Annotated in this window: 46 protein-coding genes and 4 tRNA genes (2 of these 50 only partly in view); 13 read left to right on the top strand and 37 right to left on the bottom strand. The window is 44.7% G+C overall.

Annotated elements, in window-relative coordinates; all coding sequences use genetic code 11:
• On the top strand, nucleotides 1-2,703 hold the 3' portion of the coding sequence (locus ACXAFM_RS17580) for a ligand-binding sensor domain-containing diguanylate cyclase (RefSeq protein WP_474835537.1). The gene continues 252 nt to the left of window position 1, outside the view; only the last 2,703 of its 2,955 coding nucleotides appear in the window; the start codon falls outside the window, past its left edge; it ends in the stop codon at nucleotides 2,701-2,703.
• 196 nt (nucleotides 2,704-2,899) lie between these two features.
• Nucleotides 2,900-3,532 (top strand): SDR family oxidoreductase, encoded by a 633-nt coding sequence (locus ACXAFM_RS17575; RefSeq protein WP_474835536.1) that lies wholly within the window; start codon nucleotides 2,900-2,902, stop codon nucleotides 3,530-3,532.
• Nucleotides 3,533-3,710: 178 nt separating this feature from the next.
• Here ACXAFM_RS17575 and ACXAFM_RS17570 read toward each other — a convergent pair whose 3' ends face one another.
• The 14 genes from ACXAFM_RS17570 to yceD form a co-directional block, all read right to left on the bottom strand.
• Nucleotides 3,711-4,268, bottom strand: a complete 558-nt coding sequence (locus ACXAFM_RS17570) for a pyridoxamine 5'-phosphate oxidase family protein (protein ID WP_474831268.1) — start codon at nucleotides 4,266-4,268, stop codon at nucleotides 3,711-3,713.
• A 35-nt stretch (nucleotides 4,269-4,303) separates the two neighbouring features.
• Nucleotides 4,304-5,086 carry a TatD family hydrolase gene (locus ACXAFM_RS17565; protein WP_474831267.1) on the bottom strand — a complete coding sequence of 261 codons (783 nt, stop codon included), beginning with the start codon at nucleotides 5,084-5,086 and terminating at the stop codon, nucleotides 4,304-4,306.
• A gap of 60 nt (nucleotides 5,087-5,146) precedes the next feature.
• Nucleotides 5,147-6,034, bottom strand: coding sequence for a DNA polymerase III subunit delta' (holB, locus tag ACXAFM_RS17560; protein ID WP_474835535.1), 888 nt, complete (start codon nucleotides 6,032-6,034; stop codon nucleotides 5,147-5,149).
• On the bottom strand, nucleotides 6,034-6,708 hold the full coding sequence (tmk, locus tag ACXAFM_RS17555) for a dTMP kinase (protein ID WP_014979118.1): 675 nt from the start codon (nucleotides 6,706-6,708) through the stop codon (nucleotides 6,034-6,036). The genes holB and tmk overlap by 1 nt, the downstream gene beginning before the upstream one ends.
• A gap of 59 nt (nucleotides 6,709-6,767) precedes the next feature.
• The gene (gene mltG / locus ACXAFM_RS17550; protein ID WP_474835534.1) at nucleotides 6,768-7,787 is read right to left on the bottom strand and encodes an endolytic transglycosylase MltG; all 1,020 of its coding nucleotides are present in this window, start codon (nucleotides 7,785-7,787) and stop codon (nucleotides 6,768-6,770) included.
• A gap of 113 nt (nucleotides 7,788-7,900) precedes the next feature.
• A complete protein-coding gene (gene pabC / locus ACXAFM_RS17545; protein WP_474835533.1) occupies nucleotides 7,901-8,752 on the bottom strand; it encodes an aminodeoxychorismate lyase in 852 nt (283 codons plus the stop codon).
• Between the two features lie 274 nt (nucleotides 8,753-9,026).
• Nucleotides 9,027-10,265 carry a beta-ketoacyl-ACP synthase II gene (gene fabF / locus ACXAFM_RS17540; protein WP_474831263.1) on the bottom strand — a complete coding sequence of 413 codons (1,239 nt, stop codon included), beginning with the start codon at nucleotides 10,263-10,265 and terminating at the stop codon, nucleotides 9,027-9,029.
• An 80-nt stretch (nucleotides 10,266-10,345) separates the two neighbouring features.
• Complete coding sequence (gene acpP / locus ACXAFM_RS17535; protein WP_012518211.1) at nucleotides 10,346-10,585, bottom strand: acyl carrier protein; 240 nt, start codon at nucleotides 10,583-10,585, stop codon at nucleotides 10,346-10,348.
• Between the two features lie 199 nt (nucleotides 10,586-10,784).
• On the bottom strand, nucleotides 10,785-11,525 hold the full coding sequence (gene fabG, locus ACXAFM_RS17530; protein WP_423077873.1) for a 3-oxoacyl-ACP reductase FabG: 741 nt from the start codon (nucleotides 11,523-11,525) through the stop codon (nucleotides 10,785-10,787).
• 9 nt (nucleotides 11,526-11,534) lie between these two features.
• Nucleotides 11,535-12,464 (bottom strand): ACP S-malonyltransferase, encoded by a 930-nt coding sequence (fabD, locus tag ACXAFM_RS17525; RefSeq protein ID WP_474835532.1) that lies wholly within the window; start codon nucleotides 12,462-12,464, stop codon nucleotides 11,535-11,537.
• A 72-nt stretch (nucleotides 12,465-12,536) separates the two neighbouring features.
• Nucleotides 12,537-13,502, bottom strand: a complete 966-nt coding sequence (locus ACXAFM_RS17520) for a beta-ketoacyl-ACP synthase III (protein WP_071814538.1) — start codon at nucleotides 13,500-13,502, stop codon at nucleotides 12,537-12,539.
• On the bottom strand, nucleotides 13,499-14,524 hold the full coding sequence (gene plsX / locus ACXAFM_RS17515) for a phosphate acyltransferase PlsX (protein WP_269916416.1): 1,026 nt from the start codon (nucleotides 14,522-14,524) through the stop codon (nucleotides 13,499-13,501). Before plsX ends, ACXAFM_RS17520 begins: the two co-directional genes overlap by 4 nt.
• A 15-nt stretch (nucleotides 14,525-14,539) precedes the next feature.
• A complete protein-coding gene (gene rpmF / locus ACXAFM_RS17510; RefSeq protein WP_012518206.1) occupies nucleotides 14,540-14,710 on the bottom strand; it encodes a 50S ribosomal protein L32 in 171 nt (56 codons plus the stop codon).
• 3 nt (nucleotides 14,711-14,713) lie between these two features.
• Nucleotides 14,714-15,247, bottom strand: coding sequence for a 23S rRNA accumulation protein YceD (yceD, locus tag ACXAFM_RS17505; protein WP_014976324.1), 534 nt, complete (start codon nucleotides 15,245-15,247; stop codon nucleotides 14,714-14,716).
• A gap of 153 nt (nucleotides 15,248-15,400) precedes the next feature.
• Here yceD and ACXAFM_RS17500 point away from each other — a divergent pair, with 153 nt between their 5' ends.
• Entirely contained in the window at nucleotides 15,401-16,021 is a 621-nt protein-coding gene (locus ACXAFM_RS17500) for a Maf family protein (RefSeq protein WP_474835531.1), read from the top strand.
• Nucleotides 16,022-16,074: 53 nt separating this feature from the next.
• Here ACXAFM_RS17500 and ACXAFM_RS17495 read toward each other — a convergent pair whose 3' ends face one another.
• Together ACXAFM_RS17495 and rluC are read right to left on the bottom strand one after the other, a co-directional pair.
• Nucleotides 16,075-16,782 carry an HAD-IA family hydrolase gene (locus ACXAFM_RS17495; protein WP_474835530.1) on the bottom strand — a complete coding sequence of 236 codons (708 nt, stop codon included), beginning with the start codon at nucleotides 16,780-16,782 and terminating at the stop codon, nucleotides 16,075-16,077.
• Between the two features lie 3 nt (nucleotides 16,783-16,785).
• Nucleotides 16,786-17,727, bottom strand: coding sequence for a 23S rRNA pseudouridine(955/2504/2580) synthase RluC (gene rluC / locus ACXAFM_RS17490; RefSeq protein WP_474835575.1), 942 nt, complete (start codon nucleotides 17,725-17,727; stop codon nucleotides 16,786-16,788).
• 812 nt (nucleotides 17,728-18,539) lie between these two features.
• On the opposite strand from rluC, the gene rne reads away from it, so the two are divergent.
• The 5 genes from rne (at nucleotide 18,540) to ACXAFM_RS17465 (ending at nucleotide 26,508) form a co-directional block, all read left to right on the top strand.
• The gene (rne, locus tag ACXAFM_RS17485) at nucleotides 18,540-21,920 is read left to right on the top strand and encodes a ribonuclease E (protein ID WP_474835529.1); all 3,381 of its coding nucleotides are present in this window, start codon (nucleotides 18,540-18,542) and stop codon (nucleotides 21,918-21,920) included.
• Nucleotides 21,921-22,024: 104 nt separating this feature from the next.
• Nucleotides 22,025-23,158, top strand: a complete 1,134-nt coding sequence (locus tag ACXAFM_RS17480) for a phosphotransferase (protein ID WP_474835528.1) — start codon at nucleotides 22,025-22,027, stop codon at nucleotides 23,156-23,158.
• A 158-nt stretch (nucleotides 23,159-23,316) separates the two neighbouring features.
• Nucleotides 23,317-24,900 carry a sensor histidine kinase gene (locus ACXAFM_RS17475; protein ID WP_474835574.1) on the top strand — a complete coding sequence of 528 codons (1,584 nt, stop codon included), beginning with the start codon at nucleotides 23,317-23,319 and terminating at the stop codon, nucleotides 24,898-24,900.
• Between the two features lie 21 nt (nucleotides 24,901-24,921).
• Complete coding sequence (locus ACXAFM_RS17470) at nucleotides 24,922-25,599, top strand: response regulator transcription factor (protein WP_474831256.1); 678 nt, start codon at nucleotides 24,922-24,924, stop codon at nucleotides 25,597-25,599.
• 81 nt (nucleotides 25,600-25,680) lie between these two features.
• Nucleotides 25,681-26,508: a haloacid dehalogenase type II gene (locus tag ACXAFM_RS17465; protein WP_474831255.1), complete on the top strand. Its 828-nt coding sequence runs from the start codon at nucleotides 25,681-25,683 to the stop codon at nucleotides 26,506-26,508.
• A gap of 144 nt (nucleotides 26,509-26,652) precedes the next feature.
• On the opposite strand, the gene ACXAFM_RS17460 is transcribed toward ACXAFM_RS17465, so the two are convergent.
• Nucleotides 26,653-27,117, bottom strand: coding sequence for a GNAT family N-acetyltransferase (locus ACXAFM_RS17460; RefSeq protein ID WP_474835527.1), 465 nt, complete (start codon nucleotides 27,115-27,117; stop codon nucleotides 26,653-26,655).
• Between the two features lie 335 nt (nucleotides 27,118-27,452).
• Between ACXAFM_RS17460 and ACXAFM_RS17455 the strand changes: the two genes are divergently transcribed.
• On the top strand, nucleotides 27,453-29,777 hold the full coding sequence (locus ACXAFM_RS17455) for an FdhF/YdeP family oxidoreductase (protein ID WP_474835526.1): 2,325 nt from the start codon (nucleotides 27,453-27,455) through the stop codon (nucleotides 29,775-29,777).
• A 60-nt stretch (nucleotides 29,778-29,837) separates the two neighbouring features.
• Here the strand turns inward: ACXAFM_RS17455 and fdhD are convergent, their stop codons facing one another.
• The 5 genes from fdhD to topA all read right to left on the bottom strand — a co-directional run bounded on the left by fdhD (nucleotide 29,838) and on the right by topA (nucleotide 36,101).
• Entirely contained in the window at nucleotides 29,838-30,617 is a 780-nt protein-coding gene (gene fdhD / locus ACXAFM_RS17450) for a formate dehydrogenase accessory sulfurtransferase FdhD (RefSeq protein ID WP_474831252.1), read from the bottom strand.
• Nucleotides 30,607-31,245, bottom strand: a complete 639-nt coding sequence (locus tag ACXAFM_RS17445; RefSeq protein ID WP_474831251.1) for a molybdenum cofactor guanylyltransferase — start codon at nucleotides 31,243-31,245, stop codon at nucleotides 30,607-30,609. Before ACXAFM_RS17445 ends, fdhD begins: the two co-directional genes overlap by 11 nt.
• Nucleotides 31,246-31,585: 340 nt before the next feature.
• A complete protein-coding gene (locus ACXAFM_RS17440) occupies nucleotides 31,586-32,389 on the bottom strand; it encodes a leishmanolysin-related zinc metalloendopeptidase (RefSeq protein ID WP_474831250.1) in 804 nt (267 codons plus the stop codon).
• A 362-nt stretch (nucleotides 32,390-32,751) separates the two neighbouring features.
• Nucleotides 32,752-33,303, bottom strand: a complete 552-nt coding sequence (locus ACXAFM_RS17435) for a DUF2058 domain-containing protein (protein ID WP_474831249.1) — start codon at nucleotides 33,301-33,303, stop codon at nucleotides 32,752-32,754.
• Between the two features lie 137 nt (nucleotides 33,304-33,440).
• Nucleotides 33,441-36,101: a type I DNA topoisomerase gene (topA, locus tag ACXAFM_RS17430; protein ID WP_474831248.1), complete on the bottom strand. Its 2,661-nt coding sequence runs from the start codon at nucleotides 36,099-36,101 to the stop codon at nucleotides 33,441-33,443.
• A 395-nt stretch (nucleotides 36,102-36,496) separates the two neighbouring features.
• Between topA and astB the strand changes: the two genes are divergently transcribed.
• Nucleotides 36,497-37,837 (top strand): N-succinylarginine dihydrolase, encoded by a 1,341-nt coding sequence (gene astB, locus ACXAFM_RS17425; protein ID WP_474831247.1) that lies wholly within the window; start codon nucleotides 36,497-36,499, stop codon nucleotides 37,835-37,837.
• Nucleotides 37,838-38,181: 344 nt separating this feature from the next.
• On the opposite strand, the gene ACXAFM_RS17420 is transcribed toward astB, so the two are convergent.
• The gene (locus tag ACXAFM_RS17420; protein ID WP_474835525.1) at nucleotides 38,182-40,758 is read right to left on the bottom strand and encodes a beta strand repeat-containing protein; all 2,577 of its coding nucleotides are present in this window, start codon (nucleotides 40,756-40,758) and stop codon (nucleotides 38,182-38,184) included.
• A gap of 114 nt (nucleotides 40,759-40,872) precedes the next feature.
• Between ACXAFM_RS17420 and ACXAFM_RS17415 the strand changes: the two genes are divergently transcribed.
• Nucleotides 40,873-42,219: a dicarboxylate/amino acid:cation symporter gene (locus ACXAFM_RS17415; RefSeq protein WP_474831245.1), complete on the top strand. Its 1,347-nt coding sequence runs from the start codon at nucleotides 40,873-40,875 to the stop codon at nucleotides 42,217-42,219.
• Between the two features lie 179 nt (nucleotides 42,220-42,398).
• Here ACXAFM_RS17415 and ACXAFM_RS17410 read toward each other — a convergent pair whose 3' ends face one another.
• From ACXAFM_RS17410 to dnaQ, 9 genes are all read right to left on the bottom strand, one after another.
• Nucleotides 42,399-43,625: a lipoprotein-releasing ABC transporter permease subunit gene (locus ACXAFM_RS17410; protein ID WP_474831244.1), complete on the bottom strand. Its 1,227-nt coding sequence runs from the start codon at nucleotides 43,623-43,625 to the stop codon at nucleotides 42,399-42,401.
• Entirely contained in the window at nucleotides 43,612-44,322 is a 711-nt protein-coding gene (gene lolD, locus ACXAFM_RS17405) for a lipoprotein-releasing ABC transporter ATP-binding protein LolD (protein ID WP_474835524.1), read from the bottom strand. The genes ACXAFM_RS17410 and lolD overlap by 14 nt, the downstream gene beginning before the upstream one ends.
• 87 nt (nucleotides 44,323-44,409) lie before the next feature.
• Nucleotides 44,410-45,963, bottom strand: coding sequence for an EAL domain-containing protein (locus ACXAFM_RS17400; RefSeq protein WP_474835523.1), 1,554 nt, complete (start codon nucleotides 45,961-45,963; stop codon nucleotides 44,410-44,412).
• A gap of 311 nt (nucleotides 45,964-46,274) precedes the next feature.
• Nucleotides 46,275-46,351: transfer RNA gene (locus ACXAFM_RS17395), tRNA-Asp, on the bottom strand.
• A 32-nt stretch (nucleotides 46,352-46,383) separates the two neighbouring features.
• Nucleotides 46,384-46,460 (bottom strand) — tRNA-Asp (locus ACXAFM_RS17390).
• A gap of 30 nt (nucleotides 46,461-46,490) precedes the next feature.
• A tRNA-Asp gene (locus ACXAFM_RS17385) sits at nucleotides 46,491-46,567 on the bottom strand.
• 30 nt (nucleotides 46,568-46,597) lie between these two features.
• A tRNA-Asp gene (locus tag ACXAFM_RS17380) sits at nucleotides 46,598-46,674 on the bottom strand.
• Between the two features lie 216 nt (nucleotides 46,675-46,890).
• Complete coding sequence (locus ACXAFM_RS17375; RefSeq protein ID WP_474835522.1) at nucleotides 46,891-48,387, bottom strand: TIGR03503 family protein; 1,497 nt, start codon at nucleotides 48,385-48,387, stop codon at nucleotides 46,891-46,893.
• 54 nt (nucleotides 48,388-48,441) lie between these two features.
• Nucleotides 48,442-49,161: a DNA polymerase III subunit epsilon gene (gene dnaQ / locus ACXAFM_RS17370; RefSeq protein WP_474835521.1), complete on the bottom strand. Its 720-nt coding sequence runs from the start codon at nucleotides 49,159-49,161 to the stop codon at nucleotides 48,442-48,444.
• A gap of 111 nt (nucleotides 49,162-49,272) precedes the next feature.
• On the opposite strand from dnaQ, the gene rnhA reads away from it, so the two are divergent.
• Nucleotides 49,273-49,743 carry a ribonuclease HI gene (gene rnhA, locus ACXAFM_RS17365; RefSeq protein ID WP_474835520.1) on the top strand — a complete coding sequence of 157 codons (471 nt, stop codon included), beginning with the start codon at nucleotides 49,273-49,275 and terminating at the stop codon, nucleotides 49,741-49,743.
• Between the two features lie 109 nt (nucleotides 49,744-49,852).
• Here the strand turns inward: rnhA and ACXAFM_RS17360 are convergent, their stop codons facing one another.
• Entirely contained in the window at nucleotides 49,853-50,833 is a 981-nt protein-coding gene (locus tag ACXAFM_RS17360; RefSeq protein WP_474835573.1) for an NAD(P)H-quinone oxidoreductase, read from the bottom strand.
• A 214-nt stretch (nucleotides 50,834-51,047) separates the two neighbouring features.
• Between ACXAFM_RS17360 and ACXAFM_RS17355 the strand changes: the two genes are divergently transcribed.
• Nucleotides 51,048-52,241, top strand: a complete 1,194-nt coding sequence (locus ACXAFM_RS17355; RefSeq protein ID WP_474835519.1) for a class I SAM-dependent rRNA methyltransferase — start codon at nucleotides 51,048-51,050, stop codon at nucleotides 52,239-52,241.
• Between the two features lie 109 nt (nucleotides 52,242-52,350).
• Here the strand turns inward: ACXAFM_RS17355 and ACXAFM_RS17350 are convergent, their stop codons facing one another.
• The 4 genes from ACXAFM_RS17350 to ACXAFM_RS17335 all read right to left on the bottom strand — a co-directional run.
• Nucleotides 52,351-52,608 (bottom strand): DUF2061 domain-containing protein, encoded by a 258-nt coding sequence (locus ACXAFM_RS17350; RefSeq protein ID WP_474835518.1) that lies wholly within the window; start codon nucleotides 52,606-52,608, stop codon nucleotides 52,351-52,353.
• 314 nt (nucleotides 52,609-52,922) lie between these two features.
• Nucleotides 52,923-53,225, bottom strand: coding sequence for a PilZ domain-containing protein (locus ACXAFM_RS17345; protein ID WP_118495239.1), 303 nt, complete (start codon nucleotides 53,223-53,225; stop codon nucleotides 52,923-52,925).
• A 317-nt stretch (nucleotides 53,226-53,542) separates the two neighbouring features.
• Nucleotides 53,543-57,538, bottom strand: a complete 3,996-nt coding sequence (gene hrpA / locus ACXAFM_RS17340; RefSeq protein ID WP_474835517.1) for an ATP-dependent RNA helicase HrpA — start codon at nucleotides 57,536-57,538, stop codon at nucleotides 53,543-53,545.
• A 100-nt stretch (nucleotides 57,539-57,638) separates the two neighbouring features.
• Nucleotides 57,639-57,671 carry the final stretch of a Na+/H+ antiporter NhaC family protein gene (locus tag ACXAFM_RS17335; protein WP_474835516.1) on the bottom strand. 1,314 nt of this gene lie beyond the right edge of the window, so only the last 33 of its 1,347 coding nucleotides appear in the window; its start codon lies off the right edge, out of view — the gene reads right to left on this strand; it ends in the stop codon at nucleotides 57,639-57,641.

Here is a 57,671-nt window from a genome sequence, read left to right as displayed (position 1 = left end):
GGTCTACAAACACTAAGTGCTCTTCAGTTAGAAGCAAGCGTAGACGGCCAACATATTTGGGTTGGCACCTTTAGCGGTCTGAGTCGATTAAATGTAGACACTGAAAAATTTATGCATTACGCACTCCCTGTTTCATCACCTTTTGACAAACAGGTCATCAACAGGCTGAAAACCACACACGACGGCACGCTGTGGATAATATCTGAACGAAACTTGTATCGGTACTATGAAAAAAACGACAGTATCGAGCTCGTCAGTTACCTTCCCGATACAACGAGCACACTCACTGATATAGAGCTAATCGGCAATAGTCTATACGTTACCTCCACCTCTGGTCTTTATAAGCTCGATACGATAAAAAATTCATTGGTACTTGCTGCTTATGAAGGTGTTAACTTTTCCAGACTGATCGCTGCAGAGCGGTCACGACTCTGGTTGGGCACCTCTACTCATGGTATCTGCCTGTTTAATCTCAATATCGAGCCCGAGCCAATAACTGAACAATGTACGAGTGAAATACAAGGGTTGTCAGACAATTCGGTAACGGATATTTTACTACAGCGAAATGGCGATTTATGGGTTGCGACAGAACGAGGTTTAAACCTTTTAAAAGCCCACAGCCCTTATACAGTATTACACTTCCCAATTAGTGACAAAGACTCAGGAGACGAGCGCGTCTCAAGCCTATATCAAACAAAATCAGGCCTTGTCGTAGTGGGTACAAAGGACGATGGCTTTGCCATAAGTAACCCCGAACTAAGCAACTTTTATACGACTGAAGTCGGTGGTGGCCGGATAATTGGATCTATGGCCTCGTTTAAAGAGAATAAAGTATGGGTGGCGAATGAAAAAGGTCTATGGGTTTACAATACAGTTAATAAGACCTATCAAGGACCTTTCACTTCAAATCACGCACAAAAAACTGACAGTCAAGCTAGTGATAAACTCACCAGTATTTTTTATGATTCAAAGAGCGATACGCTTTGGGTGACGACTCGCAGCGGACTTGCAAAGTTAAACCGGGAAACAAACCGCCTCGAAATTGAGGCGTTACAAGGTAAGTCTGGCTACAGCATTAACATGGACAACCAAGGCGATATTTGGTTCGGCGGATATAGCGATGGTGTTTTCGTGTATCGCCCTTCCGAGGGACGGATTATAAAGCAATGGCCTCTTTCACTTACTACTCGTATTGTTATTGAAAATGAAGAAAGTGCATGGCTCAGCACTGTAACAGGGCTACATTTGGCTAATAAGCTCACTGGTGAATTAAAAAGTATTAGTGATTACACCGACAAAATTACAGACAGTACGGTAGTAACGTGGGTTTCGCGTTCTGAGCGCGGTGGCTATTGGGTCGGGACGCAAGCTGATGGCTTGTATTTTGTCACCAAAAATAATGAAGACTTATCAACCATAAAAGTGACGCAAATTAAGCCAGAGAGTAGGTTGAGCAAAGTATCAATCGGGGCAATTGTTGAAGATGATGAGTACGGGCTGTGGATTTCAACTATAGAGGGAATAACTTATCTAGCGCCTGATCTTTCGACACTTTATCACTATGGCGCAGAAAATGGCGCCCTTTCCAAGGGTTACTATATCGGCTCTGTTGCCACAACCCCAAATAACACTATTCTTTTTGGCGGTGCAGAGGGGCTCACGCAGTTCGTTCCGTCAGAAGTTGCAAACGTTAAATGGTCGCCTGCTGTTCACCTGACAAAGGTAGAGACAGTAAGTCGAGATGAAAACAATGGTACTAGCGTGCAGCAACGACTTAACTTAGGAGAGAAGATAGAACTCACTCATAATAACATTGCCCTTTCCATTGAGTTCGCAGCCACAGATTTTATGAATGCTAATGAACTGCGCTATGCATACAAGCTCGTTGATTTCGAAACTAACTGGCGATTTACTGATTTTAAGACGCGAGTGGCAACCTATACAAATCTAGAGCCTGGGCGATACCGTTTTACGGTAAAAGCTATAAATCAGGAGAATGTATGGAGTAGCGACGAAGCTCAACTTGAAGTTATAGTGATACCGCCATGGTGGGATGAACCTGTTTGGCGTGGCGCATTAGTTTTAAGTATTCTCTTCATCATCTCTTCAGTAATCTGGCTACGAATTTCGACGCTGAAAAAGCGCTCTGCAGAACTGGCCCTTAAAGTAGAGGAAAAAACACGAGATCTTGAAGCAATGATAGAAAAACTTACGAAATTATCGACTCAAGACTCGTTAACTGAGCTGAAAAATAGACGATATTTCACACAGAGAGCCAACGCAGAGTGGCAAGAATTTAAACGCCATAGTCGTACCTTTTCCTTGCTTATTGTGGATATAGACTTTTTCAAGAATATAAACGATGAATACGGACATCATGTTGGCGATGAGGTGTTGGTAAAAATAGCCAAAACCTTGGAAAAAAACCTTCGAGAAAGTGATGTCATTGCACGCTGGGGCGGAGAAGAATTTTTGATATTGTTACCCTCACTCAATGTACAAGAGGCCTATTGGGTAGCAGAAAAGTTACGTAAGTGTGTTTCGGAACAAACTATTGAAAGCTCTCCCCACTCTATCAAGGTAACCATAACGTGTGGCGTTGCAGACATCAAAGATTACGATAGCGTAGATGCATGTATTCACGCCGTTGATAAAAAGCTGTATGAGGGGAAAGAGTCTGGTCGAAACGCCGTTGTGAAATAACGATAACATGCCGGCAACATACCGTGCCCCTATCCACAAGGTCTTGACTAACTCAATCTGGCTTTTTTGCGTTTACTCTTTTATGCAGTCAATCTCTTTAACATGCAATCCACCGTAGTTATTGATCACTTGTTGCGTTTGCTTCTTATAAAACTTCGTAACGACAAACATTTTTAATTGCAAGGAGGATAACATTATGGCTAACGTATTAGTGATTGGCGCTTCAGGACAAATCGGTAAACAAGCCACCGTAAAGCTCTTAGATGCAGGGCACAAGGTTTTAGCTCCTGTAAGAAGCCCACAGAAACTTTCTGATATACAAAGTAGCAACCTTACGGTGGTTGAGCAGGATTTAGAAAAAGACTTCTCGGCACATTTCGAAGGCGCAGATGTCGCTGTGTTTACAGCCGGTTCGGGAGGAAATACAGGGGCAGATAAGACGTTAATGATAGACCTATGGGCCGCTCGCAATGCGGTTAACTACGCAAAGGCTGCAGGTACACCCAAGTTTGTAATGGTAAGCTCTATCGGTGCTGGCGATCCTGACTCCGTTGAATCATCCATAAAGCCTTACTTAGTTGCGAAACACATGGCAGACGAGCATTTAATTAATAGTGGCTTACATTATACCATCCTCCGCCCAGGTACCTTATTAAATGAACCAGGTAATCACCTTGTCCGCACAGATATGCCCAGCAATAAAGATGATGCTGTTATACCGAGGGAAGACGTAGCTACAGCCATTGTGGAAAGCGTTGCAAAAGAAGGAACTGAAAACGTAATTACTCACCTGTTCAAAGGCGAAACACCGATCTCTCAGGTTTTATAAACTGTATAAATAATGTAAAGCCCCCTTGTACTCTTGCAAGTTTAACAACGAAGAGCAAGAGGGCTTCAAATATGTGCCTAAGACACATTAATCGAGCGTCTAATCTTAACCACAGGTTTGAAGCATATTTAAGCTTGGAGTTTTCATTCAATTTGCTAGGAAAACGTTGATTTTTTGTCTAGGGAATCAACGACTGACTCATCCAATTGGCATTGCCGTCTTTTTGGTGCCACTCTCGGCTTTGAGGGTTACCTCTCAAATTCAGGTAATCTACGCTATCAATAGCAAGCATGATCACACAGAAATGAGGTGGTACTACACCAAAATCCCCTTCAACCTGTAGTGCCGAACCATCGTTTCTTGGTGTGCCGGGCTCGCCCCATAAGAACTGCTTTTTGCCTGCATCTGACAATTTATTCCAGTGCTGAGTAACTAAGTCAGCATCTTGATGTAACGTTATTATTGTTGCAGTACAAGAGAAGCGATATTGCTCCCTAGTTTTAGAGAAATACCAACACACCTGAGAGTGAGGATTCTGGCCAAGCTGGTCATATTTATCTGAGCGAGTGTCAGAAATAACCACCAGTTGGTTGTCGTCGGTGATCCCTCTAAAAACCACGGTACGGCAGTACGGTACACCACTACCGTCCACAGTAGCTAACTGAAAGTAACGACTCTCTGGCATACTGCGGGTTTGGTGAAGACTCTTTGTCAATCCTTGTCGCCACTGGGGCATGCCCACCTCCTATTATAAACCAACCGCTATTTTCGTTACGCTGCTTTTTTCCTATCAGCTAAAGAAAATAAGGTGTAAAAATTGCGCGTAGTAATATTGGCAAGCTCTTTAACCGATACACCTTTAAGCTCTGCAATGAACTCAGCCACTTCCACTACATAGCCTGGTTGGTTTTGCTTACCGCGATGAGGGACTGGTGCAAGCCAAGGCGAGTCAGTCTCAATTAGCAACCGCTCTAAAGGTATAGCTCTCACGACTTCACGTAATTCATCAGCGGAATTAAAAGTCACAATGCCAGAAATCGAAATGTAAAAATCCATCTCTATAGCCGCCTGGGCCATCTCCAATGACTCAGTAAAACAATGTAAAACGCCTTTGGTATGCTCTGCTTTGTATTCACGGAGTAAGTTGATGGTATCTTCTCTCGCATCCCGCGTGTGGATAATAAGTGGCTTGTTGGTCTCGTTAGCCACCTTAATATGGTCTATAAAAGAGGTAAGCTGAATATCTTTACTTTCCGGGCTGTAAAAATAGTCCAGCCCTGTCTCTCCTATCGCAACAACTTCTTCACGCTGCGCCTTCTCTAGCAGTTCTTCATAACTGCACGCTTCATCTTGATGCAACGGATGCACACCACAAGAAACTGAAACGTCATCAAATTGGCTAACAGCGTCTAACATGCTGTCGTAATCACCAACAGATACGCACACACAAAGGAAGTGTTCAACACCTCGGGTTCTTGCGAAATTTAAGGTTTCAGCCAGCTCTTCTGGCCCTTGTTTAAGTCGGTCTAAATGACAATGAGAATCTACGAACAAACTACACCTGTATAAAAAATTGCTTTCAGACAAAAGGAACAAAAAGACTGTATTTGTCTGCTAACGTTGAAACTGCTTTAACAACCCAAACAGCACCATCGATTTATTTACCCCAGCATGCTCGAGCGTTTTTACTGCCTCTACACACGCTACATAGCGTTCAAAGTCGACGGCCTGCTGACGTTTCATGTATTCGTCATGGGCCATTTGTTGGCACCACAATGCGATTTGCTGCGCATTGCCCTGCCATTTATTTGCAAGTGCTTGCGCCTGCATATTCGCATCACCTGCTAAAAGTGCCTGCATGCCATCACTAAAATCGCGATAACTAATACCTTCGTCACCAGAGAGTGCCTCTTCTACGCGAAGAGGGGCATAGCCATAAGCTGCCAGTAACGCTTCGCTTGCATCTTCTACGCCCTTAGCGTTTAAGTAGTTCAAACTGTCTGACACTGACGGGAGCGAGAGTATCTGCCGTTCACATCGACTTAATATGGTCGGCATAATTTTATTGATACTGTCAGTGAGCAGCAGCAAGAAGGTATTATTTGTGGGTTCTTCCAAGGTTTTCAACAGTGCATTAGCCGCCGCTTCCGTCATGGTATCGGCACGAGGGATCAACAACACTTTATTGCCCCCCATTTGCGCAGTACCTGATAGCTTGGCTATGCCTTCACGAATCTTATCCACACCTAACTGCTTTTCACTTTCTAAAACATGAAAGTCTGGGTGGTTTCCAGCTTGCCTTAAATGGCAACTTTGACACTGTTCACATGGCCCATTTATGCTTGGCTGCTTACACAATAGCGCATTGCTTAACCCTAACGCGAGTTGGTATTTTCCAATTCCCTTTGGCCCTGTCAGCAATAAACCATGGTGTAGTTTCTTTGCCATATATCGCGACAGTAACGTCGAGAACGTTGTAGCAAACCAAGGCATTACTTGCATTAGCCTTTCCCCTGCTGGCTTTCGTTTCGAGCAATGTTACTGCTTTCGCTACTTGTGTTCGTCACATAGTCATTGATAATCGCAATCACGTCTTGATGAACCTTTTCCATAGGCTGCATTGCACTAACTACGACAATAGATTCATCTTGCTTAGCAAGAGACAAGTATTTTGCACGAGTTCGTTCGAAAAAGGCGAGCCCCGCTTGCTCAATGCGGTCAAGCTCCCCTCGCCCGCGGGCGCGCTCTAGTCCAACCGCAGGCTCGACATCCAGGTATAGAGTTAAATCTGGCTTAAACCCTTTAAGGGCGATATCGCTGATGGCCGACATTGTTTTTCCACTGACGCCCCGACCACCGCCTTGATAGGCTTGAGATGACAGGTCGTGTCTGTCACCTACCACCCACGCACCAGCATCAAGTGAAGGTAAGATTTTATTGGTAAGTAATTGCACACGAGCCGCATACATAAGAAGTAGCTCAGTCTCCTCACTCACGGTCTCATCCCAGTCGTGTTTTACACATTCTCGAATGGCTTCTGCCATCGGTGTGCCGCCTGGCTCACGAGTTTGCTCAACGCGCTTTCCTGCCCCTTTCAATGCTTGAACAATCAGCCCAATCACTGAGCTTTTTCCTGCCCCTTCAAGGCCTTCAACTACAATAAACTTTCCGCGCATTACTTTTTAAACTCTGTTTTTATTTAGCTATAACGTATCGGTTGTCTGCATCAATACGGCTATCGTTTTAACTGGTATTTTCGCACAGCTGCATTGTGTTCAGCTAGTGTCGTAGAAAATTGATGGCTGCCATCGCCCTTCGCCACAAAATAGAGTGCATCCGTTGTCAGTGGGTGCAACGCAGCGTGAATGGCGGCCTTGCCTGCCATCGCGATAGGCGTAGGAGGGAGCCCTTTAATAACATAGGTATTGTAAGGCGTTGCTGTTCGCAAGTGCTTACGAGTAATGTTTCCGTCAAACGTAGGACCGATACCATAAATCACGGTGGGATCAGTTTGAAGACGCATATTTCTGTTTAGCCTATTGACGAAAACGCCTGAAATCATGTCACGTTCCGCAGGCACAGCCGTTTCTTTTTCAATGATACTCGCCAAGATAAGAGCCTCGTAAGGTGTGGCTAACGGCAGTTCGGCATCCCGTAACTCCCATTCGCTAGAGACAAAGTCAATTAGCGCGCGGTGTGCTCTTTTCAATAACGCGCTTGCGGTTGTGCCTTTGGTAAAGAAATACGTATCAGCCAAATAAACGCCCTCTGTCTGCGAAACGTTTTCGCAACACCAATCTACGCCATTATCCTGAGTGAGTTGGTTTAATTTCCCTTCGTTTAAATCAAACACCAAATCTGTGTTTTGTTTAAGCTCCTCAAGCCACTGTGCAAGGGTTAGCCCTTCAACTAAACTCACTGCAAACAGATGCTCATCGCCCTCAGTAAACAAGGTAAACACATCTACTAGTGACTGCCCTGGGTGCAGCATGTAGGTGCCAGACTTAACAGACGTACTGCCTGCGAAGAATTTGAGCCACACCTTCGCAACAAAGGGCGACACATCGGTCATGCCTATTTTACGCAAGTGTTTCACGGTACGATAAGCGTTACTGCCGCTCTCTATCGTAAATAAGATTTCACTTTTTAATGCTAGTTCATCGGTAACCTTGCTCGAGACATACATTACGCCAGAGGCTGCCCCAACAACGGCAAGCATGACAAGAGATAATAGAATAACAATTACCCGCTTCATGCTTGAACTTCCCCTTTTTTCATTGCTCTACATTCCATTTTGTTTCTTTTTACTACTAATCTGGTGAAGCTCGTAAAACGTTGACGAACCCTGTTGTAAGAAGTGCGTTTTAGTTAATTTTTAAGCGCAGTCTGAAGCCGTGTCTTTAGCGCTACAATCGCATCGCTTTTTGTATCAAAATCGACATAAGAGAAATCCGGCATTCGTATTTGCTGTACCGGCATAACGCCCATTAGTGCATTGGTAATTACCACTGCACTCGCTTTTCGCAAATAAGAAAAGTCATATCCCCCCACGTGAAGCGAACAATTGTCGTTTAACAGCGAATCAATAAGGCACTGCCTGACTACGCCATTGACACCGCTTCCTTTCAAAGACGGGGTATACCATTGTTCATTGAGGTAGAAAAATACATTGCCAGCACTCGCTTCAATGATGTTATCTTGGGTATCGCAAACAATAGCATCGTGTGCGCCAGCATCGTCTACTTCGTGCTTAACTAAGACTTGTTCTAGCCTGTTCATATGCTTTACACCCGCAAGCAATGGTTGAATGGCTAGCTTAGTTTGAGCACATATAAGCGTTATCCCGTCATCAGCAAGACTATCGTAATGACTCGGGTATGGGTGCTGACTGAATCTTACTAATGCTTCACTCTCTTTACTTCGCGCATAGCCTCTACCCGCCTGACCACCAGAAACGTGAACTTTTAATACATATTTAGTTGATGCGTTGTCTTCTGAAGCTTTCTTTATCGCCTTAACTTGTTCTGCGATTGCCGCTTCGAGGATATCTATATCGATATCTAGTTTGATGGCAGCTGTATCGTGCTCTAAACGTGAAAGATGATAAGGCAATAATTCTACTTTGTGTTCGTTCACCATCAGTGTAGTAAACACACCGTCTCCGTAATTAAACGCCCTATCACTGGGTGAAATAGGCGTAGCGCTGGGAATAATTATCACTGCCTACTCTTGTTCGCCGTTACTATCTTTGATGGGAGTATACCAACTTGAATTGGTCAAACAACTTATAGCTACGACCATTTAGTTGGCCGCTAATGAATAATAACAGCCTGCATAGATAATAACTAACTTAGCGAGAGTTAAAATATTCGTAATCGCGGCGTGTTACCGCAGGTATAGTGGTTCTACTTGGTCACATAAACAACAAAAGGCAGCCGAAGCTGCCTTTTAAATGCGAGTAAAACTCGCGAGAATATATGTTAGCTAGAGTGCGCTATATACGCTTAAATATCAATGAGCCGTTCGTACCGCCAAACCCGAATGAGTTACACAGTGCGTAGTCTTCACTGAATGCTTTCGCTTTGTGTGCAACAAAGTCTAAGTCGCAGCCTTCACCTGGTTCATCCAAATTAATGGTTGGCGGCGCCATTTTGTCACGCAGTGCCAAAATAGTGAAAATTGCCTCAACCGAACCGGCCGCACCCAGTAAGTGACCTGTCATTGACTTGGTAGAGCTAACAAGTAATTTGTGAGCATGATCGTTAAATACACGTTTTACCGCAGCCACTTCTGCAATGTCACCGGCAGGCGTAGACGTACCGTGAGCGTTAACATAGCCAATTTCGCTTGCATCCATCTTCGCGTCGTTTATTGCGTTTTGCATAGATGCGGCCGCGCCTTCACCATCTTCAGGTGGAGATGTCATGTGGTACGCGTCGCCACTCATACCAAAACCAACTAGCTCAGCATAGATAGTAGCACCACGTGCCTTAGCTGCTTCGTATTCTTCCAGCATTACCACGCCAGCACCCTCACCCATAACAAAACCATCGCGGTCCTTATCCCATGGGCGGCTTGCTGCTTGTGGGTTGTCGTTGCGAGATGACAACGCACGAGCTGCGGCAAAGCCTGCCATACCTAGCGGAGTAATAGACGCTTCTGCGCCTCCGGCCAGCATGGCATCAGCATCGCCATAAGCAATAGTTCTTGCGGCAATACCAATGTTATGAACCCCTGTTGTACAAGCAGTCACAACGTTTAAATTCGGTCCTTTCAACCCTTCCATGATAGACAAAAAGCCTGAAATCATGTTGGTAATGGTTGAAGGTACAAAGAATGGCGATACGCGCTTAGGTCCACTATTTGTCAGTTTTAAATGGTTTTGTTCAATTTGTTCTAAACCACCAATACCTGAACCAATGGCTACACCTACGCGATGCGCATTATCTTGTGAAACAGTTAAACCAGAATCGACCAAAGCTTGCTTGCCTGCTGCAATACCCAATTGGATAAAGCGGTCCATTTTCTTGGTTTCTTTCTTTTCAATGTATTCCTGCGGATCAAAATCGTTAATTTGACCTGCGAAACGGGTTGAATAGTTACTACAATCGAAATGGGTGATTTCACCAATGCCGCTTTCGCCCGCGAGCAGTTTGCGCCATGTGTCTTCGCTATTAAGACCTAATGGTGAAAGCATTCCAAGACCAGTAACCACTACGCGACGTTTTGTCACAAAAAGCCCTCGCTTTGGAACTAAGGTAGGAGATACAAAAACGGCTCTGTAAGAAGAGCCGCTTTGTCGCTACTTAAGACTTAAGCGTCTTTGTTAGCGTTGATGTAGTCAATTGCAGACTGAACAGTAGTAATTTTTTCTGCTTCTTCGTCAGGAATTTCAGTGTCGAATTCTTCTTCCAAAGCCATTACTAGCTCAACAGTGTCAAGTGAATCAGCGCCTAAATCGTCAACGAATGAAGCTTCTGCTTTTACTTCTTCTTCTTTCACGCCAAGTTGTTCAACGATGATTTTCTTAACGCGTTCTTCAATGTTACTCATAATTCTAGGTTTCCCTTAAACGTCACTAGATAATAAAAGTGCCGCTAGTTTATTTTGCAAGGTGCATCCTTGCAAGCACCAGTTTAAACAAATTTTCTGGTCAAACCAGCGACATTCGAAATTCGTAAAATACTATTTTTACATCCAAGTTCGGGTAAATACCACCCCAAACTAAGGAAAATTCGCAAATTTTGCGAATTTACCCCATATACATACCACCATTTACATGGATAGTTTCGCCTGTAATATAGGCTGCACCATCGCTTACTAAAAAGGCAACAGTGGCTGCAATTTCATCAGGCGCACCTAAACGGTTAGCCGGAATATCTTTGAAAATGGCTTCTTTTTGGTCATCGGTTAGCGCTTTTGTCATATCGGTATCGATAAAACCAGGCGCCACAACGTTGATGGTGATACCGCGAGAAGCTACTTCACGAGCCATTGATTTAGAAAAACCAATAACCCCTGCTTTCGCTGCAGCATAGTTCGCCTGACCAGCGTTACCCGCACTACCCACTACAGAACCGATATTTACAATGCGACCACAACGCTTCTTCATCATACCGCGAAGTACCGCTTTTGACAGTGTGAAAATTGAAGTTAAGTTGGTGTCGATAATGTCCTGCCACTCGTCATCTTTCATGCGCATTAGCAGATTATCACGTGTGATACCTGCATTATTGACCAATATATCGATGCTACCAAAAGCTTCGTTAATTGCTTTTAATGTTGTATCTACACTTTCTTTGTCGGTGACATTAAGCGCAAAACCCTTGCCGCCGAATTCAGAAAGATAATCGCTGATCGCTTGCGCACCATTTTCACTGGTTGCCGTTCCGATAACTGTAGCACCTTGCTGAGCAAGCTGCGTGGCAATTGCCTTGCCTATACCTCGGCTTGCGCCGGTAACAAGCGCAACTTTACCGTCTAATTGACTCATTGCGTTTCCTTATTGTTTTAAAGCTTCAACACCATCAGGTGTATTAACTGCAAGAGACGCTAGGCTCTTATCAATACGTTTATTCAATCCGGTAAGTACTTTACCTGGACCTACTTCAATAACACGCTCAACACCCGCTGCCGCCAAATATTCAACAGTACGAGTCCATTGAACAGGGCAATAAAGCTGTCTCACTAACGCGTTTTTGATTGCATCACCTTGGGTTTCAATAGTGACATCAACATTATTCACAATATTGATTGCAGGCTCATTAACGTTCAATGACGTTAACGCGTCTTCTAACTTATCTGCTGCAGGACGCATTAACTCACAGTGTGAAGGAACGCTTACCGCAAGAGGAAGTGCGCGCTTTGCGCCCGCTTCTTTACATGCATTAGCGGCTTGCTCTGCTGCATTCTTTTCCCCTGCAATAACCACTTGGCCTGGAGAGTTAAAGTTTACCGGCGCAACCACATCGCCCGTAGCGATAGCGGTTTGCTGGCAGATATCAGCAATGGCAGCGTCGTCTAATCCGATAATGGCATACATGGCACCCGCACCTGCTGGTACAACTTCTTGCATGTATTTGCCGCGGGCTTCCACAAGTTTGATAGCATCAGCAAAATCCATGGCGCCGCCACATACTAATGCTGAGTACTCACCAAGGCTGTGGCCCGCTAGGTAATCTACGTCGATGCCCTGTTCGCGGATAACACGCCAAATTGCTACGCTAGCAGCAAGGAGCGCTGGCTGAGTGATATGGGTTTCGTTAAGTTTACCGTCTGCATCGTTTTGGACTAAATCCCACAGGTCGTATCCAAGTGCGTCAGAGGCTTCTTTAAACGTTGCTTCGATAATAGGAGAAGTCTCAGCAAGTTCCTTTAACATGCCCACACTTTGAGAACCTTGTCCTGGAAATACACAGGCTGTCTTTGTCATGTCGATTCCTTATTATTTTTAGTTTACTAGAAACGAGAATACGTCGAAGTTAAAATTCATCATCGCGTTAGGCTAATAGCGTACAAGCGCCGATGCCCAAGCAAATCCGCCTCCGAATGCTTCTAGTAATAAATGCTGTCCGCGTTGTATGCGTCCATCTCTGATAGCGGTATCAAGCGCTGTTGGCACGGTAGCAGCAGAGGTATTGCCATACTGTTCTAACGTAAGCACAACTTGGTCAAGAGACATATTTAGCTTTTTAGCTGTCGCTTTAATAATTCTAAAGTTTGCTTGGTGAGGCACTAACCAGTCAAGATCAGATTTTTGCATACCGTTCGCAGCAAGGGTTTGTTCAACCACTTCTGAAAGCTTGGTTACCGCAACTTTGAATACTTCGTTGCCGCGCATCACACCCCAATTTTCGTGAACTGACTGCTCATCACCACGGGTTGGATTGCCTACGTATAACAAGTCGCCGTATGAACCTGCTGCATGAATATGTGTAGATAAAATACCAGGTTCATCACTGGCTTCTATAATAGTCGCGCCTGCAGCATCTCCAAACAGAATAACCATGGTTCTGTCTTCTGGGTCTATCAAACGGCTTAGGCAGTCGGTTCCGATTACAAGAATGCGTTTAGCCATTCCCGATTTAATGTACTGATCGGCCACACTCAATGCATAACAATAGCCTGCACACGCAGCAGCCACGTCAAATGCCGGAATGCCGTCTAAATCAAGAATACGTTGAATTTCACATGCTGTGCTTGGAAGCGCATAGCGACCACTTGTGGTAGCGCACACAATCATGTCGATAGATTTTGGGTCGATGCCCGCCATTTCTATGGCTTTTTTACTGGCTTCTGCACCCATGGTAGCAGCGGTTTCATCTGCTCCAATAATACGTCGCTCTTTTATCCCGGTACGGTCAGTGATCCATTCGTCACTGGTGTCCACCATTTGCTCTAAATCTGCGTTTGTACGCACGTCGCTGGGATAATAGCTACCTGTTCCTATAAAGCGTGAATATTTGCTCAAAGCTGCTCCAACAATACCGTTTCTATCTTAGTCTTTATCTTCTCAGGTAAATGCATTTTTGCTTCTTTCATTGCTTGCACGATGGCGTAATAAAAGGCATCTTTTTGTGCATTTCCATGACTCTTGATAACAATGCCGCGCAATCCTATCAGACTCGCACCGTTATACTGGTCGGGGTTCACGCTGTTATAGATAGATTTCAGTAATGGGAAGGCAATTTTTGCCAATAACCGGGTATAAAAGTTCTTCTGTGACTGGCGTTTTACTTCGTTTATCACTAACTTAGCCAGCCCTTCGCTCGATTTAAGCGCTACATTTCCGGTAAAGCCGTCTGTTACCACTACATCGGCATGATCGGTGAAAATGTCGTCACCTTCCACATAACCAATATAGTTTATGCCTGGCGCATCTTTAAAAAGCTGATCGGCAGATTTTACCTGTGCGTTACCTTTAATATCTTCTTCGCCCACGTTCAATAAGGCAACCCGTGGCGATGCTATGCCCGCCACCTCTTGCGCAAGCACTGAACCCATAACACCGTATTGGAAAAGTATTTCAGGCGTGCAGTTTACGTTAGCGCCTAAATCTAAAAGAAAAACATTATGGTGCCCTGTTGTCGGCATCATATTAATAAGCGCGGGCCTATCAATGCCTGACAAGGTTTTGAGTAAGTAGAAAGACAAGGTAAGTAGTGCACCGGTATTACCTGCACTTACGCACGCGTCTGCTTCACCGCTCTCAACGAGTTCGATAACGCGACGCATAGAAGAGTCTTTTTTATTTCGTAGCGCTGATGTAGGCGCTTCGCCCATTTCAACCACTTGTGAGCAATGCTTTATGGTAACGCGGTTGCGCTCAACATTGGTAAGGGGTTGCAAGCTCGAATTGATAATTTTTTCGTCACCGCACAATGTGAAATGCACATCGGGATGAAGTTGGATAGCCTTTACGGCTGCGGAAAGGATAACAGGGGGACCATGATCGCCCCCCATGATATCTAACGCGATGGTTAGTTTAGACAAAATGTAGTCGCCGTATTACGCGCCGATTACTTTCTTGCCTTTATAATAACCGTCAGCGGTCACGTGGTGACGACGGTGAGTTTCGCCCGACGTTGAATCGACAGACAAAGTCGCGCCTGTCAATGCATCGTGTGAGCGACGCATACCGCGCTTAGAACGCGTTTTACGATTTTGTTGTACTGCCATAACTTACTCCTGGTCTCGCTTAAGTTCTTTCAAAACCGCGAAAGGGTTTTGTCGCTCTTGTTCCGGTTCAATCTTTCCAAACGACATATCGTCCTGCTTCACTGTACACTCCGACTCTGCATGAAGGGGTACAATTGGCAATGATAACAGTAGCTCGTCTTCAAAAATCTGAAGCAGATTAACTTCTCCGTGGTCGTTGACCTCTACCGGTTCGTAAGCCTCGGGAATGATGTCATCGCTTTCCTGTTCTTCTCCCTGCACTGGAGTAAAACAGAATTCCGCTTCCACGGGATAATCGAGTTCACCATTACACCTTTGACAGATAAGTGTTACCTGCGTGGCTAAGTGGCCGTGAAAGACAGTAAGACCCTGCGCGTCTTTTTCGAACTGTACTTCTGCGTCCACATAGTCATTGCATCGGACAACTGCTTCACTCAATCGTTCCATATCTTTAGACGCAATCACGCCCCGGTAATCGGAACGTTTCATGGCACTTTTAGTCGGTTCAACCGAATGAGGGAGTTTCACTTTCTGCATAGGGCGCGCATGATATAGGGTCAACCCCTTCCTGTCAAAGCAAAATTGCGTTTTAACCTATAATAAAACACTGTATGTTGTGCGCAGTGATAAAGTAAGATTGTACTACTAACTCAAACTATGCAACATATTGATTTTATAAAAGGAGTATTTGTGCCCTCCCTTGTTCTCGCCTCATCATCGCAATACCGAAAAATGTTGCTCGCCAACATTGGTATTCAGGTAGACACCCACGCACCAGATATTGACGAAACGCCCTTTGCGAACGAAAGCCCTACTGCATTGAGTTTGCGTTTGGCCGAACAAAAGGCGCACAAGGTTGCCGCTGAATTAGAAAAAGTAAATAACGACACCATTATCATAGGAAGTGATCAAGTAGCTTTGGTACAAACCGACACAGGGCCTCAGTTACTTGGCAAACCGGGTACGTCTGAAAATGCAGTAAAGCAACTAATCGCGTGCCAAGGTAAACAAGTGGCATTTTATACCGCACTTTGCCTTCACCAACCTAGTACCAATAAAACGGTAACTCAGGTAGATGAAACCCGAGTTTTCTTTCGTCAAAACAGCGAAGCTGCCATTCGCGCCTACGTAGAAAAAGAAAAGCCGCTAGATTGCGCCGGCAGTTTTAAAAGCGAAGGGTTAGGTGTACTGCTGTTTGACAAAATAGAGAGCCGCGACCCTAACAGTCTAATAGGCCTTCCTATAATGCTGCTAAATGAACTACTGGGCGCCCACTTCAATGTGGATTTATTAGCAATGGCAGCGCAGTAAGCCACTAATTCTGTCAGAGCAGTTGTATCAAGGCAGTTCTAATAAAAACAGCGCTATTTAAATAACGCTGTCTCTAGTTCACTTACAGAGTGTACAAGTGCCACAGGTGACAACGCTTCTAAATGAACCTGCGCATGAACACCGTAAGACACCCCTATTCTATCCATACCGATAGTTTTCGCCATTTGCATGTCGTAGGTTGTGTCGCCAATCATCACGGCATCTTTTATTTCATAGCCGAGCTCTTCGAGAATCTGCAACAGCATATCCGGCGATGGTTTTGATTCTGCCTCGTCAGCAGTGCGCGACGTACTGAAAAAAACGCCCGTTTCTGTTTGTAACCAAGCTCGGTCAAGTCCGCGGCGTGCTTTGCCTGTCGCCACGGCTAATGTACATCCCGCTTTTTTTAAAGTATTCAGTAACTGCTCAACGCCATCAAACAACGGACACGGCGTTGTATCACGGGTAACAAACGCATCTTTATATGCTGCGACTAAACGTTCAGCTAACGCATCATCTTCAATTTTAAAAAGCTGCTTTATGGCGGGCTTTAAACTTATGCCAATAATGTGGCCTACTTCGTCATAGGTAGGAATTGGCATTTCACACTGTTTTGCCGCTAGCTGCATGCAGCTAACAATTTTTGCCGCCGAATCCATGAGCGTGCCATCCCAGTCAAAGATAACAAGTTTGTACTTAGGCAGCTTTTCATTTAATGAAGTGAAAGGCTGTGCTGCCACAGCCTGATTCTTTGAGTGCATAAATTACAGAGCTTTTAGTGTATTTGAGAGTGTATTGTCTAAGGGTGCAGTAAAGGTCACTCGCTCTTCAGTCGCTGGGTGCAGCAGTGAAATACTGCGAGCGTGAAGGAACAGTCTGTTCAGCCCTTTTTGGCGCATTGATGCATCAAAATCCGCATCACCGTACTTAGGGTCGCAAGCAATAGGATGACCGGCGTGCAAACAGTGAACACGAATTTGGTGAGTTCTACCTGTGATAGGCGATGCCTCAACTAAGGTTGCACCTGCGTATTCCTCTAATATGCGATAGCGAGTTTCTGACGGTTTACCATCGTCGCTTACGCTTACCATGCGCTCACCCGATTGCAGCACATTTTTACGAAGCGGCGCTTTAACTTTAAATCGGGTTTTAGGCCACTCACCTGCAACTAGCGCATTATATCGCTTGTCCATTTTACCGGTGCGAAGCTGCTCATGCATGTGGCGAAGGGCAGAACGCTTCTTGGCTATCAAAATACAGCCTGATGTGTCACGGTCTAGTCGATGTACCAATTCCATAAATTTGGCATCGGGACGCAAGGCTCTTAAGCCTTCGATTAAACCAAAGCTTAAACCACTGCCACCATGAACTGCCATTCCAGAGGGCTTGTTTATAACAAGTATGCGATCGTCTTCGAATAGAATGTGCGACTCAAGCGCTGCAATTTTATCGAGTTTAGGCGATGGCGCCGGTGCGCCTTCCGACACACGAACGGGTGGAATTCTGACTAAATCGTCGGCTTGTAGTTTGTATTCAGGTTTCACACGGCCTTTGTTCACTCGCACTTCACCTTTGCGTAAAATGCGATAGATCATACTTTTAGGCACGCCTTTTAACTGCGTACGCAAAAAGTTATCGATTCGTTGACCAGCCAAGTCGGCTTCAACCGTTACAAAACGTACTTTTTTGGGGGCTTCTTCTTTCATGCGCAGAGTATACCTCATTGGTATTTCTCTGGGCTAATTGAAAGTGATAAATAATTGAAAAAAGCATTTATCGACGCAATTTTAACCAAAGGCAATTTTTTGCTACTCGTCTGCGCTCAGTACACAGCCTACTTATTGAGATATACACAATTTATTCACTTGCTTTCCTTGCTAAATTTGCAGTTTTGGTGCGATAATTAACGACGTTTTTTGAACGGTAATATTCACAATTTAGTTTTTGATAGTAAGTGGTAAAAAAACGCCCTTTCAGAAACGTGAAACTCAGCGTTATAAAAACAACAAACGAGAACGAGATAGCAATCTATAAAGAACGACGATGCTACTCACACTTGTAAAACGAAAAAGTATGGCGTTCGCGTTGGTAGCATCCGCAATGAAAAAATATTTTTCAGACCAACCAAGCTAGAGAGGCAACGACTACACTGCCGTGATAAAGCAACCGCCATTGCTTGCGAACATAAAATAAGTTTGCCGTTAACTAACAGAATTAAATGACTAGCGAGCATATAAAAATGCTCGTAAAAAAGAATACAGTAATAAGGGCTAGTCGCTCCCGACATCCTTAAAGCAGTGTGGCCATTGCAATTCGCTTGCGATTTTGTCTGAAAATAAGACACAAGTGAAAACAGTTAAAATTAAGCGCTAAAAACGGTGCTAACATGGCCAACCACCAGGGATAATGCGACGCAACAACAAGGTCCCCGTCCAGCCGTGAGGTTGCGCGGTGAGGGTTTGCACATGTCACTTTAATTTTGTGTCTTAACGGCTGTACTAAAACAGAGTTAGATACAATGAAAAGAATGTTAATTAATGCAACTCAGCAAGAAGAGTTGCGCGTTGCCCTTGTTGATGGGCAACGGTTGTACGATTTAGATATTGAAAGCCCAGGGCACGAACAGAAAAAAGCGAATATTTACAAAGGTAAAATTACCCGCGTTGAACCAAGCTTAGAAGCCGCTTTTGTCGACTACGGCGCAGAGCGTCACGGTTTCCTCCCTCTAAAAGAAATTGCCCGCACTTATTTCCCTAAAGGTTACAAATTCGAAGGCCGTCCAAATATCAAAGATGTGATTAAGGAAGGCCAAGAAGTTATTATTCAAATCGACAAAGAAGAGCGTGGCCAAAAAGGCGCGGCTTTAACTACGTTCCTATCGCTTGCAGGTAGCTATTTGGTGCTAATGCCGAATAACCCACGCGCTGGCGGCATCTCTCGTCGTATTGAAGGCGACGAACGTACTGAGCTTAAAGAATCACTAAGCAAATTAGATCTTCCTGAAGGTATGGGCCTAATTGTGCGTACTGCCGGTGTAGGTAAGTCGTACGAAGAATTAGAGTGGGATTTAAAAGTTCTGCTTAAACACTGGGAAGCGATTTCAGAGGTATCTGAAGAGCGCGAAGCTCCTTTCTTAATTCACCAAGAAAGTAACGTTATCGTGCGTGCTATTCGTGACTATCTACGTCGCGATATCGGCGAAATCCTTATCGATAAAACCAGCATTTACGAGCAAGCGCTGCAGCACATCCAGCTAGTGCGCCCTGACTTTGCGAATCGTGTAAAGCTTTATCGAGGTGAAGTACCATTATTTAGCCATTACCAAATCGAAAGCCAAATTGAGTCTGCGTTCCAACGCGAAGTGCGTTTACCGTCTGGCGGCTCAATTGTTATCGACCCTACTGAAGCACTAACCTCTATTGATATCAACTCTGCCCGCGCAACCAAGGGTGGTGATATTGAAGAGACTGCACTTAATACTAACTTAGAAGCGGCAGACGAGATTGCTCGTCAGTTACGTCTTCGCGATTTAGGTGGTTTGGTAGTTATTGACTTCATCGACATGACGCCAGTACGTCACCAACGTGAAGTTGAAAACCGCATGAAAGACGCGGTAAGAAGCGACAGAGCACGAGTACAATTGGGTCGCATTTCTCGCTTTGGTCTTTTGGAAATGTCTCGCCAGCGTTTACGCCCTTCTCTAGGTGAATCAGCGCACCACGTGTGTCCACGATGCTCTGGTCACGGCACTATTCGCGGAACCGAATCTTTAGCACTGTCTATTCTTCGTATTTTGGAAGAAGAAAGCATCAAAGAAAACACAGGGCAAATTGAAGCACAGTTGCCTGTTCCAGTTGCGACCTATCTACTTAACGAAAAGCGTAAGTCAATTCAGCTTCTTGAAAAGCGTCACGGCGTAGATTTACTACTTATTCCTAATGCAAACTTGGATACACCTCATTACCAGGTGTTGCGTCGACGTCCAGACGACGTTGTATCTGAAGCGAGCTACGACGTAGAGCTAATGCCTGCAGTAGAAGCTGAAACAGAAACGACGACCGCTGCACCCGTCAAACGCGAAGAACCAGCACTTAAAGGGCTTGTTGCGCCTACGGCTGCTCCTGTTGTGGCGCCGAAAGAAGAGCCGGCAAAGAAAGCTGACGATGTGCCTTCACTGTTTGCACGCTTTGGCAAATGGATCAGCGACTTATTTGGTAGCGAAAGCGAAGAAGAGACCAATAAAGACAAGAAAGCACAGTCTGGTAACCAAAATAGAAACAACCGCAGTCGCAATAATGATGACCGCCGTCGTAAGCCGCGCAATAAAAACAATCGCCGTGGCAGCCAGTCTAAAGGGCGAGACCAAGACAAAGATCAAAACCGCGATAGTGACCAGAAAGATAATCGCAAACCGCGCGGCGATCAACGAAAAGACCAGCGTCAAGAACAACGGTCAGACCAAGACGATAAGCGTAATAACAAAGGCCGTAAGCCGCGTAAAGCGCAACAGCATCGCGATGAACAGCAAAAGCCTAAGCACGAAAAGCAAGATGGCGAGCAGCAAGAAAACCAAGCGCAGAAGAAGCGTGAAGTGGCTGAGCGCAGAAAACGTCGTGACAAGCGCCGTAGCGTTCGTGTGAAGAAAGATGATGCCGTAAATACTGCAGAACAAAATGACGCTCAAACAGCCCCTGCGCCGAAAGAAGCACAGGTACAGCAGAAGCCTAAAGCTGATGCAAAACCTAAGTCGTCTAAAGTAGAGAAAGCACAGGCGCCAGCTGAAAGTAATGTTGAGTCTAAGCAGAACGCTAATAAACCAGCGCCGCAAGCGGAACAGCAAGTAGCTGAAAAATCTGTAGACGCAAAGCCAGTAGCGGCTCAATCGGATGCGGCTAAGGTTGATAGTCAAACTTCAGTAGCTAATGACGCTGTTGAAGCGACTACTGATGCGAGCAGTGAAGCCAATAGTGAAGAACAAGGTCAAAAACGTGAAGGCCGTGGCCGTTCACGCCGCTCTCCTCGTCACGTTCGTGCCGCAGGTCAACGTCGTAAGAAAGAGTCGCAGCAAGTTGACGATACAGACACGCAAGCTAAACAGCCTGGTGAACTGTCACCACAGCAGCCAGAAGCAGAAGTTGAAGCAACAGCTAAGACAGATGCGCCTGTTGTTGAAGAAACGCAAGCACAGGAGCCTGGTCAACTAGCGCCAGCAGACGAACAGCCTGTTTCTAACCAAGGCCAGCAAGAAATAGCCAAGCTTGATGTTGAAGCCGTTCAGGACGAACTTCAGTTTGATGCAGAGCCTTCAGCGGGTAATGAAGCTTCAGCTGAAAATAAACCTTCAGAAGATAAGCCTTCTACGACTGTAGAAACTGCAGCAGAAGATAACGCTACCACTGAAGCTGAGCAGTTCAAAGCAACTCAAAACACTGAACAATCAAGTGAATCTGAAGAATCCGTGTCGGAAGCAGACGCTGAATCTTCAGTTGAGACTGCTGATACTGACAGTTCAAGCGCAGCGCCAGAAGCTAAAGATGAATCAGCATCCCCAGAACAAGTTGAAATTAACTTGGCAGATGCGCCATCAGAGCCTGAAGCGAAAGCATCTGAGGCGCCGGCCAAAGAGCAACGTACTGTAAGGGCAGCTTCAGCTGTAAATAGTCTAGCTGCTAGCGGTAAAGGTAAGCGTGGTGCATCTCACCCTATGGCGTTGCCAGCGCAAGTGAACGATACCTTTGTTGATGTGGCGCTTACTGCAAAAGCTGACGATACACGACCTGCACTAGCAGTATCGGGTAAAACTGCGGCCATGTCGTACGCCAACTCGAGAGCATCAGCAACTACAACACTTCCTCAATCAGTAAGTGACGTTGCTGAAGCGCCAGCAGTGGCTGAATAAATCTCAGTTGCTAGTGGTTGACTAGCCCATGAATAAAAGCCGCTTTCGAGCGGCTTTTTTGTTTGTTAGTGTACTTTTGAAATCTAGTTCGAATTGAGAATGAAATGTCAGACACGGTAGACCAGCAATATATAGATTGGTTAAGCCAAGTGTGTAATGCAAGAGTATTAAATACGCAACTAATCCAGCCTCTTTGGAGTGGCTACGGTGCCTGCTTTCGTGCCACACTAAGCTATTCTAGTGACGACACCGCAAAAGCCAGTAAAAATGTTAGCGCTACTTGTAGAGATGAAATCCAGCACGTACAAGATAGCTCAACTACCCAACACAAAGCCAACAACCAACCAGTTACTAAGGCTGTAGTAAAATGCGCCACACCGCCAAACACCCTTTCACACCCCAAAGGTTGGAACGGCAAGGCAAGCCATAACCGAAAGTGCCAATCTTTTGCGGTAGAGAACTGTTTTTATAGCCTTGTTCAAAAGCAAACTGATGCCTGCTTTCCAACAGCTAAATACATAGCTCACAGCCAGCAGGGCGAAGCCTCCCTTCTGGTTATGGAAGATTTAGCGCACGCTGGCTACTCACGTACAGCCTCTTCACTTACCCCAGCGCGATGCGAAACCGTTCTCAAATGGTTAGCTCACTTTCACGCGCGCTTTCTTAATGTAAGAAGTGAATTTGAAAACCGAAATATACAGCTGTGGAGCGAGGGCACTTATTGGCACTTAGCTACACGTGAAGATGAGTTTCAAGCCATGCCAGAGGGTCTGTTAAAACAAAACGCCCTGGCCATTTCTAGAACTTTAGATAGTGCTAACTATCAAACGTTAGTACATGGCGATGCTAAAGTGGCTAACTTCTGTTTTACTGAAGATTTTTCCGCCTGTGCCGCCGTCGACTTTCAGTATGTCGGTTTTGGTGTCGGCATAAAAGATGTGGCTTACTTTTTGGGAAGCGCATTACCCACTGAAACCCATATAGCCCATCGGGACGCTTTACTTAATACGTATTTCCTTGCACTAGAAGGCGCACTACAAGCTCGCTCGTCAAACCATGATACCCCTTTTTATTTCAAAAACAGTGATATTGAGCACGTCATTGCCGAATGGAAAAAGCTGTACCCTTTTGCCTGCGCTGACTTTTATCGGTTTTTATCTGGTTGGAGCTCCGAGCACTGGAAAATAGATACTGAGCTTAAGTACCAAACTAATATCGCCTTAGCCGCCTTAAAGTAAAAAGATTAAAGCACAGCCCTGAATACAAAATCACGTAAGTACTAAACCCGCAATGCTCGTAAGAATTCACACGGCTGCTCGCCTTTAAAACCAAATAAAACTGCACCATTACATAAAATTTAGCGTATATAGTGGCAAACAAATACAATGTCGTTGCCATGTACAAACGCAAACTTTATCTTTTTGGGTTGTTATCTACATTTATCTTGTTAATAGCGTTGGCCAGTGCTGCTGTCTCGGCACATTTAACCCGTACTAATCTAACCCAAGCGCAGCTTGCTCAATCACTTTTGTCAGAACACCAACAGTTATCAAGCATTTCCTACCGACTTTTCAAACAGCTAACCGATGAGCTTATTTTTGGAAAGAATGCGAACCAAGCGAAAGTACGCAATAAGCAACAACAAATAGAAAACTCGTTGAACCGTATAAAATCTCTGGAACTTGCCCAACGCGAAGATCTAGGGCTTGAGGCAACGCTAGGAAGTGTTGAAGATACTGATGAACTTGAAGCGCTTATTCAAGGCATTGTGGAAGAGTTTAGAGCTATTGCGCTAAGTAACGACAGCACCCCACTTAATCAACAGCAGCGCCTTCAAACATTACTAGAAGTAACTATCGACAACCAATTTAGGGAGGCCATCAACTCTGCGGTAAATCGCCAGACAGGTGTGGTATCGCGTATTAATGCTAGCATTGAAACACTTAACACCAGCATTGTATGGTTTACGATTAGTTTGGGTCTTATCACCTGCCCCTTCATTTTGCTGGGTTGCTACTGGCTATTCAATGCCCTTTATCAACCCCTTACAGTCATCCGCACCGGTACAGACGCCATTGCTTCAGGAAATTACCAATATCGGTTGCCTGAAACGCTAGACAGCGAATTCACTGACTTGGTCAAAGCACTTAACTCTATGATTGCGCGTTTACAAGAACACGAAGATCAGGCTGACGCCCATCGCAAGCACCTAGAATTTGAAGTGGAGAGCCGCACTCGTGCGCTAAAAGAGGCGAATGACAAGCTAACCAAGCAAGATGCCAAGCGCCGACAATTTATGGCCGATGTTAGCCACGAATTGCGCACACCGCTAACCATTATTCGCGGCGAAGCACAGGTCACTCTTAGGCAAGCTGCAGCTAGCAATGAAATATACAAAGAGACGCTAGAAACCATTCTCGAGCAGGCCGTCAACTTAAGTAAATTAGTCGATGATTTACTGCTACTCGCACGGGCCGAGATGCACGAATTCACGGTGGATTTGGTTAAATCGGACTTACACAGCCTGCTTACTCAAAACATGCCATCGTGGCAAAAACTTACAAAGCCCAGAAAACTAGATATTAAATGGCTTGCTAAAGAAAAAGCGCAAGTGCTTATAGACAGTGACAGAATTTCGCAGGCACTGACCATTCTTATTGAAAACGCACACAAATACTCCTATCCAGATACGCCCATTTCGCTGCGTGGTGAAAGCGAAGACCAGAATATCAATGTATCAGTCATTGATAGCGGTGAAGGCATTTCTTCAAGTGATTTGCAGCACGTGTTTGAACGCTTTGTTAGGTTAAAACGCAAAGGCAATGGAATGGGGTTAGGTTTGTCTATCGCAAAAGCCATAGCAGAAGCGCACCACGGCGCACTAACTGCCCACTCTACGCTAGGCAAAGGCTCTCAGTTCACGTTGACACTGCCTGTGATAGAAGAACAAGCGATTCATTCAGATAATATTCAACAATAAATAATTAAGGTCATACTAACAATGAAGATTCTTATTGCTGATGACGAAGCCCCCTTACTACGCTTTTTATCGCGAGGCTTGAGTGCGGAAGGCTTTGAGTGTGTCGAAGAGTCGGCATTGCACAACTTAGTTACGCGCATTCGACACGAGTCCCCAGACATTATCGTACTCGATCGCATGTTTGGCGACGAAGATAGCGTAGAGCTGTTGCCCGCCATTAAATCTCTCCCTCATGCTCCTATGGTTTTGCTACTTACAGCAGTAGATGAGGTACGGGAGCGCGTGAATGGTTTAAAACAAGGCGCAGACGATTATCTATGTAAGCCTTTTGACTTTGACGAACTGCTAGCGCGTATAACGGCCTTAAGCCGAAGAGTGACCAACACGCCTGTTACTCAATCAGGCTTAACCGTCGGACCGTTAAACATCGATGATGAATCTCGCATTGCGACACTGTCAGGAGAAGAAATTACACTCACTAAACTAGAATACGACATGCTCTATTATTTTGCGGAAAATACTGAAAAAGTCCTTTCTCGAGAACGTATATTAAGTCGAGTATGGAGAAGCCACAGCGACCCACTTACCAATGTTGTTGATGTATACATTAGTAGGCTGCGTCAAAAGCTCCAAAGCTGTGATTTATTATTTATTGAAACCTTGCGCGGAAATGGATATCGATTAACCACTAGAAAATAGCCATTTCGTCTCATTAGCTATTGCATTCATATATTATCCCATCTAACTTGAACACTCGTTCAAAATTTATAAAGGATAATTATGGCTCTCTTACCTTCTTCACTACTCTTAAGGCTATGTTGCGCAACCGCTGTAGGCATTAGTCTATTATCATCACCTGTTTTCGCTCAGACAGACGCCAGAGATGCAGCGCAGCCTGATAAGAACACGGCAATGTCTGCACGCGAATTGCGAGCACCAAAGGTTATCTTTTTCGATGTTAATGAGACCTTGCTCGACCTCACCGCCATGCGCAGTTCGGTGGGTGAAGCATTAGGAGGTCGAGATGATTTGTTACCGCTTTGGTTCTCTACCATGCTGCATCATTCGCTGGTCGACTCAACCACTGGTCGCTTCCATACCTTTGGAGAGATTGGCGTTGCCTCACTATTGATGGTCGCTGAAATTGAAGGTATTGAATTAACTAAAGAGCAGGCTAAAACGGCAATCGTTACGCCTTTGCGAAGCCTTCCTCCACACCCAGACGTACGTGATGGCTTGCAGGCGTTAAAAGACAAGGGCTATAAACTGGTAAGCCTTACCAATTCCTCTAATAAAGGCGTGTATACCCAGTTTAAAAATGCAGACCTACTGTCTTACTTCGATGAGCGACTTAGCGTTGAAGATATTAATTTGTACAAGCCAGATACACGCACTTATGAGTGGGCGATTGAAAAAATGGGCATAGCAGCAGAAGACGCTATGTTAGTTGCGGCTCACGGTTGGGATATTGCTGGGGCTAAACAGGCTGGCTGGCAAGCTGCGTTTATCGCTCGACCGGGCAAAGTGCTCTACCCTTTGGCTCTATCGCCTGACACTGTAGTGAGCGGACTAGATGAGCTGGTATCCCGTTTACCGGATGCAAAATAAGCGTTCGGGTCGATGGTATCAAGGTGTACACAAAAGCACAGCTTATCGGTTAGCACGCATAAGGGACTTGGCTTAATGCTCAGGCTAAACGCCTGAGCCAAAGCTAAAGCTTATGCCAACCGATTTTTCGAGCTAGGCACTGGGCTACGCTTGTGCCGTCCCTAGTCTCTTCATATCTATATGAGGGATGCCATCTTCCAAGTACATGGTCGATGTGGCTTCAAAACCAAAACTCTCATAAAAGCGTTTTAAATACTCTTGCGCACCAATTTCAATATCACACCCAGGCCACAGCGACTCACAGTGTTTGATGGCTTCGCACATGAGGGCTTTTCCCGCTCCTTTCCCCCGAAAAGCTTCACTGGTCGCCACACGGCCTATGCTTACCGATGGGTAACTGACGCCTTCACCAAGTAATCGTGCACACGCCACAAGATTATTATTTTCAAAACCCATTAGGTGATGGGTTTGTGGGTGGCGGTCTTTCTCATCAAGTTCCGGATAGGGGCAGTTTTGTTCAACAACAAAAACATTGACTCGCAGCTTAAGCAAGTCGAAGAGTTGGTGATTCGTAAGTTCATTAAATGTAAGTGATTGCCAAGAAACCATGTTGTCCCAATGAGTTTTTATTATTAACGTTTAAGTAGCGCGCTATTACTGGTGCTGTAAAAACCTAAAAGTAAAAGGCTACAACTCGTTACCTACTTGCGAGTGTAACGCATAGCGTTTTACTCACAAAGCTCAAGCTCTTACTTTACCTTAAGAATATAACGGTCGTAGCACCTTTCCTGTAAAGACTGGCGACTGGAAATAAGCGTTTAATTGATGAACCCTATAATTTAGTCGGCGTATTTATTTGGAACACAATTTAAAAATAGTTAAGGTGCTTTGCTACTAGGTATTATATACATGAGCAAACACCCGCGCGGGCACAGGGGCAAAATATGAGTGATAAGCGCAACATCAAAACTTACGACAAGCCCGCTGGCGGATGGGGTGCGCTAAAAAGCGTGACTAAAAATTGGATCCAAAGTGAGAAGCCGCTTAAAAATTTACGGGCGATGCTTAAAACCAATCAGGATAAGGGTTTTGACTGCCCGGGCTGTGCTTGGGGTGAGTCACCTGAAAGCGGATTAGTGAAGTTTTGTGAAAACGGTGCTAAAGCGGTGAATTGGGAGTCTACGGGCCGCTATGTCGACCCAGCGTTTTTTTCAAACCATTCAGTAAGTTTGCTAAAGAAGCACACTGACTATTGGTTAGAATCACAAGGTAGACTCACACACCCAATGCGCTTCAATGCTCAAACTGATCATTATGAACCTATATCATGGGACGATGCCTTTGCACTTATCGCTAAACATTTAAATGCTCTGAGCTCACCACATCAAGCCGAATTTTATACCTCTGGACGGGCAAGTAACGAAGCCGCTTACCTATATCAACTCTTTGTACGCGCGTTTGGTACTAACAACTTTCCCGATTGCTCGAATATGTGTCATGAAGCCTCGGGACAAGGTATGAAGCCCACCATTGGTGTAGGTAAGGGCACGGTTACGTTCAACGATTTTGAAAAAGCGGATACTATATTTGTTATCGGGCAAAACCCGGGCACTAACCACCCTCGCATGCTAGAGCCGCTGCGCGACGCTGTTCGCAGAGGTGCACAAGTTGTATGTTTAAATCCGCTAAAAGAGCGCGGGTTAGAAAAGTTCCAGCATCCTCAGCACCCTATCGAGATGCTGACCAATGGTTCAACTCCCACAAATACCGCCTATTTTAGGCCTGCCCTTGGTGGTGACATGGCGGTTATGCGCGGCATCGCTAAATGGCTTTTGACCTGGGAATATGAAGCTAAAGCGAACAATGCTGCGCCCGTATTCGACCACGACTTTATCAATGCACATACCAACGGCATGGATGATTATCTGAGAACCGTTGAAGCGACGAGCTGGGAGCATATTGAAGCACAAAGCGGTTTATCAAAAGACGACATCCGTCACGCGGCCACCATGTACAAACGTGGAGAACGGGTAATTATGTGCTGGGCTATGGGAATTACACAGCACAAGCACTCTGTTGCTACGGTCCAGGAAATAGTGAACGTCCAGCTATTACGAGGAAACGTCGGCAAGCCTGGCGCAGGACTATCGCCTGTTAGAGGCCATAGTAATGTACAGGGTGATAGAACGGTGGGTATTAACGAAGCGCCGCCTAAAGCGCTGCTCGATGCGTTAGAAAGCAAGTTTAACTTCGCAGTCCCCCGAGAACAGGGTCACAATACCATTCAAGCTATTCAAGCTATGGAGCGCGGCGAGGCTAAAGTTTTTATAGGCTTGGGCGGCAATTTTGCGCAGGCAACACCGGATACACCGCGTACACACGCTGCATTATCAAAATGTGATTTAACGGTACATATCGCTACCAAACTAAACCGTTCTCACCTGACTACAGGTAGAGACGCGCTTATTTTACCTTGCTTGGGACGTACTGAAATTGACATGCAGTCTAGAGGACAACAAGGCGTGACCGTAGAAGATACGTTTTCAATGGTCCATATTTCTTATGGTCAGCTTCCGCCAAGCTCGCCGGAACTTCGTTCTGAACCCGCCATCATTGCCGGTATTGCAAAAGCGACACTGGGCAACACACCAGTAGACTGGGATGAGCTAATTAGCGATTACGATAACATTCGTGAACTGATTGCAGATACCATAGACGGCTTTAAAGACTTTAATACCAAACTTGCGCAGCCCGGCGGCTTCCATCTAGGCAACGCAGCTAGCGAAAGGCACTGGTTAACACCTTCAGGCAAGGCCGAATTTGCTGCTAACGATCTGCCAGATTCACTGTTAAATGCCGACCTAGTTGCTCAAGGTGAAAAGCCTGACCTTATTTTGCAAACGCTGCGTTCTCACGATCAGTACAACACAACTATCTATGGTATGGATGACCGCTACAGAAACGTGTTTGGCGCGCGGGACGTACTGTTTATTAATGAAAGTGATATTAAGATACTGGGTTTTAAAGATGGCGATAAGGTCGACATTACCTCGTTGTGGAACGACGGCAAAACACGCCAAGTTAAACAGTTTATGTTGGTGGCTTACGACATACCGCAAGGTCAAGCCGCAGCATATTACCCCGAAACCAATCCGTTAGTACCACTAGAAAGCTACGGTGATGGCACGTTCACACCAACATCGAAATTTATCGCGATCAAACTTTCAAAGTCAGAGTCGGATGGACGAATAGCTGTTTCTTCAGTCTGAGCTTATCCAATTTGGCCCCGGTTACGGGGCTATTTAATAGCTCTTTAGCCTTACGCCTTTCTAAAGTTGTGGTGAATAAGCCCTTGGTGGATCGTATTTAGGCACGTGGATAAGGGTAACACCATAGCGGTTAGCCCACTTAACTGATAATGCCGTTGGTGCTGAAAGGGTTACAAGTAAAGGTAATTTTGCTCTTATCGCTTTTTGTACTAGTTCTACGCTACAGCGACTGGTTAGCACTACAAGGCAATCCTTCTGATAAAGTTTATTAGCCGCAATGGCACCAATTAACTTATCAAAAGCGTTATGCCTTCCTATATCTTCACGACACGCCAGTACATTGCGCTTCGCATCAATATAAAGCGCGCCGTGTACTGCACCGCTCTGCTGGGCTATCGCTTGAGCGTTACTTATAAGGCTACGCAAGCCTTCAAACCAGCTCACATCGGGTAAAGGCGATACATCAATAGACGTTAATCGTGGCAAGGCGTTGTCTAATGCCTCAACACCGCATAGTCCACAGCCCGATGCTCCTGCCAATTGCCGTTTATTTTCCTTAAGCTTCCAAAACGCCTGATTGGCAATTTCAACTTCAGCATTGATATGCTCTTTGTGGTGCGTCAGTTCAATACCGTAAAGCTGGCGGGGATGTTCGATAATGTCGCTACTCAAACTGAAGCCCATAATAAAATCTTCAATGTCGTCAGGGGTTATCAGCATTACGGCATAATTAATACCGTTGTAACTAATGCTTAAAGCGACTTCTTCAGCAAGAGCAAACTTTTGAGTATAGGGTGCAGCACCTAAAACCAATGCGTGTTGTTCAATGTTACTTTTCATTAGGCCAATCACCGGGAGAATTCACGTTCAGCCACTGTGCGTCATCTACACTGGTCATACCTTCGAGACGCTTTTTGTTATTCCCTACATCTTTAAAAGCTGTGCTTTTAAGATCAGTTTCTTTAAGAGAAACAGCGCTAATAGTTTCTAAAAATCCGACAACGCGTCTTTTTCTTTGCTCAACCAAATAGCGGGTTAAAATGGCGTTGGTGTTCCTCGCAACAGGTAAATAAAAAGGTAAAAAGCGGTTTTCAACATAACATGCCTGTTGTGTTTCTCGCCCTCGCGAAACTAACATACTTAAAAGCTCTGGCGTCATCTGTGGCATATCAACAGGGAGAACAAGTAGTTCACAATGATTGCCATTGTGAATCTCAGATTTAGAGAGTACATTTAGTGCAGCATGAATTCCGCTAAGCGGACCGGCATCCTCAATTTTATCATTCAAAAAACCTGGCACGTTACGGCTAACTATCACTTCATCGCACTTCGCTTCCTGTAAAAGTAACGAAGCATTGTCAACGAGGGTTCGACCCTGATAACGCATAAGCGCTTTATCTTGCCCCATTCTGCGCGATTTGCCACCTGCAAGGACTAAACCGATGAGCGTCGTTTTCACTTTACCCACTACATAAATCTCCAATGCTTAAAATCTTCTCATTAACTTTTTAAAAACTCAAAGTATTGTTTGGCAATGGAAGAACTGAGCTCGCCTTTCCTCATGCAGACCTGAGCGATATAGAGGTGTATCGAATTACATAATTTGGCCACTTTACTGCAGTGTTGTGTTTCTCCTAATCTAAGCAGAAACCAGAGTTGGAAAATATCCAGAAATCTATACCTTCATCACAATAAGTAGGTTTTATCGTGATTCTACCAATGGAGTACAGAACTTGTAAGTACACTGAACGCATGATTTTAAGCACTAGCACGTCCATGTGGCTAAAATCACATCGGAGACAATGCTTTTAAGCGATATGTACCGGTTTTTTTTGGCGTCGACTAACAACAAGTCCAATGGAAAATACGAACAGCCATACTGTTGCGGCTTCATCAACTGCATGAGTAACAGTAGTCAAATAACCAATATCAGCAAACGACGCTACAGTGGTATCGCTTAACGTAATTGGATAGGGCCCTAAATAGCCGGTCATTAAGTCCGATGAGCCACCAGGCCAAGGCTCGTCCCAATGACTATTGGCAGTACCATCTCCACCGCCGAGTTCTACTGGAATAAATTCAGTATCTTCCACAAATTCTTGACGGTATATTTCTAATGCATATTCCCCCGTATATCGTCCCGAATTCATGACATAATTAGACTGGCTCCCCGATCTAATAAAGTCGGTGGTCCATAAGATTCCAAATCCGATAGCGTGAGCCATCTCGTGTACAATAACATCGAAAAGTGTGCCGTCATTTTCTATGATATTTAGATCTGCCGTATCGAACTGCATGCGGCCTCTATTTGCATAAACAAACGCACTATCGGAAAATTGTATGATACTTGTTGGGCCAGCGCTGGCTATTATGGTTCCAACCCCATCAATCGACGTTCCACTAGCGTCTATAACAATAGTATGATTGAACGCGCTTTGAACACCTATCAAATAGGATTCCCAAAATGCTACCGCACCATCAAATGCACTGGATTGAGAAGGCGTAAGGCCACCAAGATTATTAATAGAGATATTGAATAGCCCTGCATGTGAAGGCAATGAAATACATAATGATACTGCGACACCTAAAACCAGCTTCGGTAAACCTTTCATGGCTTCCCTCCAGAATTGAGAAACAGCATGCTATGCTAATAATTATTGACAGCGTTACTTATGTGCTTTAATAACTATAGACTAGAAATTCGAGGTGCAATGCTTTTTTAACAATTTATGCGAAGCGGCATAGATAAGAACGTTTAAAATAAGAACCCTATAAAATATTCATTTTAAAACATGTATTTAGAGAATCCTTAGTATTAATAATGATTTTAATCTCACTTACTATGAATACATTTAACTAAAATTTGGCTATTGGAAATAGGTATCTGAAACGCGGATTACTTTAGATAAAAACAAGAAAAACCTACTCACCACACAGTTCACCTAAAGGCAAAAAAGTGGTGAGTTTTGGAGGATTACCAGGTTAAATCGTCTGGGATTTCGTAGTCGGCATACCAGTCGTCTTCATCTTCGTCTTTTCCATCGCTACCACTTTTATCTAAATCGGCGCGATATATAATTGAAGATTCATCACGCTGAGCAATCTTGTCAGCAACCGGCGTTGGAACGAGCTCGTAAGCATCGTCAAGTAATACTACTGTCAAACGACCTTTCGTCACTTGCCTGTGCATTTCTTCACTCACATACATGCGCTTTACCACGTTATCGTGAGTAAAATTGAGTAAAGCTTCACCCTTGCGCGGCTGTTTATTAACGTTAATAAGCTGCCTTACTTGAGCCGCAATCGAACGTTTTTCACGTTCTTCCTGCTGCAATTGGTTAAGCTCACGTGAGCGGGCTTTTTTCTCTTCCGCCGCTTTCTGAGCTGCTAACGTCGCCTCGTCTACCACTGGCTGTTTTTGCTTATTTTTCTGTTTTTGCTTTTTGCGTTTATCAGCGCGTGCTTGTTTTGCCGTCGCTTTATCAGCCAACCCTGCTTTCAAAAGTTGATCTTGTAAAGAGGCCATAATTCACTCTCTATTAATGTAGTAATAAACCTTGCATGAAGCGAGTTGCAAGTCTTCATTGTGTGTCTTAAAACGTAATAAGCCCGAATAAATCCGGGCTTATTGCTTAGGCTTCAAAGTATTATATTAACTTTGAATTACTTTTTCTTGGCTTTTGACTTTGCCGCAGGCTTTTTCGCTGCTTGCTCCTGCCATTTACCGTTGTCGTACCATGCCGACCATCCGGTTGCTTTTCCGCTGTCGTTTTCAGACATCACATACTGCTGTTTGGTCTTTCTGCTGTAGCGAACTATTGCAGGGTTACCGTCAGGGTCCGTTTTTGGCGCATCAGCAAGGTAATAGAACTTCGGCGAAATTCTATCTCTAAAGCGTGCAAGTTCTTCGACTTTCGGAGCACGAGTCTCACGAGATTTAGGGAAGTTATGCGCTGCCAAGAAGATACCTGAAGCACCGTCACGCAGCATGAAATGCGCATCCGACTTTTCACACGGAAGCTCTGGTAAATCGACCGGATCTTCTTTTGGCGGCGCAGCTTCGCCATTTCTCAGTAACTTACGAGTATTTTTACATTCTTCGTTAGTACAACCGAAGTATTTACCAAATCGACCGTTTTTAAGCTCCATATCGCTACCGCATTTATCGCATTCGATAATGGGGCCATCATAGCCTTTAATTTTGAATGTGCCTGTCTCTACCAATGTGCCATCACACGTTGGCGTATTACCACACACATGAAGTTTACGGGTTTCATCGACCAGATAACTGTCCATCGCCGTGCCACACTTAGGACAACGCTTTTTAGAGCGAAGCGCTTCTGTTTCAAGCTCTTCTTCATCGTCCACTTTCACGACTTCATCACCAGGCGTTAAATTCATGGTGTTAGTGCAGCGCTCTTTGGGCGGTAAATTATAACCTGAACAGCCCAAGAATACGCCAGTAGACGCGGTTCTCACGTTCATTTCGCGGCCGCATTTGTCGCATTCAATGCCCGCAGGTATTGCCTGATTTAAGCGCATACCGCCCTCTTCAGGGTCTTTTTCGGCGGTTAGCAGTTTTCCATAGAAGTCACTATAGAACTCATTAAGAACATCTTTCCAATCTTTATTGCCTTCAGCAATATCATCAAGATGTTGCTCCATGTTAGCCGTGAAGTCATAGCTCATGAGATCGTCGAAGTTTTCCATCAGGCGATCGTTTACTATCTCTCCCATTTTCTCGGCGTAAAAACGTTTGTTTTCTAAACGCACATAGCCGCGATCTTGTATGGTTGAAATGATGCTAGCATACGTAGAAGGACGACCAATGCCGCGTTTTTCAAGCTCTTTTACCAAAGACGCTTCATTGAATCGCGCCACAGGCTTAGTGAAGTGTTGCTTAGGATCAAGGGCTTTTAAGTCAAGCACATCGCCTTTCTGAACATCCGGCAACATAAGCTCTTCGTCGCCTTTTTTGCGAAGCTGTGGCTGCACGCGCGTCCAACCGTCAAACTTAAGTACACGGCCTTTTGCTGTAAGTTCGTAGTCTCCTGCCGCCACTTTAATCGTAGTTGCATCGTACTTAGCCGGTGTCATTTGACACGCTAAGAACTGGCGCCAAATAAGCTCATAAAGACGTTGTGCATCGCGCTCCATATCCCCTAAACTCGCCGCACTAATGCTCACATTTGAAGGACGAATCGCTTCGTGCGCTTCTTGTGCGCCTTCTTTGCTCCCATAGCGAATTGGCGAATCTGGTAGGTATTTTCCACCAAAATTATCTGAGATATATGCTCGCGCGCTGTCTACTGCCTCTTGACTCAAATTGGTCGAGTCAGTACGCATATAGGTGATGTAACCCGCTTCATAAAGACGCTGAGCCATCATCATGGTTTTCTTTACACCAAAGCCCAACCGCGTGCTCGCTGCTTGTTGCAGCGTAGAGGTAATAAATGGCGCGGAAGGGCGACTTTGCGTTGGCTTCGACTCGCGGCTTTCTACCGTGTAATTAGCGCCTTCTAGGTCAGCGAGAGCCTTATCTGTTTCGGCCTTGTTTTTAGGCTTAAACGCATTACCTTGGTGCTTGGCAACCAACATACGAAGCGCTGCTTTTTGCTGGCTGGTCAAGTCTGCGTGAACGTCCCAAAACTCTTCTGGTACGAAGGCTTTTATCTCTCGTTCGCGCTCAACAACGAGCCTAACCGCTACCGACTGAACACGCCCTGCAGAAAGGCCTCGAGCAATCTTTTTCCACAGAAGTGGCGATACCATAAAGCCTACAACACGGTCTAGGAATCGGCGTGCCTGTTGCGCATTAACTCGAGATATATTTAGCTCACCCGGGTCTGAAAACGCGTCTTGTATCGCGTTTTTGGTAATTTCGTTAAAAACGACCCGCTGATAAGTCTTATCTTTTTTGCCTAATAATTCTTGTAAGTGCCAAGCAATCGCCTCTCCCTCGCGGTCCAAATCCGTTGCGAGATAGATAGTGTCGGCGTCTTTTGCGAGCTTTTTAAGTTCGTTGACTACCTTTTCTTTGCCCTGCAGCACCTGATAGTGAGCCTTCCAGTCTTTTTCTGGATCAACGCCCATTCTGTCTACAAGTTTTAAGTATTCGTGACGACGAAGATATTCTTGACGCTCTTCTTCGCCTAAAGTTTTGAGTTCTTTAGCCGGTTTTTTAGGCTCTACTTTGCCTAACGCCTTCGTTGGAAGATCTCGCACGTGGCCAACCGAACTTTTTACGATAAAATCTTTGCCAAGATATTTATTTATCGTTTTTGCTTTGGCTGGTGACTCGACTATGACCAGTGATTTTGCCATATAATTGAACTAAACCTATTGATTTTTAATGACTATTTACGTCAAATTCTGAAATTTGGAGCAACCTTGCACTATATATAGGGTGCTCGCTCTTTTTTAACATATATCTACAAAGTGAATGGAAAACAAGATCTTCTTCATACTTATTCTTCCTACCGCTCTAAACGCGCACAAAAACTGTACAATAAATAAACAGTGCGATTGGCATCGGTCTTAAAAGCCGTATAATGCCAGCCATTCCAACCTGAACTAACAACGAGCTCAGGTTTAAAGAAGTGCTGCGTTTGCCCCTGTACAAAAGCGAAAGCGCTACAACTGCAATTAATTTAGTCGCAGAATCTTTAAGAACTTAGCATATGGGGTCAACAGCAAAAACTACAAGAATGAGGGAAAGTATGAAGCAGTTTGAAGTTAATTTTGATGGTCTTGTTGGGCCTACCCATAACTATGCCGGTTTGTCGTTTGGTAACGTCGCTTCCCTAAACAACGCTAATGCAAAGAGCAGTCCTAGACAAGCTGCTAAGCAAGGCCTTGCTAAGGCAAAAGCGCTGGCCGATATGGGAATGGTTCAAGGTGTGTTAGCTCCGCAAGAACGCCCTGATATCGCTGCGCTTCGTCGCCTAGGTTTTACTGGTTCCGATGCTCGTGTGCTAGAAAGCGCTGCAAAGCAGTCTCGCGAGATTTTCTTAGCGTGTTGCTCTGCCAGTAGCATGTGGACTGCAAATGCCGCCACTGTGTCTCCTAGCGCCGATACTGCTGATGGTCGCGTTCACTTTACGCCAGCAAACTTAACAAACAAGTTTCATCGCTCATTAGAGCCTCAAGTTACGGGCAACATTCTGCGCGGCACGTTCGCCAATGAAAAGCACTTTGCTCATCACCAACATTTGCCAGACAACGAGCATTTTGGTGATGAAGGCGCAGCCAACCACACGCGACTTTGCAGTAACTATGGCCAGGCTGGCATAGAGTTATTTGTTTATGGCCGCCATGCATTTGATACCAGCAAACCGGCGCCGAAAAAATATCCGGCTCGCCAAACCTTAGAAGCCTGCCAAGCCGTCGCGCGTTTGCATGGCCTTGACGAGGATGGTGTGGTTTACATGCAGCAAAACCCTGACGTTATCGACCAAGGCGTATTCCACAACGACGTAATCGCGGTAGGTAACCAGAATGTACTGTTCTTCCACGAGCAAGCGTTTTACCACAAAGACGCAGGATTTAAAGAGCTTCAAGCTAAATTTGGTAGCGAGCCGCTTCATTTTATCGAAGTGCCTACTGCTGAAGTGTCTGTTCAAGACGCAGTAAAAACCTACTTGTTCAATACGCAAATCATAACCCTTCCAAGCGGCGATATGACCATTATCGCGCCAACTGAGTGCCAAGAAAACGAAGCCGTTAAACGTTATTTAGACAAGCTGGTAACTCTGGGTACGCCAATTAAGTCGGTCAATTATTTTGATGTTAAGCAAAGCATGCGTAATGGCGGCGGCCCGGCGTGTCTTCGTTTGCGTGTTGCCATGAACGACCAAGAGCTTGAAGCAGTAAATCAAAATACGCTAATTAACGAAACTCAATTTGCCCGCTTAAATACTTGGGTCGATAAGCACTATCGTGATGAATTAAGTGAAGATGATCTGCGCGACCCGCAGTTGCTAATTGAATCTCGTACAGCACTAGATGAGCTTACACAAATTCTGAAGCTTGGTTCGGTTTATCCTTTCCAAATGGGTTAGTGATTCATACCAATCCGCATAGATAAGCGCCCACTCAGAAGGCGTTGGCAAGTTTCCTAGCGAAGCGTGGAATGCAGGAATGTGTCCCATTTCAAATTCGCAGAATGAAACTAGGAAGCTTGCCAGACCTTCCCGAAGGACGAGTGTTTAAAATGTCCTTAGTCTTTGTTGTGTCACCTTGATGTATAACCACTATACCTGCGGTAACACGCCGCGATTACTAAAATTTTAACTCTCGCTGAGTGCGTAATTATCTATGCGGACTGGTATTACGTGCAAACGGTATACTCTTCAACACAAAACAAAGCCGGCATATAGCCGGCTTTTTTAGTGTTAAACACTTATTAAGGTGTAACTTCTGTACATTGGTCTGTGACACCAAAAGGGTTCGCCGGCGGAGAAGCACCTTCATCGGTCAAATCGTCTGCTGAAATACCTAGGGTATAGTTCATAGATGCTTTCGCTTCAGTTCCCGTTGACTGGCCATTAACAGATATTACCGCGTCATACCAAACCGCATAACTTCTTGGGTAACGGTATTCTAGCTCTGCAAAACCGTTTTCATCGGTAACTGCATTACCTCCTGCAAACGAAATTGTACCAACAAGTCCTGGCGTCAACATTCCATCTTTGTTAGTGTCTTCATCTTTTGGCGTTGTATCTAAGAAGCCATTGTCATTGTCGTCTTCAGATCTACATTCCTGATTGACAATGGGAACCCATTGGCTTTCAAGATCATCGTAAACCCAGAAGCCAGTTCTATATTGTCCGTCGTCAACAAACTTAACCGGCGTAACCGACGCGGTTAAATTTACACCGCTAACAGGTTGACCCACTGAGTCAGACACAAAAACACCAAAGCGCTTAAGATAAAACGTTGTATTCGGCTCTTCAATTTCATTACCAGTACCAATTGAAATATCAAATGCGCGGGCTCCAACCGTTAGCACTACTTCATCTTCAATATCAGAGTCATCTGCCACAAAAGCAGTGATAACAACCGCGTCTTGTGTTGAAACAGACCCTGAAGTGAATACTGTTGTTGCAATACCTTTGCTGTCAGTGGTCGCTTGAGAAGGAGATACAAAGCCGGTTGATACGTCTGAAACCGTAAAATTCACCACACTATTTTTGACAAGGTTACCATCCACATCTCTTACTACAGCACTGATTGTACTTGTCTGGCCATCTGGTCCTAACAAGTCCTTAGATGCATCGGCAATTAACGTATCTGGTGTAGTAGCAATAAACTCAATTTGAGTAAGTGCAGATACCAATACTTCACCACTATCATCAGTGGCCGTAGCCGTAATTGAAGAGATACCAGCACTGTTTGAGCTAATAGATATTGTAGCTCGGCCATCAGCATCGGTTACAGCATCGGTTACAACATCTGTATCGCCTGCAAGCGTTCCTCTTGAAGCACTAAAGGTTACTTCTTCGCCCACTACAGGTGCATTGTCTTGTCGCCACTGAACAGTAATAGATTGAGACTGCCCTACTGGGATTTCCTCTTCAGGTAAATTAACAAAGTTAAATTCGTCTTGCTGAACTTGTACCGTAAATTCTGAGCTAACGTTTAACGCAGAGGCGGTGATCGTATCGCTTCCTGAAGTAGAAGAAGTGTAAGTGACCGTTGCTTGGCCCGCAGGACCTGTATTCACTGTGTCTACAACTTGGCCATCGACTGTCAGTGTGCCAAGCGCTGCACTTAAAGTAATATCAGTGTTTTCAATTGAATTACCATCTGAGTCTTGAACGCGAATGTTATACTCTACACTGTCGTTCAAGATAACCGATGACGCTCCGTTTATCGTTACTTCTGTCCCAGTAACAGTAATAGCAATATTTTGCGAAAGGCTGCCCGCCCCTGCTGTTACTGTGATAGTACGCTCAGAAGCATCGTTTCTAGAGGTAAGGATAGCGCGAGCTGTTCCGTCTGCGGCTGTTTCAGGTTGGATTAGCTGGATTTCCACACCATCGCCTGTCGCCGCCGAGAAGCTTACTTCAACACCTTCCATCAACACGCTTTGTTCGTTTTTTACCAGTGCAATAAGCTCTACATCATCTGTACCGCTTGACGCTAGTTGGATGCTATTTGCGAAAAGCTCAAGAGACGCTGGCTCTTCACTCACCGTGGTACTGCCTTCAGAACTAAAGGTTGTTGAGTCTGTAACACCGCTAGGTAAAGTCGCTGTCACTTCGCCATCGCCAGAAGCACTACCTACTGACATACCTATTGTAGCTATCCCTTCAGCATTAGTTAGTGCAGTAGCAGTGTCGTTAGAAAAGGTGGCAAGGTCATCGTTACTTAATGAAAAAGTAAGTAGGAGGTCTGCCTGAGGTTCGCCCAATGAATTCGTTACTGTCGCCACTGCCGTTAAAGCATTACTAGAAGAAAGACTATTATCGGCCTCGCCACTATTATTTAGCAACGAAAGCGAAACACTTACAGTTGAAGGATCTGTACCACTTACTGCAGTAGCCGAAAATGTGGTAGTTCCTGTCTCGCCACTTGAAAGCGCAGCAGTAATTTCACCATCACCCGACGCTGTGCTTGCATTTAAACGAAGTCTGGCTACACCGTCTGAGTCAGTGCGCGCAGTCCCCGTGTCGTTACCAAACTCTGCTAGCTCATCATTGCTCAATGTGAATGTTAAAAGCGCATCTGAATGAGGGTTACCATCTTCATCTGTTACCGTCGCCACAGCAAACAAGCTGTTGCTTTCTGATAGATTGTTGTCGCTTTCACCGCTCTCATTCTCTAAAGATACAGCTATTGAGTAGGTAGATGTAGTTGTTCCGCCGTCTCCGCTTCCATTATCCGTGTTATCCCGAGAGACTGAAGAGCCGCCTCCACCACATGCTGTTAGTATAATAATCGTGCTAATTAGGCTTAGCATTCTCGCTAATGTCGACATAATTCGTTCCTGAACCTCTTTTATTGACAATTGCGTCGTTTTTTATGTTTAAAAATCAACTGAATCTGGCACACTACCATAGATTAAAAATATAAAAATGCACAGGAAACTTTGATGTCTTCATCTGCACATAAATATAGTTTAACCGCTCGGATCTTTATCGGTATGGCTACCGGTATATTAACTGGCGTTATTCTCCAACTATTGTTCGATGATAGCGGAGATTTTACTTTTTCAATATTCGGTTTAGAGCTTTCAACGTATAACATTCTTGTTGAAGGTATATTTTCCACTCTCGGTCAAATATTCATCGCCAGCTTAAAAATGCTAGTGGTCCCCCTTGTTTTTGTTTCCCTTATTTGTGGAACCAGCACCTTGTCAGACCCAAGCAAACTGGGGAGATTAGGTGCAAAGTCTGTTGGATTATATATTGTCACAACAGCAATTGCTATAACACTAGCTATGAGTATTGCTTTGATAGTAGCGCCGGGAGACGGGCTAAATTTAACAACTGAAACAGCGTTTCAAGCGAAAGAAGCACCTAGCCTGTCAGACGTTATTGTTAACATGTTTCCTAGCAACCCCATAAACTCTATGGCGCAGGGAAATATGCTTCAAATTATTGTTTTTGCTGTACTCTTTGGTATAGCAATGGCAATGACGGGTGACGCGGGCAAGCGCCTTACCGCTATTTTTGAAGACATCAATACAGTTATCATGCGCCTTGTTACTATTATCATGAACTTAGCGCCTTACGGCGTGTTCGTGTTAATGGCAAAGCTCTTCTCCACAATAGGTGGCGATACCATATTAAGCTTAGCCAAATACTTCTTCCTGGTATTTGGCGTTCTGATTCTTCACGGTCTTGTTACCTACTCTGTTTTACTCAAAGTTTTGGCGGGCTTGAACCCGGTCATATTGTTGAAAAAAATGCGTGATGCTGCACTTTTCGCTTTTAGTACGTCGAGCAGCAGCGCTACTCTTCCGGTCACTATGGAAACCGCTAAAAACAAATTGGGTGTGGGTAATTCAGTTTCTTCATTCACTCTGCCTTTGGGCGCAACAATTAACATGGACGGTACCGCCATCATGCAAGGTGTAGCGACGGTATTCATTGCTCAGGTGTACGCCGTCGATTTAAGCCTAAGCGACTATATGATGGTAGTACTTACCGCCACGCTTGCTTCTATCGGAACCGCTGGTGTACCTGGTGTTGGCCTTATTATGTTGGCGATGGTCTTACAGCAGGTGAACTTACCCGTTGAAGGTATTGCGCTTATTATCGGCGTAGACAGATTGCTTGATATGACCCGTACCGCAGTTAATATTACCGGTGACTGCATGGTGTCATGCGTTGTTGCTAAGAGTGAGGGCGCATTAGATGAGAGTGTTTACAACGACCCTAAAGCTGGTTTGAAACAAGAAGATGTAGATTTCGAGCACTTCAAAAAGAACAGTTAGCAAGGGTTTGGAGCCCACTTGGTGGGCTCTACACTTAACGTAAGTGGCGTACAAGAACAGCCGTTAAATACAGAGAAGGCCAGCATAATTTGCTGGCCTTCTTATTAATTAACGTTGTGTTGTTGGGCCAGTGAACATTAGTCGCAGATCTATGAAGCCATAGTCCGTTTTATCATTGGCTAGTGAAGCGCAGAAGATGGCGATACTTTAGCAGCTTTTTGCGCTGGATATAGCGTTGCACCTACGCTTAAAAACATGGCCACAACAACGGTTATTAGGACATCCTGCCAGTGTAAACTTGACGGCAGGAAATCAATAAAATAAATATCTCCAGACAAAATTTCTACACCTAACGAGGTTTCGATAAAGCGAACAATATCCGACAAATTGGGCGCTACCAGCAAGGCAAGCGTAACGCCAACGGTAATGCCGACAAATCCATTTATAACCCCTTGCAGCACGAATGTATTGCGGATTAAGCTATCGTTGGCTCCCATAGTTTTTAAAATGGCAATAGCAGCCTGCTTGTCTCTAACCGCCATCACTAACGATGACACTATATTGAAGCAAGCTACGGCAATCACTAACGTAAGCGCAATATAAACCACGGACCTTACTAGCTGAATGTCGTTGTATAAATGCCCTTGAGTACGTGTCCAGTCAGACATGTAAACGGCTTGAGGGTAGCTATAACCAATATCCCGCATGGTATCGTATGCTGAAAAAGGATCGTTAAGGGTAAACTGAATACCTTGGGCTTTAGATGTAATACCGATAGCTTCCGATGCGACCGCTAAATGCATCAGCCCAAGCTGATTGTCTAGCTCACCACCAACAGATAGTACACCTGCGATAGTTAGCGTAATGGAACGTGGCGCCTTAAAGGTTAAATCATGCGTGGTTTGAGGTATTAATAGCTGAACTGTGTCACCTATATTTAGCTTCATTGAAGACATAATACCTTTACCAACAAGCAATCCATCAGATTGCTTTGAAAAGTCTAGCCAATCTTGACTAGCTACTCTTTCAGCGTATTGATCACCAACCTGATTTACTGGGATACCGGTAACGCTAATGGCCTTTAATTCACCTTTCGACTGCAGCATGCCTGTTAAACCTGTGTAAGGGGTTACCGATGCGATACGGCTATCTTGAGAAAAGCGGTAAAGCTGAGCATCTAAATTCTCTATTCCACTTTCGCTTTTACTGTATAGCTCGCCGTGTGGAACCACGCTTAAAATACGACTCGTTAGCTCTTTTTCAAAACCGTTCATAACACTAAGCAGCACGATAAGAACAAAACATCCAAGACCAATACCAATAGTCGATGACATTGATATAAACGAAATAAAGCGCTGTTCGGAACCTGCTTTTCTAAATCTCTTAGCCAATTCAAGGGCGAGCATTTTGACTCTCCACAAGCAATGCTTCGCTGGCTAACCGGCCATCTTTGATCTTCAACACCCTATCCATTTTCGCAGCAAGCGCAATATCGTGAGTCACCACCACAAAAGCAGTGCCCTTTTTATCACTTAAACTTGTCAAGAGCTTATAAATTTGTTCACCCGTAGAATCATCCAAATTCCCGGTGGGTTCATCGGCAAGCACCACAGAAGGTTCGGTAACCAACGCACGGGCTATTGCTACACGCTGTCGCTCGCCTCCCGACATGGTTGAGGGTAAATGATCCGCTCGATGGGAAAGTCCAACTTCGTCTAACATAACCTTAGCTTTACTATGCGCTGCTTTTGTCGGCAGCCCTCTTATTCTAAGCGGCATCGCAATGTTTTCTAAGGCAGTGAATTCACCAAGTAGATGATGAAATTGGTAAATAAACCCCATTTCGTCATTGCGAAGTTTAGCTAACGCATTACCAGAAAGTTTACCAAGGGGTTTTCCATTGAATTCCACTTCGCCGCTGGAGGGTTTATCTAAACCTCCAAGTATATGTAGTAACGTACTTTTTCCCGAACCGGAACTTCCTAAAATGGCTACATGTTCACCAGCTTTTATAGAAAGAGAAACATCGTGTAATACGGGGGTGGCGTTACTGCCATCTTGATAGGTTTTATTAATATTGCTGCAAATTAGCACGTCCTGCATGCGACTGTTCTTCTATAGTTTCCAGACGGTGAATGGTAGCGCTAAACACTACCAACACCAACTGAAAAATAACAGCGCTAAAACGTGTTATTGTGTGTCTTGGACGCTTTTAGCTAGCGCATCGGCAGACTGAGGCTTGCCAAACAACCACCCTTGGCCAAACCCGATAGTCAAGCCCTTCAGTTCATTACACTGTTCGGTATTTTCGACGCCTTCTGCAATCAGGTCGACGTTTAACCCCTCGGCGATGCTGACAATATGTGGAATAAGTGACGAACGAATACTGTTGTCTTCCATATCCATAACAAAACTTCTATCTATTTTAAGATAGTCGCAGTTCAAGATTTTAAGCTGACTTAAGTTAGAGTAACCCACACCAAAATCATCAATAGCAAATAAGAAGCCTTTGCTTTTGAGAGACTTGATATGTTTAACGGCACTATGAGTAGCTATCTGTTCGTCCTCAGTAATTTCCAAGACCAACTTAAAGTTTTTGACGTTCATCTCAAGAACAAAATCTAAGTCTAAACAATCTTCTCTTGTAAAATCAAAAGGGAAAAGGTTAAACGATACTTTGAACCCTTCAGGAATATTCGGGTTTTCGTTAAGCTCTTTCATCGCTGTTGTTATCATATCTATGGTGAATTCCCACGTCATATCCTGCTCTTTGACTTGAGGAATAAACTCATCAGGATAAATAGGCCCGAATTCGTCTTCAAACCTACTCAGTACTTCACAACCAATTACTTTGCCGGTATCTAAATCAACGAAAGGCTGATAGAGGCTATAGAACTTATGTTCTTTCAGGCCTTTACTCACACGAGATTCCAAAGAGCGGCGACGGCGTAAATAATTAAACATTAACATATGCGTTAACGCTGCGGTCATCAACATGGCAAAGACAAATAAGACGATTTTCCCTGAGTGTAAATCTAATACTCTGCCGTGATCAGATTTCACTTTTAAGCAAGTGTTGTTGTAGCGCTCGTCACACAATATAAATTGTAAAGAGAAATAGCCAGTGCGTGCATTCATTTCATCCTCACTAAGTCTTGTGTCAACCAAGCCAGGGTTACCTGCTATATGATAAAATTGACCGCCATTGTAAAAAAGCTGCCAATCTTGTGTGTAGCTGTAGCCAATTACACTGTCCATATCTAATACGGCGTTGTAGCGCCCACGCTGTACGATGGTGCCCGTAGCCTGCTTATCAAAAAGTTGTAAAGGTGTATTTATCCAGAATGCATCGCCAAGCTGCGTATAAAAGTCGGGCTCAACTTCTTTAAACGGCGTATCTAGAATACCAAGATAAGTACTACACTTAAGTTCATTATTCTCATAAAAACCAATCTCTTTAACAAAGCGAGAGCGAAATAAGGTTTTGCGCATTTCGGCCAAATTATCGAGTTCACAGGATTGGTAAGGCAATGCGTTAAGGTAATCGAGAGTAATTTCAGCATCTCTGAAGACAAGACGAACATTGTCCAGAATTTCTTTGGCTCGGCTTTCTTCTTGTTCTTTGATAAACACAAACATAACGATGGCAAGGATAAGTGTTACCAAAGCTACGCTTAATAGAGAAACGCCAATCGCTTTTAAGTTATCTGCAAGAAAATACCGTTTTTGATCGCTTTTATTCATAATTTCCATTGTTATTAAGCACTGTCGCCCTAAACGTAGTACAGATTCAAAAAAAAACACTACGACTTTAGGTCACATATTACTGTTTGTTGAATAGTTTTTGACGAACTGTTGTTGAGTGCGTAATACCAGCCTGCATAAAGCAAGGTGCTCAAGTAACGAAAGATAAAAGCAATGTAAATCTTGGTAAGGCGTGTTTGAAATAATACAAACGGAATACTAACGTTGTATTTGAGTTGTGACTGAAGAAAATAGGTGTAATTTGGAGATAACCCCGAACGGGGAATTTGTAATAGAAAGCGAATCATTAATGGCGGAGCGGACGGGACTCGAACCCGCGACCCCCGGCGTGACAGGCCGGTATTCTAACCAACTGAACTACCGCTCCGCAGTAATGATGAGCGCGCGTTTTTCGATTAATGGCGGAGCGGACGGGACTCGAACCCGCGACCCCCGGCGTGACAGGCCGGTATTCTAACCAACTGAACTACCGCTCCACATAATCGAGATTGCGCTGTATAACTAAATGGCGGAGCGGACGGGACTCGAACCCGCGACCCCCGGCGTGACAGGCCGGTATTCTAACCAACTGAACTACCGCTCCGAAGACCTTTTAGTTATACCATTGAAAGAGTGGCGGAGCGGACGGGACTCGAACCCGCGACCCCCGGCGTGACAGGCCGGTATTCTAACCAACTGAACTACCGCTCCACATCTTCAATGTTATCAGTGAGTTGACTTGACTGTTGTTGCCCTGTCCCCTGACTGCGGCGCAGATAATACGTATTCCCCCATGTGGAGTCAACGCTTTTTATTAATAAAATTGTCATCTGCGGTTTGTTTGCCTGTTAAATAGACATTATGTCGAAATAAAATTCAAAGTGAACAATTTAACATCGCATAATCACAACTGTGATAATACACGCTTTAGGATTTTTCCGGCTTGCTCCCTTTCTTAAACATGCCCATCAACTTTTTAAACCCTTTAGGCGCTTCCTCCATAGAGAGATCGGCATCTGTCGTGGCCGAGCTTTGCTTTGCTGGTTCAGGCGATGATGTAGAAGACGTGCGCTTTTTGCGCATAAAAATAATAACCGCAGCAGCAATGACGCCGATAATAACTATAGACCCGTTGACCGCTATCAAAATAATGGTCAAGGTTCCGTTATCCATTTCCTTTTCCGAAGACTCTTCATTTGGCGTAATTGCGGCGGGATTCAGCTCAGGCGACGTAACAAGTGGCGCGCTCCCGTCGACGATTGGGTCTTTTCCATCTATTAGTGGGTCTTCAACTTCAGGCTCTTGCGGCCCCTCTGCAACAAAACTAAATTCAGGCACATCTAAAATGAAGTCTCGCCCGTTCACTGTTGTTCCATACGCCGTAATCTTAACTCTAAAAATGCCTTCCTCATAAGCAACAATTAGATGCTCACGAGGCTCACTGCCCCCCTCTGTCAAAGAAAAGTTCTGCATGTCTGCATTGGGGAACTTTACTTTTCCATCCACAAGTAAAGACTCAATATCCACGAGCTCCCGATCAACATCAATTATGATCTTGTGGTAGCCATTACCACCGCCATTCATTTCAACGTCAATAGAAACAGGGTTGTTATGTAAGACAATCGGTTGGCTTTCTTGCTCACGGGTATACATGGGAGTAATAACGCGAAAAACGGGCTTCCACTCACCCGCCGGTATTTTTAAATTAAATTGCCCGGTAAAGACACCGTCTGCTGGGCGTTCGTCCATTCCTCGGCCGTCGTCTTGAAACGTAGCAATATTTTGATCGCCTGAACCAAAATTTCCGAAATTAGGATTGTTCGTACTTTTAAATTCAATATCGAGCTCGACCACATCTCTAAACTGCTTGTTATCAATAGGCTCGCCGTTATTAGTGAGATACGCCGTAGATTTTAAAATTTCACCGGCAAATAAAACGTCAGGTAACGGGTCTGCATGCAGCTCTATGTTCGATATCACCATGACGCGGCTCTCTGGCAACACCTGGCCAACGGCCTGCCACGGTCCAGCAACTGGGTTTTTAATGGTGATCATGTCGAAGGTGTCGGCATCGAACCACTCTACTTTGTCTTCGTCCACTCGCCCCTGGAACAGCTTAGACCCATCTGGTCTCACAAGTACAACCGGGGCAGAGCCATACTCTCTGAAGAAAACCATAGTGATTTCTTCAACGTTGTAATCAACACGAAATCGGTTTTGTAAAAGCTTTATTGAGTTTGTATAGCTGTCGCCTAAATCAGTAAGCGGCGAAGTATCAACATCTTGATTATTTGACTGAGGGTTTTGAATTGCACTATCTGCGAGCTGCCTAGCGGCATCGCGCTCGTCTTCTTGCGACTGAGCGCCAGCGCTTAAGTGTATAAAAAGCGATAAAATAATTCCCCAAGAAAACCACACTCTCACGCTACGCTGCTCCTGCACTGTTTGGCTATTTTATTTCTATTTAAATGTGTTTGGCTAAGACACCTCTTCTGGCTGAGGACGCCATAAGCATTTGCCACCTGCTTTTTCTACAATGTCCAAGCGAGCTTCATGCTGTGTTATTTCATCGGCGGTAGCTTTAATAACCTTTAATTTATTTGAGCTTCGCTTGACCCTGCGAATAGCGGTTGAGTCAGCATCACTACCAGAACTAGATGCTAGTTTAAGTTTGGTCTGCCCACCGGTCATTAACAGGTAAACATCTGCCAGAATTTCCGCATCCAGCAAGGCGCCGTGCAGCGTACGATGGCTGTTGTCTATACCGTAGCGTTTACACAATGCATCGAGGTTGTTTTTCTGCCCAGGGTGCATTTGGCGAGCAAGGGTCAGCGTATCCAGTACATCACATATCTGGTTGGTGATGACGCCTTTTGTTGAGGCTTCCATTCCAAACTCGTGGTCCATGAAGCCCACGTCAAATGGTGCGTTGTGAATAACAAGTTGCGCCCCTTTGATAAAGCTAACAAACTCCTGGGCAACTTGAGAAAACGTAGGCTTGTCGGCAAGAAATTCATTGGTTATGCCGTGAACTTCAATTGCCTCTTGTTCAATATGCCGGCCCGGGTTGATGTAAACGTGAAAGTGATTCCCCGTCAAACGGCGGTTAACAACTTCAACACACCCTATTTCGATAATGCGGTGGCCTTCTTTGGGGTCAATACCTGTGGTTTCAGTATCGAGAACAATTTGGCGCATGGAACCTCTACTATAATTACACTTTCATTTTTTGATAGTATATCAACCCCTTTGCAATCCGCTAAGGGAAAACACAAGATAAATTAAGCGAGTTAAACTAAAGGAAACGCTGTGGCTCAAAAGACCATTCACATTTATACCGACGGCTCGTGTCTAGGTAACCCTGGCCCGGGCGGGTACGGTGCTGTACTAATTTACAAACAGCATAGAAAAGAGTTGAGCGATGGCTTTGCCCACACCACGAATAATCGTATGGAACTGCTTGCCCCGATTGAAGCGCTCAACAGCTTAAACGAGTCTTGCAACGTTGAACTGACTACCGACAGTCAGTATGTAAAAAATGGTATTAATCAGTGGATCCATAACTGGCGAAAAAACGGCTGGCGCACTGCTGATAAAAAGCCAGTTAAAAACGCAGATTTGTGGCAACGGCTAGATGAAGCGGTGAAAAAGCACAAGATAAACTGGCATTGGGTGAAAGGTCATTCAGGACATCCAGAAAATGAGCGTTGTGATGACCTTGCACGCGGTGCTGCAGAAGCGAACCCAACAAAGCCAGATGAAGGCTTTGTTGGGAAGTAAAATAACTTAGCAAAGCGTCTTTAGTGAGAGCCTTTACTAGAAGCTCTCGCTCGTGGCTTTCACTAAGAATACTTACCGCGAGTTTTTACGACGAGCTTTTTACCACGAACTATTTCCAAGAAATGACCAACTTGCCCTGTGTGTCGTTGTTTTCCAATCGCGCATGAGGCTTATCGATATCATCAATACTATAGTGAGTATCGATATTTACATTCAGCTCTTTATTTTCAAAAGCGGGCAAACATACGTTAGAGAAATCACGTATCAAGTCCGCCTTATAGTCGTCGCTTCGATTTCTCAGTGTAGTCCCAATAATCGAGGCTCTCTTTCCTAAAAGCAAGGCCATATCAAGGTTATCAGCATACCGACCTGCTAGCATGGCTAGGTAAACCACTTTACCGTCTTGCTTCAGCACTTTAAGATTTCGGTTAAGATAATCGCCACCAACCATATCAAGCACCATATCAACACCTTCAGGCCATACTTTTTTTAGAACGTCATCAAATTGCTGCTGTTTGTAGTTAATAAGATGCTCTGCGCCATTGCTTTCACAAAGGGAAAGCTTGTCTTGGCTTGAAGCCGTTACAGCACTATGCACGCCCCAATATCGACATAGCTGAGTGGCGGCCAACCCCACACCACTTGCGCCCCCGTGTATCAAGGCTCGTTCAGCGGGCTTAATATGAGCAATCGTACGTAAACACTGAAATGCGGTGAGAAAAACTTCGGCAAGACCTGCAGCTTCAAAAAATGGCATGCCCTTAGGAATAATCATCAGGTGGGCAGGATTAACAATGACTTCAGTAGCATAGCCACCACCTGCGACCAAACCAAATACTTCATCTCCCTCTTTAAAGGTACTAACATCACTGGCAACTTCTGTTACAACACCTGCTACCTCTAACCCAAGGATTTCACTTTCCCCTGGCGGAGGTGGATAATTACCTTGACGCTGCAACGTATCTGCTCGATTTACACCGAATGCTTTTACCTCTACTTTTACTTTTCCTGATGTTAGCGATAACCCGTCGCATTCCTTAACAGTCAGTTCGCTCGGGCTACATCCCTTTTCAAAATCCACATAGCGCATACTTTGCATCTAATCCTAGTCTTAAAATTTCAATCGTAATGTGTCTACGTACTACTGTAACAATCAGTTTGGGTTTCTTTTGAGTTTATACTCATCTAGATTGGTATTATTAAACACAGAACCTCTGAAAATGCGTATAATCGCGGCCATTACCGTAAGCTTCTATGATGGCTTACATCAAATATATATTGTTTAAACTACCACGAGAGCCTACATGTCAGCACAGGTCATATTACAACCATCCAGAGATAAATCACTTCGCCGTAAACACCCTTGGGTTTTCGAGAGCGCCGTAGCTGAGTTAAAAGGCCGTGCTCGAGTTGGCGATACGGTTGACGTGTTTGACTCTGAAGGCGATTGGTTAGGAAGAGGCGCTTACTCTCCAAACTCTAAAATTCGCGTTCGCATGTGGACGTTTAAAAAAGACGAGAGCATTGATAACGGCTTTTTCTTGCGCCGTTTAGAAACTGCGCTAACGCTGCGTAAGCGCTTGTTTGACCCAGCCAAAACGAATGCGTTTCGTTGGATAGCGTCCGAAAGTGATGGCCTTCCCGGCATTACAATAGACCTGTACGACAATGTTGCCGTGGTGCAGCTTCTAAGTGCTGGCGGTGAAAAGCACCGAAATAAGATAGTGTGGGCAATCACCAAGCTAATGCCTGATGTTCACATCTATGAGCGTAGTGACGTTGATGTACGCAAAAAAGAGGGATTAGAGCCGGTAACAGGCGTGCTTCACGGCGAGCCACCCATGCAGGTTACGGTAAAAGAAAACGGCATTAATATCGTTGTAGATATAGAACATGGTCATAAAACTGGTTTTTATCTTGACCAGCGTGATAGCCGTGCCGCCGCTGCACATTACGCAAAAGATGCTGATGTACTGAACTGTTTCAGCTACACAGGCACATTCTCTTGCTATGCCCTTTCAGGTGGTGCTAAGTCAGTGACTAACGTTGATGTGTCTCAACCAGCTTTAGATTTGGCTAAACACCATGTGGCGATCAATGGATTAGATGAAGAAAAGGCGCACTATGTAAACCAGGATGTATTTAAGGCGTTGCGTGAGTATCACGAAAAGAGCAAACAGTTTGATATGGTCATACTCGACCCACCAAAATTTGTTGACAGCAAAGCTACATTAAACCGCGCTGCTCGCGGCTATAAAGACATTAATATGTACGGTATCCATGCGGTTAAATCTGGCGGATTGCTGCTAACTTTCAGCTGTTCAGGTCTTATGCCTGCAGATTTATTCCAGAAGGTTGTCGCCGACGCTGCGCTCGATGCTGGCCGCACAATAAAAATCATTGCAAGGCTAAATCAAGCGTCTGACCACCCTATTATTGGTAGCTACCCCGAAGGCTATTACCTGAAAGGTTTAGTCTGCGAAGTCACCGACGATTAGAAATGAAAAAGCGCCCTCGTTCTTATAAAAACTGGGGCGCGGATTTCACTTATTGAATTAACGATAGGTTATGCATATCGCCTTGAAAGCAAGCAAAATACCTTAAATCTTAAGAAGCGAAGGTTGCATCATTATCTGAAAAGCCATTCAATAGCGGCTGTGAAGATTCACTTACTTTCCCTTCAGTAGCCTTCTCTTTACTCTCTAATTTTTTCCATACCATTTCGTGGAAGTAAAACGCCACAGTATTAATTGCAGGCTCAACTAGTGCTACCGCACCGCCTACTACCAAGCTGCCCGTAAGTAGGTAGGCTACCGTAAAGGCTACTGAAAAGTGCATAACGGCAAAGGTAATTGTCTTTTTCATAATAATCGCTCTATCAAAAGTTGAATTCTGTTTGCCTTTACATTAATGAGAATTATTATCAATTAAGAAAGGAAATAAAAATAGAAAAAACTGAACCGCTTATTCGTTTTATTGAATGATAAATAAAAGAGCGATTAACGCTGACGCTGAATAAAGATTAGCGAAACAGGCTGCTACTAATAAAACGTAAAAGGAAAATTGGCTTTTAAGGTAATAGGATACTTAAAGCGCTCGTACATAACACTTGTACTGTGTGACGCTTTTGATGGCCATGTAAGGCGAAGTTAAATTTCGCCTTACTACATTCGATAAATCTATTTCATCTGAGAAATTTCGACGCCTATGATGCAGCTAGAATCAGATTCAGGTTCACAGCGTACGACCGTAGCTAACGCTGCTAAAGAAGGGATTTGAGAGCTAGACGACTCTATAGCAACACTAACCTGAGTGCCCACCTCAATAGAAGGTTCATCAACTTCTAACGACATACCTGTGGCGCTTATATCTTTGCACATTGCCTGCATGGTGCGGCTCGACTCATCGTCAGTAATCTGCAACTGACACGGCGAATTTACCATCATCCTGAAAAAATTTCGCTTATCGTCGTATCCCAACATGTCTACTTCTCCTGATTTTTAGCATTACGCTGACGACTACAAGTGTTGTTATAGGTTGATGGCGATAACTTGTCAATCGAACTGTCTAATTTTTATTCAACAATACTGCAAAAGTAGTATTGGTCTTACCTCAATAATTCGATGATGATGTTTTGCTATCGATTAAACACACGGCGTATGCTTATTAATTACAATTAATTAAGCCCCGCAACACACTACATTGCGGGGCTTTAATTAGTTTACCATTCTAAGTAGAAACCCTTCGCGCTTGGTAAGCTAAGCGTTACACTTTGTGTACATCGAGAGCCCCATTAAAATTAAAAGTCTGCTAAATGGAGGGTTATACGCTTCGCTGATATGGGGTATGCCGTACCAAGTTGCTGCGCAAACAGAGAAACACGCAACTCTTCTATCATCCAGCGCACATCGATAAGGGCTTGTGGTACTTTACCTTTAGGATACTTGCTGCACGCTTTTTCCCATTCCTTAATCGACTTTTCTACGGTTACCTGATGCATTCTGTCTTTGTTGGGGTCAATAGGTAGCTTCTCAAGGCGACGGGCCAAGCCTTTAATATAGCGGTTCCAATCGTCCAGCCTACTTTCACCAATTTGAGAGACAAAGCCAGGGAACACCAATGACGCAAGATGTGCTTTACAGTCACCTAAGGCGTTTATCATGGTTAGCGGCACATTACCTTTCATTTGCTTTTGGCACTGATGGGCAAGAGTAAGCCCCTGCTCTACCTGCTTAGCGATTTCTAACACTCTGTCATTAATATTCGCTCGTGTGATCTCTAAACAGGCCTCAAAATCAGCTTTATTTCGAATGTCAGTGTCGTTAGTTTTGCTATAATCACTAACAATGGCGTCGATACCCGCAAAAATACAGTCATCGATCAGCGCTTTCACTTGCCCGAATGGATTGAAATACAAACCCAGCTTGGCTTTATTGGGTAATTTACTTTGCAAATAGTTAAGCGGTGACGGCATGGCGTTTTTAATCAAGACATTTACGCCTTGCTTATGCAGCGCCTGCGCTTTATCTGCCTCTTCTATTAACGCGATATCCACCTTATCGCCTTTTTGCACTAATGCTGGGAACGCCTGTACTTCAAACCCGCCTACCTTTTGCACAAAGGTTTCCGGCAAACTTTCAAAATCCCACTGTTCGATGTTGTTGCGCTCTAACTCTGGTGTTGCGGCTTTCTCAAAGGTTTGCTTGACCTGCCCTGCGCACTGCTGTTTAAGCGCATGAAGATCATCACCTTTGGCAATATCATCACCGTTGTCGTTCACTACCGCAAAGTGCATTTTTAAATGCTTATCAAGCTGAGCAAGATTCCATTCTTCGCTTTCAATAACAACGCCAGTCATTTTACGAAGTTTATCGCTAACCGCTTCCAACAAAGCCACAGGACGGTTGTTTTTGTCCGTTTCACTGATATCGGCAAGGCAGGCATCCGCAAAGTTAGGCGCAGGCACAAAATTACGTCGCAAACGCTTAGGTAAGGTTTTAATTAAGCCTACTATGAGGTCGTGCCTTAGCCCCGGCACTAACCAATCAAAACCAACGTTATCAACTTGATTGAGTACAGGCAGCGGGATCACTACCGTTACGCCATCATCTTCAGCGTTGGGTTCAAAGTTATAGCGTAGCGGCAACGTAATATTTCCCTGGCGCCATACGTCAGGGAACGCGTTCGCTACCGACTGCCCAGGCTGCTGACGATACACGTCTTCTTCTTTAAAGGTTAAACCATCGTTACTTCCGTGCTGTCTAAACCATTTCTTAAACGCTGCATCATTATTGGCTTCAACCGGAATACGTTTAGCGTAGAAGCTTACAAGCTCTTCATCATCTACAATCAAGTCGCGACGTCGAGTCTTTTGTTCAAATTCATCCGCTTGTTCCAGCAGTGCCTGATTTTCCTGTAGGAAGCTGTAATTGAGCTTAGTATTGCCCTCTACCAAGGCTTCGCGGATGAATAGCTCGTGGCAGATTGGCGGGTCGATAAGGCTATAAACCTTCGCACGCTTCATCACTATGGGCAGCCCGAACAGAGTAACCTTTTCAAACGCGATAACCGCGCCGCGCTTTTTAGACCAATGGGGCTCTGAATAGCTTCTTTGTACAACGTGTTCAGCTAAAGGCTCTACCCACGCTGGGTCTATTTTTGCCACCATACGGGCAAATAGCTTAGAGGTTTCTACAAGCTCAGCTGCCATTACCCATTTTGGCTGAGACTTTGATAACCCTGAGCCTGGAAAAATTAAGAAGCGTGAATTGCGTGACCCCATATACTCACGGTCTTTATCTTTAAAGCCCATATGCGACAGCAAGCCGCTAGCAATAGCTTGGTGAATAGCCTGATAGTCGGCTTCTTGCTTAGAAATACCAAAGCCCAATTCAGCAATAGACTTTTTAAGTTGGCTTACAATGTCTTGCCACTCGCGCATACGTAAATAGTTGATGAAATTCTGCTTACACCATTTGCGGAGCTGATTTTGGCTTAGTGCGTTTTGCTGTTCTCTAAACGCCACCCACAAGTTGTAAAGACTTATGAAATCTGAATCTTTATCGTGGTATTCGCTGTGCTTCTCGTCTGCTTGCTGGCGTTTTTCCTGTGGGCGCTCTCGTGGGTCTTGAATTGAAAGCCCCGCCGCAATCACCATGACTTCGCTGAGCGCGTTTGTGCGCTCGGCTTCTATCACCATGCGTGCATAGCGTGGGTCGATGGGCAATCGTGCTACCTGACGACCCAGCGGGGTAAGCTGCATCTTGCCGCTTTGCTTCGTTTTTCTATTAGCTTTGCCTTTCGCAATAGCTTGGATTTCTTCAAGTAAGCGAAAACCGTCGTTGATATTGCGGTTATCAGGCGGCTGAACAAATGGAAAAGCAGCGATGTCGCCTAGCCCTAAAGCAAGCATTTGCAAAATAACCGATGCAAGGTTGGTTCGCAGTATCTCAGGATCAGTGAATTCTGGGCGGCCTAAATAGTCGTCTTCGCTGTATAGGCGAATACAAATACCATCAGACACACGGCCGCATCGCCCTGCCCGCTGATTCGCTGAGGCTTGAGATATTGGTTCAATAGGCAGACGCTGCACTTTACTTCTAGCGCTATAGCGTGAAATACGGGCAAACCCCGGGTCTATTACGTATTTGATACCGGGTACGGTTAATGAGGTCTCGGCCACGTTGGTGGCAAGAACAATGCGCCTGCCGCTGTGAGACTGAAAAATGCGGTTTTGCTCTGCAGCCGATAACCTAGCGTAAAGCGGTACAATTTCAGTATTGCGATAATGCTGTTTGCTCAAAGCATCTTGGGTGTCGCGTATCTCGCGCTCCCCACTTAGAAATACCAGAATGTCGCCCGGTGCTTCACGCATTAGCTCGTCGACAGCATTTACGATAGCATCACTTTGATCAATATCGTCATCATTGTCTTCTGGGGCGTGATAACGAATCTCTACCGGATAAGTACGACCGCTCACTTCGATAATCGGCGCATTATTAAAATGCTTAGAGAATCGCTCTGGGTCAATGGTGGCAGAGGTAATGATAAGCTTTAAATCGGGGCGCTTACCTAACAGCTGACGCAGATAGCCTAACAAGAAGTCGATATTAAGGCTTCGCTCGTGGGCTTCATCGATGATGATAGTATCGTACTGATTTAAAAAGCGATCTTGCTGCATTTCAGCAAGCAGCATACCGTCGGTCATAAGCTTAACGTAGCTTCGTTCGCTTACCTGATCGCTAAAGCGAATCTTAAAACCCACCTTTTCACCAAGGGGCGTATTTAGCTCTTCTGCTATACGAGTAGCTACACTTCGTGCCGCTAATCGTCTTGGCTGGGTGTGGGCTATCATGCCGTTTACACCGCGGCCTAACTCTAAGCATATCTTAGGGAGCTGTGTCGTTTTACCCGACCCAGTCTCACCAGCAACGATAACCACTTGGTTATTGGCTATTGCTTCTTTGATATCTTCTTTTTTGTCGCTAACCGGCAGCGGCGGATACTCAACCTTAGGAAGATTATTTTGACGCCAATTACGCTTTTCTATTGATGTGTTGATGTCGCTTTCTAGTTTCTCGAGCTGCTTTTTAAGGCTTTCTTCGCTAACCGCGTTGTCCTGTATTGAACCTTTGGGATTAGCTGCTTTTTTCTTTGCTCCTTTTCCGTCAACACCAGATGTATCATTCACTTTTTGTGCAAGCTGCGTGATCCTGCGCTTCAAACGAAACTTATCTGCGCTTAAACAATCGTCTAGTTTGTTGTAAAGAGGTTTTATAGCAAGTGGTGAAGACAAAGTGACATCCTAAAGCGAGTTTCTAATCATCAATAAAATTCGGGCGGTGATCCTAGAAGATACCGCCCTAAAAAGCCAGTGTGTTAAGCGTTACGAGAATTTAAGCGCTTTGGGTTAATTCATCGTCTTGCGC

Source organism: Alteromonas sp. ABD4_190 (assembly GCF_056160105.1).
Note: the sequence above shows the minus strand (reverse complement) of the source record. Positions and strands in the feature narration are given on the sequence as shown.

Coding starts and splice junctions, on each gene's coding strand:
- ACXAFM_RS17575 (WP_474835536.1), top strand. CDS start 2,900: ATGGCTAACGTATTAGTGATTGGCGCTTCAGGACAAATCGGTAAACAA.
- ACXAFM_RS17570 (WP_474831268.1), bottom strand. CDS start 4,268: ATGCCCCAGTGGCGACAAGGATTGACAAAGAGTCTTCACCAAACCCGC.
- holB (WP_474835535.1), bottom strand. CDS start 6,034: ATGCAAGTAATGCCTTGGTTTGCTACAACGTTCTCGACGTTACTGTCG.
- tmk (WP_014979118.1), bottom strand. CDS start 6,708: ATGCGCGGAAAGTTTATTGTAGTTGAAGGCCTTGAAGGGGCAGGAAAA.
- mltG (WP_474835534.1), bottom strand. CDS start 7,787: ATGAAGCGGGTAATTGTTATTCTATTATCTCTTGTCATGCTTGCCGTT.
- acpP (WP_012518211.1), bottom strand. CDS start 10,585: ATGAGTAACATTGAAGAACGCGTTAAGAAAATCATCGTTGAACAACTT.
- fabG (WP_423077873.1), bottom strand. CDS start 11,525: ATGAGTCAATTAGACGGTAAAGTTGCGCTTGTTACCGGCGCAAGCCGA.
- fabD (WP_474835532.1), bottom strand. CDS start 12,464: ATGACAAAGACAGCCTGTGTATTTCCAGGACAAGGTTCTCAAAGTGTG.
- rpmF (WP_012518206.1), bottom strand. CDS start 14,710: ATGGCAGTACAACAAAATCGTAAAACGCGTTCTAAGCGCGGTATGCGT.
- yceD (WP_014976324.1), bottom strand. CDS start 15,247: ATGCAGAAAGTGAAACTCCCTCATTCGGTTGAACCGACTAAAAGTGCC.
- ACXAFM_RS17495 (WP_474835530.1), bottom strand. CDS start 16,782: ATGCACTCAAAGAATCAGGCTGTGGCAGCACAGCCTTTCACTTCATTA.
- rluC (WP_474835575.1), bottom strand. CDS start 17,727: ATGAAAGAAGAAGCCCCCAAAAAAGTACGTTTTGTAACGGTTGAAGCC.
- rne (WP_474835529.1), top strand. CDS start 18,540: ATGAAAAGAATGTTAATTAATGCAACTCAGCAAGAAGAGTTGCGCGTT.
- ACXAFM_RS17480 (WP_474835528.1), top strand. CDS start 22,025: ATGTCAGACACGGTAGACCAGCAATATATAGATTGGTTAAGCCAAGTG.
- ACXAFM_RS17475 (WP_474835574.1), top strand. CDS start 23,317: ATGTACAAACGCAAACTTTATCTTTTTGGGTTGTTATCTACATTTATC.
- ACXAFM_RS17470 (WP_474831256.1), top strand. CDS start 24,922: ATGAAGATTCTTATTGCTGATGACGAAGCCCCCTTACTACGCTTTTTA.
- ACXAFM_RS17465 (WP_474831255.1), top strand. CDS start 25,681: ATGGCTCTCTTACCTTCTTCACTACTCTTAAGGCTATGTTGCGCAACC.
- ACXAFM_RS17460 (WP_474835527.1), bottom strand. CDS start 27,117: ATGGTTTCTTGGCAATCACTTACATTTAATGAACTTACGAATCACCAA.
- ACXAFM_RS17455 (WP_474835526.1), top strand. CDS start 27,453: ATGAGTGATAAGCGCAACATCAAAACTTACGACAAGCCCGCTGGCGGA.
- fdhD (WP_474831252.1), bottom strand. CDS start 30,617: ATGAAAAGTAACATTGAACAACACGCATTGGTTTTAGGTGCTGCACCC.
- ACXAFM_RS17440 (WP_474831250.1), bottom strand. CDS start 32,389: ATGAAAGGTTTACCGAAGCTGGTTTTAGGTGTCGCAGTATCATTATGT.
- ACXAFM_RS17435 (WP_474831249.1), bottom strand. CDS start 33,303: ATGGCCTCTTTACAAGATCAACTTTTGAAAGCAGGGTTGGCTGATAAA.
- topA (WP_474831248.1), bottom strand. CDS start 36,101: ATGGCAAAATCACTGGTCATAGTCGAGTCACCAGCCAAAGCAAAAACG.
- astB (WP_474831247.1), top strand. CDS start 36,497: ATGAAGCAGTTTGAAGTTAATTTTGATGGTCTTGTTGGGCCTACCCAT.
- ACXAFM_RS17420 (WP_474835525.1), bottom strand. CDS start 40,758: ATGTCGACATTAGCGAGAATGCTAAGCCTAATTAGCACGATTATTATA.
- ACXAFM_RS17415 (WP_474831245.1), top strand. CDS start 40,873: ATGTCTTCATCTGCACATAAATATAGTTTAACCGCTCGGATCTTTATC.
- ACXAFM_RS17410 (WP_474831244.1), bottom strand. CDS start 43,625: ATGCTCGCCCTTGAATTGGCTAAGAGATTTAGAAAAGCAGGTTCCGAA.
- lolD (WP_474835524.1), bottom strand. CDS start 44,322: ATGCAGGACGTGCTAATTTGCAGCAATATTAATAAAACCTATCAAGAT.
- ACXAFM_RS17400 (WP_474835523.1), bottom strand. CDS start 45,963: ATGAATAAAAGCGATCAAAAACGGTATTTTCTTGCAGATAACTTAAAA.
- dnaQ (WP_474835521.1), bottom strand. CDS start 49,161: ATGCGCCAAATTGTTCTCGATACTGAAACCACAGGTATTGACCCCAAA.
- ACXAFM_RS17360 (WP_474835573.1), bottom strand. CDS start 50,833: ATGCGCTATGTGGATTTTGAAAAGGGATGTAGCCCGAGCGAACTGACT.
- ACXAFM_RS17355 (WP_474835519.1), top strand. CDS start 51,048: ATGTCAGCACAGGTCATATTACAACCATCCAGAGATAAATCACTTCGC.
- ACXAFM_RS17350 (WP_474835518.1), bottom strand. CDS start 52,608: ATGAAAAAGACAATTACCTTTGCCGTTATGCACTTTTCAGTAGCCTTT.
- ACXAFM_RS17345 (WP_118495239.1), bottom strand. CDS start 53,225: ATGTTGGGATACGACGATAAGCGAAATTTTTTCAGGATGATGGTAAAT.